The organism is Streptomyces cinereoruber, assembly GCF_009299385.1.
Lineage (GTDB): Bacteria > Actinomycetota > Actinomycetes > Streptomycetales > Streptomycetaceae > Streptomyces > Streptomyces bikiniensis.
The window spans coordinates 2,730,533-2,788,203 of sequence record NZ_CP023693.1; the positions used below are offsets into that span (position 1 = coordinate 2,730,533).

Here is a 57,671-nt window from a genome sequence, read left to right on the forward strand (position 1 = left end):
ACGTCGTTGGCGATCGAGAAGGTGGTCAGGGCGCCCCGGGTGATGAGGAGCTGCTTGCCGATCGCGACGATCTCGATGAGCTTGGTGGGGTCGGAGTCGAGGTCGACCATGTTGCCGGCCTCCTTCGCGGCCGACGTGCCCGTGTTCATGGCGACGCCGACGTCCGCCTGGGCGAGGGCCGGGGCGTCGTTCGTCCCGTCGCCGGTCATCGCGACCAGCTTCCCGCCCGCCTGCTCCCGCCGGATGAGGGCGAGCTTGTCCTCGGGGGTCGCCTCGGCGAGGAAGTCGTCGACCCCGGCCTCCTCGGCGACGGCCTTCGCGGTCAGCGGGTTGTCGCCGGTGATCATGACCGTGCGGATGCCCATGCGGCGCAGTTCGGCGAACCGTTCCCGCATGCCCTCCTTCACGACGTCCTTGAGGTGGACGACGCCCAGGACGCGGGCGCCCTCGGCGTCCTCCACGGCCACGAGCAGCGGGGTCCCGCCGGCCCGGGCGATCCCGTCCGCGAGCTCCCGCGCGTCCTCGGGGACCCGGCCGCCCCGCTCCTCCACCCAGGCCGCGACCGCGCCGCTCGCGCCCTTGCGGATCCTGCGGCCGCCGGCGTCCACGCCGGACATGCGGCTCCGGGCGGTGAAGGCGACCCACTCGGCGTCGGCGGGGGCGTCCGGGAGGGGTGCTGCGCCCGCCTCCACCGTCTCTTGGGCGAGGTCCACGATCGAGCGCCCCTCGGGCGTCTCGTCGGCGAGCGAGGAGAGCCGGGCGGCCCCGGCCAGTTCGGCCTCCGTGACGCCCCTCACCGGCACGAACGCGCAGGCCCGCCGGTTGCCGAGGGTGATCGTGCCCGTCTTGTCGAGCAGCAGGGTGCTGACGTCGCCGGCCGCCTCGACCGCGCGCCCCGACAACGCGAGGACGTTCCGCTGGACTAGCCGGTCCATGCCCGCGATGCCGATCGCGGAGAGCAGCGCGCCGATCGTCGTCGGGATCAGGCAGACGAGCAGGGCCGCCAGGACGACGAGGGAGGTCTGCGCGTCGGCGCCCGCGTACACCGCGAAGGGCTTGAGGGTGACGACGGCGAGCAGGAAGACGATCGTCAGCGAGGCGAGCAGGATGTTCAGGGCGACCTCGTTGGGGGTCTTCCTGCGGTCGGCCCCCTCCACCAGGCCGATCATCCGGTCGATGAAGGTGTCGCCGGGCTTCGTGGTGATCCTGACGACGATCCGGTCGGAGAGCACCTTCGTGCCGCCGGTCACCGCGCACCGGTCGCCGCCGGACTCGCGGACGACCGGGGCGGATTCGCCCGTGATCGCGGACTCGTCCACGGAAGCGACCCCCTCGACGACGTCGCCGTCGCCGGGTATGACGTCGCCGGCCTCGCAGACCACCAGGTCACCGACCCGCAGCTCGGTGCCGGGCGCCGGCTCCTCACCGCCGGTCCCGGTGACCCGGCGGGCGACCGTGCCCGTCCTGGCCCTGCGCAGGGTGTCGGCCTGCGCCTTGCCCCGGCCCTCGGCGACCGCCTCCGCCAGGTTGGCGAAAACGGTGGTGAGCCACAGCCAGGCGCTGATCGCCCAGCCGAACCAGTCGCCGGGATCGGTGAGGGCGAGCCCGGTGGTGACCACGGAGCCGACCCACACCACGAACATGACGGGGGACTTGGCCATGGCCCGGGGATCGAGCTTCCGGAGCGCGTCCGGGAGGGCGGCGGCCAGCTGTTTCGGGTCGGACAGACCCCCGCCGACACGGCCGGGCCGGGTGTCCGGGCGCCGTTCCTCGGGGGCGCCGGCCCGCGGGGGCCGGGCGGGGGCGGTGGTGCTCATGCTGCGAGCCCTTCGGCGAGCGGTCCCAGCGCGAGGGCCGGGAAGTGGGTGAGTCCGGCGACGATCGCGACCGTGCCGAGGAGGAGGCCGCTGAACAGCGGCTTCTCGGTGCGCAGGGTGCCGGCGGCGCGGGGCACGGGCGTCTGTCCGGCGAGGGAGCCGGCCAGGGCCAGGACGAACACCATCGGCAGGAAGCGGCCGAGGAGCATCACGACGCCGAGCGTGGTGTTGAACCACGGGGTGTCGGCGCTCAGACCGGCGAACGCGGAGCCGTTGTTGTTGGCGGCCGAGGTGTACGCGTAGAGGACCTCGGAGAAGCCGTGCGCGCCGGAGTGGGACATCGACCCCGGCGGGGTGGGCAGGGCCAGGGCGACGGCGGTGAACCCCAGGGCGAGCGCGGGGGTGACCAGGAGGTAGCAGGCGGCGTGCGTGATCTCCCGGACGCCGATCCGCTTCCCCAGGTACTCGGGGGTGCGGCCGACCATGAGCCCGGCGACGAAGACCGCGATCACGGCCATGATCAGCATCCCGTACAGGCCGGAGCCGGCACCGCCGGGCGCGATCTCGCCCAGCTGCATCCCCAGGAGGGTGATCCCGCCGCCGAAGCCGGTGTACGAGGAGTGGAAGGAGTTCACGGCGCCGGTCGAGGTCAGCGTGGTCGCCACGGCGAAGAGCGCCGAGCCGCCGATCCCGAACCGGGTCTCCTTGCCCTCGGTGGCCCCGCCCGCGAGGTCGAACGCCGGGCCGCCGTGGTGGAACTCGGTCCACAGCATCAGGGCGGTGAAGCCGGCCCAGATCGCGGCCATGGTGCCGAGGATCGCGTACCCCTGCCTCGGGGAGCCGACCATCCGGCCGAAGGTGCGGGTGAGGGCGGTGGGGACGAGGAGGATCAGGTAGACCTGGAAGAGGTTGGAGAGGGCGTTCGGGTTCTCGAAGGGGTGGGCGGAGTTGGCGTTGAAGTAGCCGCCGCCGTTGGTGCCGAGGACCTTGACGGCCTCCTGGGAGGCGACCGCGCCGCCGTTCCACTGCTGGGTGCCGCCGGTGAACCGCCCCACCTCGTGGATGCCGGAGAAGTTCTGGATAGCGCCGCACGCGACCAGGACGAGGGCGGCGACGACGGAGAGCGGGAGCAGGATCCGGATGGTGCCCCGGACCAGATCGGCCCAGAAGTTGCCGAGTTCACCGGTACGAGACCCGGTGAAGCCCCGGACGAGGGCGACCGCGACCGCCATGCCGACGGCCGCCGACACGAAGTTCTGCACGGCGAGGCCGCCGGTCTGCACGACGTGGCCCATGGCCTGTTCGCCGTAGTACGACTGCCAGTTGGTGTTGGTGACGAACGAGACGGCGGTGTCGAACGCCTGGTCCGGGTCGATCGACGCGAAGCCGAGCGAGCCCGGAAGGACGCCCTGCACCCGCTGGAGCGAATAGAGGAGGAGGACGCCGGCGGCGGAGAAGGCGAGGACGCAGCGCAGGTAGGCGGGCCACCGCATCCCCGTGTCGGGGTCGGCGCCGATCGCCCGGTAGATCCACCGCTCGGGGGCGAGGTGCCGCTCCGAGGAGTAGACGCGGGCCATGTGGTCGCCCAGCGGCCGGTGGGAGAGGCCGAGGGCGACGGCCAGGGCGAGGAACTGGAGGGATGCCGCGAGGACGGGACTCATTTTCTTCTCTCGCCTCAGAACCGGTCGGGCTTGACGAGGGCGAGGACGAGGTAGCCCAGGAGGCCGGCGGCCACCAGGAGACCGACGATGTTCTCGGCGCTCACTGCTTGGCCACCCCCTTGGCGATGAACGCCACCAGCGCGAAGAGCGCGATCGTGGTGGCGACGAAGGCCGCGTCGGCCATCGTGACTCCCGGATGGAGAGGGTCCCGGCTGCGGGAGCGGGACGGAGGTTTTCGGACGAGACGAGGAAAACCCCTCCCGGGCCGCCCGCCGTCTTCCGTTGACGGCCTCCTGACGCCGTACGTCTCCTTCTTGACGCCTTCCGTACGTCCCTTGACGCCCTCCTGACGCCCGGGCCCCGCCGTCACGGACCCATTGCCAGCCGCCGGAAGTGCACATATCTTCGAGGCCACACCTACGGACCGGGATGCTCGTCAGTCCCGGGGCGGCCCGCCGTTCACGGGCCGGACGGCGGGGAGCGGGCCCTCGGGACGACGGGGACGCTGGACGCCGGGCGTACGGGATATCCGTATCCACGTACCCGCGGGAGCTGAGCAGCACATGAGCAAGCACGTCCTGGCACAGAACCAGTACGGCAAGGCCGAGAACCGCATCGTCACCGTGACCCGCAAGGGCGACGACGGGGCCTGGCACGAGATCCGCGACCTGAACGTGTCGGTGGCGCTGCGCGGCGAGTACCGCGACGTGCACCTGACCGGCGACAACGGCAACTGCCTGCCGACCGACACCACCAAGAACACGGTGTACGCCTTCGCCAAGGAGCACGGCGTCGCCTCCCCCGAGGCCTTCGCGATCCACCTCGCCCGGCACTTCGTGACCTCGCAGCCGGTCGTCCACGAGGCGCAGATCCGGGTCGAGGAGTTCGGCTGGGAGCGGATCCCGGTCCCGACGCGCAAGGAGCAGCACTCCTTCGTCCGCAAGGGCCAGGAGGTCCGCACCGCGCAGGTCACGTACTCGGAGACCACCGGCCTCCAGGTCCTCTCGGGCCTGAAGGAGCTGACGGTGATGAACTCGACCAACTCCGAGTTCCACGGCTTCATCAAGGACCGGTACACGACCCTCCAGGAGGCGTACGACCGGATCCTGGCCACCAAGGTCACCGCCCGCTGGGCGCACTCGGCCACGGCGGCGGCCGACCCGGAGCACGACTGGGACCGCTCGTACGAGAAGGTGCGCCGGCACATGCTGGAGGCGTTCGCGGAGACGTACAGCTACTCGCTCCAGCAGACCCTGCACGCGATGGCGGACCGGGTCCTGGACCACGTGTCCACGGTCAACGAGGTGCGGCTGAACCTGCCGAACAAGCACCACTTCCTGGTGGACCTGGAGCCGTTCGGCCTGAAGAACGACAACGAGGTGTACTTCGCGGCCGACCGGATGTACGGCCTGATCGAGGGCACCGTCCACCGCCAGGGCGTCCAGCCGGTGATCGCGACGAGCGACTGGATCACCGCCTGAGCCGACGGCTTCGGGCGGAAGGCGGGGCGCACGGGTCCGGGTTCCCGGCCTGGGGCCTTGACCGGACCGGCCCGTGCCGCCCCGCTCCGCGATGGTCCGGCCACGCAGTGCGACGGGTCAAAGCCCGGCCGGTGAGTCCGTCAGGTCCCCGCGAGGCCTTTCCGAGGGTCTCGCGGGGGTGCTCCGCGGGGCTGCGGGGAGGGCTGTGACCTGCGCGGAAGGAGGGGGAGGTGGTCCGGCCACCATCCGGCGGCCGAATCGGGTGCCGGGTACACCTCGCCCCCGGGGGCGCCACCGGGCGACGGTGGTGGTGCAGCGGGAAGGAGCTGCGCACCCTTCGGGCAGGAGTCTCGTGAGTACATCCGTCGCAACCAAGCGCAGGGCCGCCACCGGAGCCGTCGCCCCGGCCGTCTCCCTGGGCGCCGCCAGGTCCGTCGGCGCGGCCGGTGCGCGCGAGGGCGTCTACGCCGAGCTGTGTGCCGCGCTCTTCTCCGGCTTCGCCCGCCGCGACCAGCGCCTGAAGGCCGAGCAGTACCTGCACGGCCTGCTCACCGCGCAGGGCCGCAAGTCGATCCGCAACATCGCCGCGCAGATCGGCGGCCCCGCCGCCGAGCAGAGCCTGCACCACTTCGTGTCCAGCTCCACCTGGGACTGGCAGCCCATGCGGGCGGCGCTCGGCCGCCACCTGGAGCGGAACGGCTGCCCGCAGGCCTGGGTGGTGCGGCCCATGCCGATCCCGAAGGCCGGGGAGCACTCGGTGGGCGTGGACCGGCGCTTCGACCCGGAGCGCGGGCAGGTCTTCCACGGGCAGCAGGCCTTCGGCGTGTGGTTCGCGGGCGAGGACCTGAGCGTCCCGGTCAACTGGCGCCTCTTCCTGCCGGACCCCTGGGTGAACGACCGCACGCGGCGCGACCGCGCGGAGGTCCCCGAGGAGGCCGGCGAGGAGACCCTGGAGGAGTGCGCGGTCGCGGCGGCGCTCGACACCGCCCGCTGGCCCGACATCACCCGCAAGCCGGTCCTCATCGACATCCGGGGCGGCGCGGGCCGGTCGGCGCTCGCCCGGCTCGCCGGGGCCGGGGTGCCGGTCGTGGCCCGGATCGGTCCGGGCTCCCGGCTCGCGATCGCGGACCGCTCGCTGCCCGGCTTCGGGGCGGGCCCGCTGTCCGCCGTGCAGATACTGGAGTCCCTCAAGGGGCTGCGTCGGCCGGTGAGCTGGGTGGACACGGTGGGGGGCGTGCGGACCTCGCGGACCTCGCTCGCCACGGCGGTCCGGGTGGCGCTGCCGACTCCGGGCGGGGAGCGGATGCGCCCGCTGGTGCTGCTCGGCGAGTGGGACGACCCGCGGCGGGCCCCGTCGCGGGTGTGGATCAGCGACCTGACCGGGTCGCAGGCGGGCACCCTGCTGCGCCTGACCAAGCTCGCCCGCCGGGTGGAGCGGGACTTCGCGGAGGTCGGTGAGGAGGCGGGCCTGCGGGACTTCGTGGGCCGCTCGTTCCGCGGCTGGCACCGCCACATCACCCTGGCGTCGGCGGCGCACGCGGCGACGGTCCTGGCCGGCCAGTGGGAGTCGGGCTACGGCTCGGCACGGGGGTACGACTCCGGCTACGGGACACGACGCTCGGCGAGCTGAGACCCGGCGGGCTACGGGGCGACGGCCGGTCACCGGATGCGGCCGGCCCCCGGACACGACCGATCCCCGGATGCGGCGGGTCTCGGACACGGCCGACCTCCGGACGCGGCCGGTCTCGGATGCGGCCGGCTCCTGCGATGCGGCCGGCCCCCGGATCAGGCGCCGCGCTCCGGCGGGCGGGGTGGTTCGGGGGTGACGCGGCCGCGGGCCAGGGCCTCCCGGGTGCGCTGGAGCCGGAGCGCCAGCTGCACCTCCAGGACCTGGCCGGGCTTCTGCCACTCGGGGCCGAGGAGGTCGCCGATCCGCTCCAGGCGGCGGGAGACCGTGTTGGGGTGCACGTGCAGCGCCTCGGCGGCGTTGGTCGGGCTGCCGCCCGAGGCGAAGTACGCCTCCAGGGTGTGCGTGAGGTCGGTGAACCGCTCGGCGTCGTAGTCGAGCACGGGCCCGATCGCCGACTCCACGAAGCCGTCCACGTCGTTGTCGTCGGAGAGCAGCAACCCCAGGAAGCCCAGGTCCCGCACGGAGGCGGCGGAGCCGGTGCCGCCGAGGGCGCTCATCGCGTCGAGGCAGCGCCAGGCCTCCCGGTGCATCCGCCCCACGGCGTCCGGGCTCCAGCCGGGCCCGGCGGAGGCGACGGAGACGGGGTGCCCGAGCAGCGGGGACAGTTCGGCGGCGACGGCCCGGGCGGCGGCCGAGGCGTCGTCCCCCGGCAGCAGCAGCACGATGCAGCCGCCCTGCACGGTCTTCAGACCGGAGAGGCGGTAAGCGTACGAGGACGCCCACACGACCGCCCGGCCCTGCTCGCCGCCCTCGGGCCGGGCGAGCACGAGGACGTGCGGCCGGCGCAGGTCGACGCCGAGGCGGCCGGCCCGCTGGGCGATCTGCTGCGGCGCGTGCGGCGGGTCCGCGATGAGGTCGTCGAGGAGCTCGTCGCGGACGGGCCCCTCGGCAACGGCCGTGGAGCGCCGCATGAGGAGGAGGAAGGCGACGGACTGGGCGGCGAGTTCGAGGAGCCGTTCGTCCTCGCCGGTGAGTCCGCCGGCGGCGTGGACCACGAGGCCGCCGAGGTCCTCGGAGCCCGCGATGACCGGCGCGACCCAGGTGTCGTCGGCGGCGAGGACCGGGCGGCGGCGGGCGTGGGCGTCGAGCGAGGCCTTCTCGACGGCCTCCTCCGCGGCCTCCTCGTCGAGGCCGGGGACCTCTCCGACCAGGGCGAGGGACCGGCCGCCGGGGTCGCGGATCAGGACGCTCGCGTCGAGGGCGTCGGCGGCGGCCTTGGCCACGCTGCGCAGGTCGCCGCCCGCGAGGACCAGGTTCATGATGCGGCCGTGGGCCTCGCTGACGTGCCGCATCCGGGTGAGCCGGGTGCGCACGCGGGCGCTGTCCCGCTCCAGTTCGGAGACCTCGGCCCGGGTCCGGTCGAGGAGCCCGGCCTTCTCGACGGCGAGGGCGGCCAGGTCGGCGAGCGCGGCGAGGAGCCCGATCTCCTCGGAGGTGTGGTGGCGGACTCGCCGGTCCGCCCCGAACAGGGTGCCGATGACGGTGTCGCCGCTGCGCAGCGGCGCGGCCACGATCGCGTGCAGCCCCTCGGCGCGCAGGGCCGCCTCGGCGGCCTCGTCGAAGGCGGGGGCGTGGACGCCCGCGTCGAGGGAGCCGGAGGGGGCGAACCGCTCGTCGGCGAGGTAGTCCGGGGTCCAGACGGGCACGCCGTGGAGCTGGACGGCGCCGCCGAGCCCGTACCCCTCGGCGACCCGGAGGCCGGGGGCGAGGCGCGGGCCCTCGGCGCGGCCTGGGCGGGTGCCCTCGGTGGTGTGGACGTAGCAGGAGCCGTGCGGGCCGCGCAGGGTGACGTACGCCAGGTCGAGGCCGAGGAGCCGGCGGGCGCGTCGGGTGATGACGTGCAGCAGGCCGTCGAGGTCGTAGGAGAGGGTCAGGTCGCGGGCGGTGTCGGCGAGGGCCTCGAGCCCGGCCTCGCGGCGCGCGTCGTGGGCGCGTTCGGCGTGGACCTGGCCGGCGAGCACGACGGCCCGCTCCAGGCGGGCCAGTTCCTCGGGGCCGAGGCCGTCGCGGCGGGCCCCGTCGAGGAGGGCGTCGAAGCGGGCGGACGGGGCCTGCCGGGCGAGGAGTTCGAGGACCGTGAGCAGCGGGTCGGCACCACCGGCTCCGTCCGCGCCGTGCGTGGTCATGGTCCGAGCTCCCGTGTGTCGAGCAAAATCGGGCACCTGGGAGGAAACCCGTCCTGTCCGCCGAAACTAATTCGGCTTCGGAAACCGGTCAACGGTGAGCTGCGGCACGTCGTTCCCGTCGGGGCCCCGGAGGGTCCGGACGGCGGTCCGGCGGCGACCGCCCGAGGGGGGTGTCCGGCGATCGCGCGAGGGGCTTCCAAGGGTGTCCGGGGCCGACGGTCCGTCAGCCGACGGAGCCCGCCGGGACGAGTCGGGGGCGGGCCGGGGCGTACTGGGTGGGGACCCGGAAGCCGAGGGCGGGCCGCCCGCCGGTGTGCCGCCCGGCCAGGACCGAACGCTGGAGGCGCCGCAGCCGCGCCGAGGGCTCCATGCCGGTCTCCGCCTTGAGGGCGAGGCGCAGCCGCTCGTAGACGACGAGGGCCTGGTCGTGCTGGCCGCAGCGCAGCAGGGCGGCCATGAGGTGGGCGTGCAGGGGCTCGTTGGTGCGGTGGCGGGCGACGAGTCCGGTGAGCTCCGGGACGAGCTCGGCGTGCCGGCCGAGGCCGAGCTGCGCTTCGAGCCACTGGTCGAGGACGCTGAGCCGGGAGGTTTCGAGGCGCTCGATCTCCCTGCGGAGGCGGGGCCCGGCGGCGACGCCCGCGTAGGGGTCGCCGCGCCACAGGGCCAGGGCCTCGCCGAGGCGGAGCGCGGCGCGCGGGAGGTCGCCGGCCTCCATGGCCCGGTAGCCGGCGCCGGCCGCGCGCTCGAACTGCCAGACGTCGTGGGCGCCGCCGCCGGTGTCGAGCCGGTAGCCGCCGGGCTGGGAGACGAGGACCGCGTCGGCGGTGCGCCGGTCGGACCAGCCGTTCCGCGGGTCGGCGGGGCCGGTGCCGCGCAGGGCGTCCGCGATGAGGGCGCGCAGCCCGGCTATGTGGGCCTGGAGCTCGGCGCGGGCGCCGCGCGGCGCGCCGGACGGCCACAGCTCCTCGGTCAGGACGGTCACGGGGACGACCTGGTCGGCGCTGGCCGTGAGCAGGGCGAGGAGCTGCCGGGGCACGGCCGCCGTCGGGGTGATCGACACCCCGTTCTCGCGTACCGACAGTCCCCCCAGGATCCGGACGTCCACCTTGCCCCCTCAGTGCCTGTGCGGTGTCTGCGCGCGGGATGACTCTCGATGATTAGAAAAGACCCCCGTAGGCATGTCAATAAGAAACCGTAGGGTACGGAATCACCGCCTGGGATATCGGGGTGATCCACCCTCTTTGCCCGATTATGGGCGCATCGGTTTTTCGCCACTGGCCGAGAATGCACCCCTGGCGAAAGGCTGTTTCCGGACTGGGGGGTACGCTTTCGAGGATCCTCCGGGGGGAGCCGGGGGCCTCCGACCCTCGACTTCACGCCATAAACAGACGGGTCGGTACGGTTCGGGGACCGGTACGGAAAGCGGCGCGGGGCCGGGGATCGGCGCGGTCCGGGAGGGGGCGGCGGAGGGAAACGAAAAGGCGGCGGGCGGCGGGGGCGGCCCGTGGGCCGTTCCGTCCCGCCGCCCGCCGCGCGATGCCGGGCCGAGCGCCTGTCGGGCGTACGCCGGGGGCGCGCCCCGGACGTCCGTCAGCTGTACGGGTCGCCCGACCGCAGCTCCCCCTCCCCCGTCCCGCCGGGCTCCGACGGCTCCTCCGCCGGACCGCGCAGGGTCTCCGCCCTCCGTACCGACTCGGCGAGCTCCCGCACCACCGCCGAGCCGGACCGCTCGGCGATCGCGTCGGCGTGCCCCGCGAGCGTCCCGAGCCCCGGCGCCCCCGGCAGCGTGCCGCCCCGCAGGGTGTCCGCGAAGTAGGCGGCGATCGCGGTCAGCTGGAGGCTGTCGTGGCCGCCGCCCCAGATGTCGGCGGTCAGCGCGCCGGTCGCGACGGTGCCGGAGCGCTCGCGCGGGGCGCGGGTGGCGGGGTCGAGCCAGCGGACGGTGGCGGTGGCGACGGTCCCGGTCGCCCCGGGCCTGGTCCGCACCGCGTACAGCGCGGTGACCGTGTGGCCGGCCCCGATCTCGCCGCCGTCCACCCGGTCGTTCCGGAAGTCCTCGTCGGCGACCTCCCGGTTCTCGTACCCGATCAGCCGGAACTTCTCGACGGTCCGCCGGTCGAAGGCGACCTGCGCCTTGGCGTCGCGGGCGCGCAGCTCGACGTGGGCGGGCAGCTGGTCCACGAAGACCTTGCGGGCCTGCGCCGGGGTGGAGACGTACGTCGTCTGGCCGTCGCCCTCGTCGGCGAGCTTCTCCATGAACGCGTCGCCGAACTCGCTGCCGACGCCGACGCCGAAGAGGGTGATCCCGTACTCCCTGCGCTCCTCGTCGATGCGGGCGAGGATCGTCTCCGCCTCGGTGGAGCCGGTGTTGGCGAGCGCGTCGGAGAGCAGCACGACCCGGTTGGTGGCGCCCTTCCGGTGTCCCTCGACGGCGGTGTCGTAGCCGGTGCGGACGCCGGCCTCCACGTTGGTGGACGCGCCGGTCTCCAGGGAGCCCACCACCTCGCGGATCCGCTTCCGGGCCTCTCCGACGCGGGTCATGGGCAGCCGGGTCTCGGCCTCGGAGCTGAAGGTGACGAGCGCGATCGAGTCGTCGTCGCGCAGCTCGCCGACGAGCATGCCGAGGGACTCCTTGACGAGGTCGAGCCGCCCCGGCTCATCCATGGAGCCGGAGACGTCCACGACGAAGGTGAGCGCGGCGGGCGGGCGTTCGCCGCTCCGGTCCGCGCCCCGGGTGGCGAGCCCGACCCTGACCAGGGACCAGCCGTCCCGTCCGGCGCGGGCGCCGTCGAGGGTGACGCTGAAGCCGTTGTCGGCGGGGCGTTCGTAGTCCGGGCGGAAGCTGTTGACGAACTCCTCGGGGCGCACGGTCGCCGGGTCGGGCAGCCGGCCCTCGGCGAGGGCGCGGCGGGCGTAGCCGTACGAGGCGGTGTCCACGTCCAGGGCGAAGGTGGACAGGTAGTCGGGCGCGGGCGACGGGGACCGCTGCTCGCCCTCCTCGGGCGCGGCCGTCCCGGTGCGGCCGGCGTCGGGGGCGCCCGTCCCGGAGCGCCCGCCGTCGGGAAGGGCCGGCGCGGTGCGTCCGCCCTCCTGCGCGCTCCGGTCGGAGGTGGTCCCGTCGCCGGACGCGCCGCAGCCCGTGAGGGCGATCCCGGCGGCGAGCAACCCCGCGATCACGGCCGGAACCCGGCTCCGGCGCGGCCGGGTCCCGCTCGTCTCGTTGCGTTCCATTCCATGTCCCCCTCTTCGTAAGGCACTTGTGGATGTGACGAACGAAGGCCCCGAAAAAAGCAGACGAAGGGGTTGCGGATGGATCTCGATGCGGCAACGGCGACACGGGTGAACCCCGGTGGCATGGATTCGCCATCCTTCTCAACAGGGGTTGTCACCGTGTGCAGTCACATGCGTACATGGAGTGGACATCGATCGGCGGGGGTGGTCAGCGGTGGCAGAGAACGTGGGCTCCGTGATGCTCGCCCGTTCGGCGATGAACCGGGCCGCGACCGAGGGACAGCGGCCCGCGGGGCGTCCGGTCCGGGGCGCGCGGCGCGTCAGTGCCGCACTCGCCGGGCTGGCCGCCTCCACCCGGCACGAGTTGCTGACCTTCGACGACCCGGTCGCGTCCGCGGGCTACGCGATCCCCGAGCCGTTCCTGGAGCTGGTGGGAGCGTGCATGCGGACCGCGGCGGAGCGGGCCGACGAGGTGCGCAGGATCGTGCCGCGGCACGCGCTGGCCCGGATCGAGGGCGGGCTCCGGGTCCCGGGGCAGGCCCGCCTGGTGGAGTCGATCCCGTTCAAGATGATCCTCGTCGACCGGACGGTGGCGGCGATCCCGCTCGACCTGGAGCTGCTCTACAACGGGATGCTGCTGGTCCGGGACCCGGTGGTGGTGCGGGCCCTCGTCCGGGCCCACCAGGTCTGCTGGGCGATGGCCGAGGACCCCACGGCGTACACGGTGCCGTCCCCGTCGCCGCCGCCGGACGACCTGCCGCCCCAGCTGCGCCCGGTGCTGGACGCCCTGGTCGCGGGGCTCACGGACGAGACGGCGGCGGCCCGGCTCGGCATGTCCGCGCGGACCTACAGCCGGCGGGTCGGCGAGCTGATGGCGGCCCTCGGCACGACGAGCCGCTTCCGCGCGGGCGCGGAAGCGGCTCGGAGGGGGTGGTTGTGAGGGGCGTTCACCCGGTCAGGACACGATGTCCTTGCGGGCGAAGCCCCGGAAGGCGAGGGCGAAGAGGACCAGGGCGTACGTCAGGGAGATCGCCGTGCCCTTCACCATGCCGCCCCACTCCAGCTGGGGCTGGAGGGCGTCGATCCAGGCGAACTGCCAGTGCGCGGGCAGGAAGTCGCGCCAGTCGCCGAGGGCGGTGACGGCGTCCAGGACGTTGCCGACGATGGTGAGGCCGACGGCGCCGCCCACCGCGCCGAGCGGGGCGTCGGTGCGGGTGGACAGCCAGAAGGCGAGCCCGGCGGTGACCAGTTGGGAGGCGAAGACGAAGGCGGTGGCGATCCCGATCCTGAGCAGGGCGTCCCCGGCCGGCACCGAGCCGCCGGTCGGCAGCTGGAGCGGCCCCCAGCCGTAGGCGACCGTGCCCGCCGCCAGGGCCACCAGCGGGAGGAGGACCATCGCGGCCGCGCTGTAGCCGAGCGCGACCGCCAGCTTGGAGGCGAGGAGCCGGGACCGGGGCACGGGCGCGGCGAGCAGGTATCGCAGCGAGGACCAGCTCGCCTCGGAGGCGACCGTGTCCCCGCAGAACAGCGCCACGGGGACGACGAGGAGGAAGCCCGCCGAGACGAAGAGGCAGGTGGCCGCGAAGTTGGCGCCCGAAGTCGTCGCCGTGTCGATCAGGGAGACGCGGCCGTCGCGGTCGCCGTCCCCGGTGCCGCCGATCGCGAAGGCCGCGATCAGGACGAACGGCAGGGCGACCAGGATGCCGCCCATCACCAGGGTGCGGCGCCGCTTCCACTGGCGCAGGGCCTCCACGCGCAGCGGCAGGGTGCGCCCGGGCCGGTAGCCGGGGGCGGCCTCCACCGTCGCGGCGGGGTTCTCGGGCGGCAGGGTGCTGGGGGTGGTGCTGCTCATGCGGCTCCTCCTCCGATCAGGGTCAGGAACGCGTCCTCCAGGCGCCGGTGCGGCCCGACCCCGGTCAGCGGCACGTCCAGGCGGACGAGTTCGCCGATGAGGGCGGTCGCGTCGGCGCCGTCGAGCCGGACCAGGAGTCCGCCGTCGGCGCGGGCGGCCGAGCCGACGCCCGGCAGGGCGCCGATCTTCTCGACGAGGGCGTCGGGGACGGGCGGGACGGGTTCGCCGTCGGGGGTGCGTTCGGCGAGGGTCACGAGGAGGGTGTCGCCGGAGCCGGTGATCTCCGCGACCGGGCCGGCCTGCACGAGCCGCCCCCGGTCCATGACGACGAGGTGGGTGCAGGACTGCTCGACCTCCGCCAGGAGGTGGCTGGAGACGATGACGGTGCGGCCCCCGGCCGCGTACCGGATCATCACCTCGCGCATCTCGCGGATCTGCGGCGGGTCGAGGCCGTTGGTCGGCTCGTCCAGGATCAGCAGGTCCGGCAGGCCGAGCATGGCCTGGGCGAGGGCGAGGCGCTGGCGCATGCCCTGCGAGTAGGTGCGCACGGCGCGCTCCAGGGCGCCGCCCAGGTTCGCGATGCGCAGGGCCTCGTCCACGTGCGCGTCCTCGGCGGGGCGGCCGGTGGCCTTCCAGTACAGGTCGAGGTTCTCCCGGCCCGACAGGTGCGGCAGGAAGCCCGCTCCCTCGACGAAGGCGCCGACGCGGGAGAGGACCGGGGCGCCGGGCCGGATCGCCTGGCCGAAGACCCGGATCTCGCCCTCGTCGGGGGCGATGAGGCCCATCAGCATGCGCAGGGTGGTGGTCTTGCCGGCGCCGTTGGGCCCGAGGAGCCCGAGGACCTGGCCCTGCTCGACCCGGAAGGACAGGTCCTTGACGCTGTACCGCTCGCCGCCCTTGTACTTCTTGGACAGGCCGGTGATCTGGAGCGGTACGGCGGCGAGTTCCGGGTCGGGGGCGGGGGCGGCGGTCCTGCGCCGGGCCGTCAGGAGCAGGACGGCGGCGACGACGAGGCCGATCAGCGGGAGGCCCCACACCCACCAGGGCAGGGCGGCGGCCCGGGTGGTGAGGCCGGGCGCGGCCGGGACGGCGAGGGGGCCCTCGACGGCGACGGTGTAGGCGGCGGGGGCGGCCGGGGAGGCGTAGCCGAGGTCGGTGGCGGCGACGACGAGCCGCAGCCGGTGCCCGGCCTCCACCTCGTGGTCGATCGCGGGCAGCGTCAGGGTGACGCTCCTGCCGTTCCCGGCGTCCTCGACGCGGACGGGGGCGACGAGCTGGGCGGGCAGCACCTGCTGCCGGCCGTCGGGGCCGACGTCGTACACCTTGGCGAAGAGGACGGCGGAACCGTCGACGGCGGTCGAGGTGACCCTGACGCGGACGGTCGGCGCGCCGGTGATCCGCAGCGTCTCCGTCTGCGGCTTCGCGTCGAAGCGGGCGTGCTGGCCGGGGAAGTCGAGGGAGAGGCCGACGCCGAGGGAGGAGAGGCCGGAGAGTCCGCCGCCGAGGCCGGGGACGGCGGAGACGGAGGGCGGGGCGCCGCCCGGCGGGTTGGCGAAGGTCTGCGGGGCGCCTCCGAGGGCGAGGGCCGCGGTGCCGGAGGCGAGGCCCGGGTAGCGGTCGGCGGTCGCGGCGCGGAGGGTGGCCCGGCCGTTGGTGGAGTCCACGCCGCCGGTGCGGCTGACGCGGAAGGCGGGGCCGGTGTCCACGGAGGCGTCCTTCTTCAGCCAGCGGTCGAACCAGGCGCCGACGCGCCGCTCGACGCGCTCGGCCTCCTGGTCGCCGCCGTCGTGGCCGCCGGAGGTCCAGTCGACGGCGACGGGGACGCCGTTGGCGGCGAGGGCCCGGGCCATGGCGTCGGACTGGGCGAGGGTGAACAGCGAGTCGGACTGGCCCTGCACGAGCAGCGCGGGCACCTTGATCCGGTCGCCGACGACGGACGGGCTGCGGGCTTCGAGCAGCGCCCGGGCGCCGGCGTCGGGCCTGCCGGAGAAGGCGACGCGCTGGTAGAGCGAGCAGAGCTCGGCGGTGAAACGGCCGCAGGCGGGGGGCTTGGCGGGAGCGGCCTCCCCGGCCCCGGCGGGGGCCTTTCCGGCGGCCGGGGCCTCCCCCGTGGCGGGCCCGTCTCCCGTACCCGGGGCGTCCCCCGCACCCGGACCGATCCCGGCACCGGCCCCGTTCCCGGCGGAGAAGAAGATCCCGGCCCAGAGCTTCTTGAAGACGCCGTTCGGGAAGAGGGCGTCGGCGAGGTTCCAGTACGTGATCCGGGGGGCGATCGCGTCGACGCGCGGGTCGTGTCCGGCGGCGAGCAGGGAGATCGCGCCGCCGTAGGAGGCGCCGCTGACACCGACGCGCGGGTCGCCCGCCTTGTCGAGGAGGACCTCGGGCCGCGCGGCGAGCCAGTCGATCAGCCGGCTGACGTCCTTCACCTCGTGGTCGGGGTCGTTGAGGCCGATCTCGCCGGTGGAGGCGCCGAAGCCGCGGGCGGACCAGGTCAGGACGGCGTAGCCCTCGCGGGCCAGGCCCTCGGCCTGGGCGCGCACGTCCTCCTTGGAGCCGCCGAAACCGTGGCCGAGCAGGACGGCGGGCCTGCGCCCGTCACCGTCGCCGGTGAAGTACGAGGTGTCGAGCCGTACGCCGTCGGCGTCGAGCATCCGGTCCGCGCGGTGCACGGGCGGTGGATCGTCCGAGGCGACGGCGGTCCAGGTGCCGGCACCCGCGAGGACGGTGAGCGCGGCGGTGACCGCGGCCCACCGGGGAAGTCGGAGTCGCATGGTCCCGAGCCTAAGCGGCGCCCCTGTGGACCGCGGCGACCCGAAGACGGAGGTCCCGCACCTCCTGGGGTCGTACGGAGTACGGTCCGCGTACCGCAGGTGCGGTACGAGGGCGCGAGGAGGACACGTGATCGAGATCCGGCGGGCGACGACGGTGGCCGAACTGGTCGCGGCGGAGCACCTCTACGACGGCCCGGCACGGGAGGAGTGGGCGGCCCGCTTCCTGGCGTCGCCGGGGCACCTGATGCTGATCGCCTACACGGAGGACGGCTTCCCGGCCGGCTTCGTGTCCGGGGTCGAGATGACCCACCCCGACAAGGGCACGGAGATGTGCCTCTACGAACTGTCCGTGGACGAGGCGCACCGCCGCCGCGGCACGGGCCGCGCCCTGACGGAGGCCCTGCTCGCGGCGGCCCGGGAGCGCGGCTGCCACGGCGCCTGGGTGGGCGTGGACACGGACGACGATCCCGCCCTGGCGACCTATCGCGCGACCGGGGCGGCGGACGAGGGGGTGTTCGCGATGCTGGGCTGGGAGCTCCCGGAGTGAGGGAGGCCGGAGTGAGGGAGGCCGGAGGCCCCGGAGCGCGGCGTCCGCACTCCGGGGCCCGGTCGCCCGTCCGCGTCAGTGGTTGCGCGGGAAGCCCAGGTCGACGCCGGCCGGGGCGTCGGACGGGTCGGGCCAGCGGGTGGTGACGACCTTGCCGCGGGTGTAGAAGTGCACGCCGTCGTTGCCGTAGATGTGGTGGTCGCCGAAGAGCGAGTCCTTCCAGCCGCCGAAGGAGTGGTAGCCCACCGGGACCGGGATCGGGACGTTGACGCCGACCATGCCGGCCTCGACCTCCAGCTGGAAGCGGCGGGCCGCGCCGCCGTCGCGGGTGAAGATCGCGGTGCCGTTGCCGAACGGCGAGGCGTTGATGAGGGCGAGGCCCTCCTCGTACGTCTCGGCGCGCAGCACGCACAGGACCGGGCCGAAGATCTCGTCCTGGTAGGCCTTGGCCGTGGTGGGGACGCGGTCCAGGAGGGAGAGGCCGATCCAGTGCCCGTCCTCGTGGCCCTCGACGGTGTGTCCGGTGCCGTCGAGGACGACCTCGCAGCCCTCGTCCGCCGCGCCGTGGACGTAGGAGGCGACCTTGTCGCGGTGGGCGGCCGTGATGAGCGGGCCCATCTCGGAGGTCGGGTCGGTGCCGGGGCCGATCTTGATCTTCTCGGCGCGCTCGCGGATCCTGTCCACCAGCTCGTCGCCGATGGAGCCGACGGCGACGACGGCCGAGATCGCCATGCAGCGCTCGCCGGCGGAGCCGTACGCCGCCGAGACGGCCGCGTCGGCCGCTGCGTCGAGGTCGGCGTCCGGGAGGACCAGCATGTGGTTCTTGGCGCCGCCGAGCGCCTGGACGCGCTTGCCGTTGGCGGAGGCGGTGGTGTGGATGTACCGCGCGATCGGGGTCGAGCCGACGAAGGAGATCGCGGAGACGTCCGGGTGCTCCAGGAGGCGGTCCACGGCCACCTTGTCGCCGTGCAGGACGTTGAAGACGCCGTCCGGCAGCCCGGCCTCGGCGAGCAGCTCGGCGATCTTCAGGGACGGGGAGGGATCCTTCTCGCTCGGCTTGAGGATGAACGTGTTGCCGGTCGCGATGGCGATCGGGAACATCCACATCGGCACCATGGCCGGGAAGTTGAAGGGCGTGATGCCGGCGACGACGCCGACGGGCTGGCGGATGGACGCCACGTCCACGCGGTGGGAGACCTGGGTGGAGAGCTCGCCCTTGAGCTGGGTGGTGATGCCGCAGGCCAGGTCGACGATCTCCAGGCCGCGGGCGACCTCGCCGAGCGCGTCGGAGTGCACCTTGCCGTGCTCGGCGACGATCAGCTCGGCGATGGCGTCGCGGTTGGCGTCGAGCAGCGCGCGGAACTTGAAGAGGATCGTGGTGCGCTGGGCCAGCGAGGAGGTGCCCCAGGTGGCGAAGGCGGCCTTGGCGGCGGCCACCGCCGCGTCGACCTCCTCGACGGAGGCGAGCGCGACCCGGGTGGTCACGGCGCCGGTGGCCGGGTCGGTGACCGGACCCCAGTTGCCCGACGTGCCCTCGACGGCCTTGCCACCGATCCAGTGGTCGACGGTCTTGACGGTGTTCGTCATGACGAAATGCTCCTTCAGAGATGGCGGCGTCGGGCGGTGACGTGCCGGTCGTACTCCTCCCGGGCCTCGACCGCCGCCTTGCGGGTCGCGGTCTCGGCCACGGGCACATCCCACCACGCCGGGGCCGGGGGCGGGCCCGACACTGTGTCGGGCGTTTCGGTCTCGACGTAGACACATGTGGGAACGGTCGCCGCCCGCGCCTCCCGGAGGGCTTCCCGCAGGTCACGGACGGTGCGGGGGCGCAGCACCCGCATGCCGAGGGAGGCGGCGTTGGCCCCGAGGTCCACGGGGAGCGGCGGCCCGGTGAAGCCGCCGTCCGCGTCCCGGTACCGGTAGTCGGTGCCGTACCGCTCGGCGCCGACGGCCTCCGAGAGGCCGCCGATGGAGGCGTACCCGTGGTTCTGGAGGACGACCAGCTTCAGCGGCAGGCGCTCCTGCACGGCGGTGACGATCTCGGTGGGATTCATCAGGTACGTCCCGTCCCCGACGAGCGCCCAGACGGGCCGGCCGGGGGCGGCGAGGAGGACGCCGATCGCGGCGGGGATCTCGTAACCCATGCAGGAGTAGCCGTACTCGACGTGGTACTGGTCGGCCGAGCGGGGCCGCCACAGCTTGTGGAGGTCGCCCGGGAGCGATCCGGCGGCGTTGATCAGGATGTCGCGCGCGTCGACCAGGGTGTCGAGTGCGCCGAGGACCTGCGCCTGGGTGGGGCGGGCGCCCTCGTCGGGGGCGGCGTACGCGGTGTCCACCCGCTCCTGCCAGTCCCGCTTGGCCGCGGCCCACTCCTCCGGGTCCCGCGACCGGTGGCCGTCGAGGGTCCGGGTGAGCGCGGTCAGCCCCTCGCGGGCGTCGGCGACGAGCGGCAGCGCGGCCTGCTTGTGCGCGTCGAAGCCGGTGACGTTGAGGTTGAGGAAGCGGGCGCCCTCGGGGAAGAGGGTGCCGGAGGCGGTGGTGAAGTCGGTGTAGCGGGTGCCGACGCCGATGACGAGGTCGGCGGTACGGGCCAGGGCGCCGGCGGTCTCCGTACCGGTGTGGCCGACGCCGCCCACGTCGCAGGGGTGGTCGTACGGCAGGACGCCCTTGCCGGCCTGGGTGGTGGCGACGGGCAGCCCGGTCCGCTCGGCGAAGGCCCGCAGGGCGTCCTCGGCGCCGCTGTACCGCACGCCGCCGCCCGCGACGACCAGGGGTCGCTCGGCGGCCCGCACCGCCCGTACGGCCGCGTCGAGTTCGGCCGCGTCGGGGCGGGGGCGGCGGACGCGCCAGGTCCGCTCGGCGAAGAACTCCTCGGGCCAGTCGTACGCCTCCGCCTGCACGTCCTGGGGCAGGGCGAGGGTCACGGCGCCGGTCGCGACCGGGTCGGCGAGGACCCGTACGGCTTCGAGGGCGGCCGGGACCAGGGCCTCGGGGCGGCCGACCCGGTCGAAGTACACCGAGACGGGCCGCAGGCAGTCGTTGACGGACACGTCCCCCGCGTACGGGAGCTGGAGCTGCTGGAGGACGGGGTCGGCGGGCCGGGTCGCGAAGGTGTCGCCGGGGAGGAGCAGGACCGGGAGGTGGTCGATCGTGGCGAGGGCGGCGCCGGTGACGAGGTTGGTGGCGCCGGGGCCGATGGAGGTGGTGACGGCGTGCGCGGAGAGCCGGTTCGACTGGCGGGCGTAGCCGACGGCGGCGTGGACCGTGGCCTGCTCGTTGCGGCCCTGGTGGAAGGGCATGAGCGTGCGGTCCTCGACGAGCGCCTGCCCGATCCCGGCGACGTTCCCGTGGCCGAAGATCCCCCAGGTGGCGGCGATCAGGCGGTGGCGCTCGCCGTCGCGCTCGGTGTACTGGGCGGCGAGGAAGCGGACGAGGGCCTGGGCGGTGGTGAGCCGGACGGTGCTCATGCGTGTCCCTCCGCGTGTTCCGGGGTCGGCCGGACGCTCATGCGTACCCCTCCGCGTGCTCCGGGTGGAAGCTGATCCTCCACTCGCGTTCGGTGCCGGGGCCCGCCATGACGTTGAGGTAGTAGAGGTCGTGGCCCGGCTGGGCGATCGAGGGGCCGTGCCAGCCGTCGGGGACGAGGACCGCGTCGCCGTCGCGGACCTCGGCGAGCAGGTCGGCGCCGCCGGGCCGGGAGGGTGAGATCCGCTGGTAGGCGAGGCCGTGCGGGCCCCGGACCTCGTAGTAGTAGATCTCCTCCAGGACGGATTCCGCGCCGGGGAGGTGCTCGTCGTGCTTGTGCGGCGGATAGGAGGACCAGTGGCCGCCGGGCGTGACGACCTCGACGGCGATGAGCCGGTCGCAGTCGAAGGCGTCGGCGGAGGCGAAGTTCCGCACCTGGCGGGCGCGGTCGCCGCTGCCCCGGGTCTCGACGGGAACCTCCGGCGCGGGACCGTAGCGGGCGGGGAGTCGTCGCCCGCACCTCGCTCCTGCCAAAGCGAAGCGGCCCCCCGCGCCGGAGGCGATCTGGGCGTGGGCGTCGCGCGGTACGTAGACGAAGTCGGTCACCCCGTCGAACACGCTCGCGCGGCCCCGGAGTTCGAAGATCTCGCCGTCGACGCGCACGCTACAGGCACCGGAGAGGGGAAGCACGGTCCATTCGGAATCCCCGCTCGCGAAGGAGTGGACCTCTCCCGGCCGGAGGGCGAGGACGCGGAGAGCGGAGTACGTCCATCCGGCCCGCCCGGGGTCGATGTCGACCGCGTACGGGCCCCGGGCGGCGGTCCCGGCGGGGATGTGGAGGGATGCGGGGCGGCGGGGGGAGGCGGGGTGGTCGGGGCTCGGGCTCATGGCGGTCATCCCTACCCCCTTTCCGGAAGCGTTCCCCTGCCGGCCGCGTCCGTGTCACCGGGCCCTCCCGTGTCGCCGATCGTTCCCGTCCCCCGGGCGAGGGCTTCGGCGATCTCCGCCGGGGCCGGCATGGCGGAGGAGCAGGCGAGTCGGCCCGCGACGATCGCGCCGGCGGCGTTGGCGCGGCGCAGGGTCTCTTCGAGGTCCCGGCCGGTGAGGAGGCCGTGGACGAGCGCCCCGCCGAACGCGTCGCCCGCGCCCAGGCCGTTGACGACCTCCACCGGCAGCGGCGGCACCTCGGCGCGGGTGCCGTCGGCGGCGAGCGCGAGGACGCCCTTGGGGCCCTGCTTGACGACGGCGAGCCGGACCGTGCCGCCGTCGGAGGCGAGCAGGGCGCGGGCGGCGGCCTCCGGGTCCCGCTCCCCCGTCGCGACCTCGCACTCGTCGAGGTTGCCGACGGCGACGGTGGCGTGGCGCAGGGCCTCGGCGTAGTACGGGCGGGCCTCGTCCGGGTCCGTCCAGAACATCGGCCGCCAGTCCAGGTCGAACACGGTGGTCCCCCCGCCGTCGGCGTGGGCGGCCCTGGACCGCAGCGCCTCCAGGGTCGCGGTGCGGCTCGGCTCGGCGCACAGGCCGGTGCCGGTGGCCCAGAAGACCCGGGCGGAGCGGATCGCGCCGAGGTCCAGCTCGTGCGGGTGGATCTCCAGGTCGGGGGCCTTGGGCAGCCGGTAGAAGTAGAGCGGGAAGTCGTCGGGCGGGAAGACCTCGCAGAAGGTGAGGGGGGTCGGGTACGCGGCGACCTCGGTCACCCAGCGGTCGTCCACCCCGAAGTCCTTGAGCTGCCGGTGCAGAAAGGTGCCGAAGGGGTCGGCGCCGGTGCGGGAGACGAGCGCGGTGCGCAGGCCGAGCCGGGCGGCGGCGACGGCCACGTTGGCCGGGGAGCCGCCCAGGAACCTGCCGAAGGTCTCGACCCGGTCGAGCCCGACGCCGGTCCGGAGCGGATAGAGGTCCACGCCGAGGCGCCCCATGGTGATCAGGTCGTACGGCTCCGTCTCCACGCGCCACCCTTCGCCCTCGGCCCCGCCCCCAGGTCTAGTCGTCCGCCCGGAGGCGTGTCAACGACATCTCCGGACATACGGGTCTCCGGCGCGCTTGACGGTGACCCCGGCCCCGGTCAGGGTGGCTGTCATGACGAAGCCGTCACCGCAGCCGTCACCGCAGACCTCGTACCAGCCGCCGTCCCAGCCGTCCCCGTCTTCGACGCCCTCCGCGCCGACCCGCATCCGCGTCGGTTCCGCCCCGGACTCGTGGGGGGTGTGGTTCCCCGATGATCCCCGGCAGGTGCCCTGGCAGCGCTTCCTCGACGAGGTGGCGGGCGCGGGGTACGAGTGGATCGAGCTCGGCCCGTACGGCTATCTGCCCACCGATCCGGCGGTCCTCGCGGAGGAGACCGCCCGGCGCGGTCTGCGGGTCTCGGCGGGGACGGTCTTCACCGGCCTGCACCACGGCCCGGACGTCTGGGACCGGACCTGGGCGCACGTCGCCGAGAACGCGGCCCTGGCGCAGGCGACGGGGGCGGGCCACCTGGTCGTCATCCCGTCGTTCTGGCGGGACGACCGGACCGGCGAGGTCCTGGAGGACCCCGTCCTGACCGCCGGGCAGTGGCGGGACCTGACCCGCCTGACGGAGCGTCTGGGCCGGGAGGTGCGCGAGCGGTACGGGCTGCGGATCGTCGTCCATCCGCACGCGGACACGCACCTGGACGGCGAGGAGAGCGTGACGCGCTTCCTCGACGCCACCGACCCGGAGGCGGTCTCGCTCTGCCTGGACACCGGGCACTACGCGTACGCCGGCGGGGACAGCGTCGAGCTGATCGAGACCTACGGCGAGCGGATCGGCTATCTGCACCTGAAGCAGGTCGATCCGGCGGTCCTGGCGGAGGTGGTGGCCGAGGGGACGCCGTTCGGCCCGGCGGTGGCGCGGGGCGTGATGTGCGAGCCGCCGTCCGGGGTGCCCGCCCTGGAGCCGGTGCTGGCCGCCGCCCGCGCCCTGGACGTGGACCTCTTCGCGATCGTCGAGCAGGACATGTACCCGTGCGCCCCGGACGTCCCGTACCCGATCGCCCTGCGCACCCGGCGCTTCCTCCGGTCCTGCGGGGTGTGACCGGGCCGTACCGCACATAGCGCCGCGGCCCGGGCCCGCGCACACGGACACACCGGCGGCCCCGTGCGTCGCTTCCGTCACGTGCGTCCCTCCTTCGTCACGTTTTTCTCCGTTACGCGGGTTTCCCGTCACAGGCGCGTGACAGGCGCTCTCCTCCTGTCTGAGGGGGTCGTTGCAGGGGGCACAGGCTCAGTGATCGCCAACGCCCGCCCGCAGCGCCCCCGAACGGCACCCCCGCCGCCGCTGCGCGGTGCGCAGGGAGGTACCAGGCATGACGGACAAGAGGCTCTGGTCGTACAAGGACATCGCGGCGCACATCCGGGTGCAGCCGGACACCGTCCGCTCCTACCGGAAGCACGGGCTGCTTCCGCCGCCCGACCACGTCGAGTCGGGCAAGCCCTTCTGGTACGCGGACACGATCCGCGCCTGGGTCGCGAGCCGCCCGGGCAACCGGGCCCGCCGCGACTGACCCGTCCCCCATCCCCGTTCCTCGTCCGACGCCGGGTCCCGGATCCCCTTCCGGGCCCGGCGTCCCGTCTGTCGCGACGAGGCCGGCGGGCGGGCGTCCTGGCGGGGTCAGCGGGCGGCGCTGTACTCCTTGTCCCTGCTGCCGTCGGCGGCCTCCTCCGGGGCGGCGGGGCCGGCCGGGGGCCGGGCCGGGCCGTCCGACTCGCTGAGGCCGAAGCGGTCGTGGAAGCGGCGCAGCGGCCCCGGGGCCCACCAGGTGAAGCGGCCGGTCAGCTTCATCACGGAGGGGACGAGGAGGCTGCGGACCACCATCGCGTCCATGAGGACGGCGAGGGCGACCCCGAGGCCCAGCATCTTGGTGTTGGTGACGCGGGAGGTGCCGATGGCGACCATGACGACGGCGAGGATGACGGCGGCGGCGGTGATCAGGCCGCCGGTGCGGCTCAGGCCGAAGCGGACGGAGTGCTCGTGGTCGCCGGTGACGTCGTGCTCCTCCTTGATCCGGGAGAGCAGGAACACCCCGTAGTCCATGGAGAGTCCGAAGGCCACGCAGAACATGAGCACGGGCAGGGTGGTCTCGATGTCGCCGGTGGGCGTGAAGCCGAGGAACCCGGCGAGGTGCCCGTCCTGGAAGACCCAGACGACGGCGCCGAACATGGCCGTGAGGCTCAGGGCGTTGAGGACGACGGCCTGGACGGGGATGACGACGCTTCCGGTGAGCAGGAAGACCAGGAGCAGGGTGACGAGGACGATGGCGCCCGCCGCCCAGGGCAGCCGCTCGGCTATGGCGTCCTTGGAGTCGACCAGGACGGCGGCCGGGCCGGTGACGGAGGTGTCGAACGGCGCTTCGGCGGCGCGCAGTTCACCGACGACCCGCTGGGCCCCGGCGCCGACGGCCTCGCCGTCGGGCACGACGGTGAAGTAGGCGCGGGCGGCGTCTCCGCTGCCGGTGGTGACCGGCCCGTCGGCCCGGCCGACGCCGTCGATGACCTCGATGCGCTCGCGGTAGGCCGCGTACTGGGCGGGGGTGGCCGGACCCTCGGCGAGGACGGTGATCCCGCCGCCGGGATCACCGGGGAAGCCGTCCCGCAGCTCGTCCTGGACGCCCCGGGAGGAGGCGGTGACGGGGAGCTGGCGGTCGTCCGCCGTACCGAACTGCACGCCCAGGAAGGGGAGTCCGAGGAGGACGAGTCCGGCGGTGGTGAGGACGGCGAAGACGGGCGCCCTGCGCATCACCAGGCCCGCGGCGCGCGCCCAGCCGGCGCCGGAGGCGTCCTCGCGGGGCTCTCGGCCGCGCCGGACCAGGCGCCGCAGGTCCAGGGCGTTGACCCGGTGTCCGAGCAGCACGAGGGCCGCCGGGAGCAGGGTGAGCGCCGCGGCGGCGGCGAGGAGGACGACCGCGATCCCGGCGTACGCGAAGGAGCGCAGGAAGTACTGCGGGAAGACCAGCATCGCGGCGAGCGAGACGGCGACGGTCAGGGCGGAGAAGAGCACGGTCCGCCCGGCCGTGCGCAGGGTGGTGCGGACGGCGGTGTGCGTGTCGGCGCCGGCGGCCAGCTCCTCGCGGTAGCGGCGGACGACGAACAGGGCGTAGTCGATGGCGAGTCCGAGGCCGAGCGCGGTGGTCAGGTTCTGCGCGAAGACGGAGACGTCGGTGAACTCGGTGAGGCCGCGCAGGATCGCGTTGGTGCCGAGGATGGCGACGATGCCGACGCCCAGGGGCAGCAGGGCGGCGACGGCGCTGCCGAAGACCATGACGAGCAGGACGAGGGTGAGCGGCAGGGCGATGAGCTCGGCCCGCAGCAGGTCCTCCTCGATGAGCGTCTGCATCTCGTGGCGGACGGCGAGCTCGCCGCCGAGCGCGACCTCGACGGGGCCGTGGACGCCCCGGTAGGAGGGGGCGATCCGGTCGAGGACGGCCGCGGCGTCCTTCTCGTCGCCGGTGATCCGGGCGGCGATCACGGCCTTGCGGCCGTCCTCGGAGCGGAGGGCGGGCGAGCCGGTGGACCAGTAGGAGCCGACGCCCTCGACGCCCGGCTCGGCGTCGAGCCGCTCGGCGAGCCGTTCGGCCTCGGCGGCGACGGCCGGGGCGTCGGTCCCGGCCGTACCGGAGTCGACGAGGAGGAGCAGGTTCGGCCGGGATCCGGGGAAGTGCCGCTCCAGGACTTCGGACGCGTACGTGGACTCGGCGGCCGGGTCCTCCCAGCCGCCGCTGCCCATGCGGTCGGCGACCCCGCCGCCGGCCAGGACGGCGAGGACGGTGAGCACGAGCGCCGCGAGCAGCGTGAGCCGGGGCCGCACGGTCACGAACCGCGTCCATCCCCCGCCCCGGGGGCGGGACCCGGGCCCGGCGCCGGCGCTTCCGCCGCTCCCGGCCCTGGCTCCCCCTGCACTCCCGGTACCGGATCCCCGCCCGCTCCCGGTCGCGGACCCGGCTCCCCCGCCGTTCCCGGACGCGGGCCCGGATCCGGCCCTTCGGCCACCACCGGCCCCGGCCTCCCGGCCACCACCGGCCCCGGCGCCCGTCCCATGGCCACCTCGACCCCCGGGGCCGCCCCCACCTGGGGTTTCTCCCCCGCCACCGGCCCCGCCGGGTGCTGTTTTCTTGACTTCGGCCATGACGCGGTGTCCCCTTCACCTGACCCGTGCGCGCACGCTTCCCGGCAGGGCGCACGGGTCCCCCATTGCCATAGACTGGCAAACACGAGCGACCACTCGTGTTTTTCAAGAATGCGAGCGACCACTCGCATTTGTCAAACGGGTTAGAGGAGGGCTGGGGACGGCCATGTCCGAAGAACCGAAGCCGCGCCGCCGCCAGGCGCGGGGCGAGCGCCGCATCGCGCAGCTGCTCCAGGCCGCCGCGAACGTCTTCTGCGCGAACGGGTACACGGCGACCAGCACCAACGCGATCGCCCGCGAGGCGCACGTCTCGCCCGGCACGCTCTACCAGTACTTCCCGAACAAGGAGGCCATCGCGATCGAGCTGGGCGGACGCCTCCTGCACGACATGCGCGCGGCGCACGGCCAGGCGTTCACGCCGGAGAACCTCGCCCTGCCGCTGCCCGAGATGCTCGACGCGGTCGTGGACCCGCTGATCGAGTTCAACTGCGCCAATCCCGTCTTCCTCGCCCTGATGCACGGCTCCGAGATCCCCGGCCGGATCGCCGAGGAGCACGACGAGCTGCACAGGACCCTGCTCGCCCGGGTGCAGGAGGTGATCGGCCACTACGCCCCCACGCTGTCCGCCGCCGAACGGAGCCGGATCGCGGGGATGACCTTCGCCGCCTTCAAGGGGGGCCTGGACCTCGTCCTGGCCGCGCCCGAGGGGCCCGAGCGTGACGCCACGGTCGTCGAGCTGAAGGCGCTCCTCCTGCGCTACCTCGCCCCCCTGACCGAGGGACCGGTCGAGGGGCCGGCCAAGAGGTCGGCCGACGCGGCGGACCCCGGCGCGACACGGTCCCGCACGGGTGGAATTCATACCCCCTAGGGGTATAAGCTCGGTCCCGTAAGGCTCCGAACCCTCCGAGGAGAACGCCATGGCCGCAGAGACGCAGACCGAACTCACCACCGTCTACCAGGTCAAGGGCATGACCTGCGGGCACTGCGAGGGCGCCGTCTCCGGCGAGATCTCCGCGCTCCCCGGCGTCACCTCCGTCACGGCCGTCGCCAAGACCGGCGAGGTCACCGTCGTCTCCGCCGCCCCGCTCGACCGCGAGGCCGTGCGCGCCGCCGTCGACGAGGCCGGCTACGAGCTGGTCTGACCGGAGCCGGTCGGATCGGAGGCCGGTCACGAGCCGGTCCGACCGCCGGACCGCCGGCACCCCGCGGGGTCGTACCGTTGCCTGGTACGGCCCCGCTCCCGTTTGGAACCGCTGATGACGTCCACGATCACCGAGCTGACGATCGGTGGCATGACCTGCGCCTCCTGCGCCGCCCGCGTCGAGCGGAAGCTCAACCGGATGGACGGGGTGAGCGCGACGGTCAACTACGCCACCGAGAAGGCGCGGGTCGAGCACCCCTCGGACCTCCCGGTCGGCGAGCTGATCGCCACCGTCGTGAAGACCGGCTACACCGCCGAGGAGCCCCCGCCGCCGGACCCGGAGCCCGAGCCCGTGCGGGAGGACCCGGAGGACCCCGAGCTCGCCTCCCTCCGGCAGCGGCTGACCCTCTCCGCCGTCCTCTCCGCCCCCGTCGTCCTGCTCGCCATGGTCCCCTCGCTCCAGTTCGACCACTGGCAGTGGCTCTCGCTCACCCTCGCCGCCCCCGTCGTCGTCTGGGGCGGGCTGCCGTTCCACCGGGCCGCCTGGGCCAACCTCCGGCACGGCGCCGCCACCATGGACACCCTCGTCTCCGTCGGCACCCTCGCCGCCTTCGGCTGGTCCCTCTGGGCCCTCTTCCTCGGCGACGCGGGCATGACCGGCATGCGACACGGCTTCGACCTCACCGCGGACCGCTCCGACGGCTCCTCCGCCATCTACCTGGAGGTCGCGGCCGGGGTCGTCACCTTCATCCTGCTCGGGCGGTACCTGGAGGCCCGCGCCAAGCGGAAGGCGGGCGCCGCGCTGCGGGCCCTGATGGAGCTCGGCGCCAAGGACGCGGCCGTCCTCAGGGACGGTACGGAGGTGCGCGTCCCCGTCGCCGGGCTGCGGGTCGGCGACCTCCTCGTCGTACGCCCCGGGGAGAAGATCGCCACCGACGGCACCGTGACCGAGGGCGCGTCGGCGGTCGACGCCTCCCTGCTCACCGGCGAGTCGCTGCCCCTCGACGTCGCCCCCGGCTCCCCCGTGACCGGCGGCTGCGTCAACGTCTCCGGGCGGCTGGTCGTGGAGGCCACCCGGGTCGGCGCCGACACGCAGCTGGCCCGGATGGCGCGGCTCGTCGAGGAGGCGCAGAGCGGCAAGGCGGCCGTGCAGCGGCTCGCCGACCGCGTCTCGGCCGTCTTCGTGCCCGTGGTGCTCCTGATCGCGCTCGGCACCCTCGTCGGGTGGCTCCTCGCCACGGACGACCCGACGGCCGCGTTCACGGCCGCCGTCGCCGTCCTGATCATCGCCTGCCCCTGCGCCCTGGGCCTCGCGACCCCGACCGCGCTCCTGGTCGGCACCGGCCGGGGCGCCCAGCTCGGCATCCTGATCAAGGGCCCGGAGGTCCTGGAGTCCACCCGCCGCATCGACACGGTCGTCCTCGACAAGACGGGTACGGTCACCACCGGCCGCATGCACCTCGCCGGAGTCCGGGTGTACGGCGGGACGTACGGCACCGAGGGCGCCGACGAGGACGAGCTGCTGCGGCTCGCGGGCGCCCTGGAGCACTCCTCCGAGCACCCGGTGGCCCGCGCGGTCGCGGAGGCCGCCGCCGAGCGGTGCGGCCCGCTGCCCGTGCCGAAGACCTTCGAGAACGTCCCCGGGCTCGGGGTGCGCGGCTCGGTCGACGGCCGGCTCGTCGTCGTCGGGCGCGCCGCCCTGCTCGCGGCGGAGGGCATCGAGGCGCCCGCCGCCTCCGAGCCCGGCGCCGTCCACGTCGCCTGGGACGGGGTGGCCCGGGGCACCCTGACCGTCGCCGACACCGTCAAGGACACCAGCGCCGAGGCGGTCGCCCGGCTGCGCGCCCTGGGGCTGCGGCCGGTGCTGCTCACCGGGGACCACCGGGCGGTGGCGGAGGCCGTGGCGGACGAGGTGGGCATCGACGAGGTGATCGCCGAGGTGCTGCCCGAGGGGAAGGCCGAGGTGATCCGGCGGCTCCAGGAGGAGGGGCGGACGGTCGCCATGGTCGGGGACGGCGTGAACGACGCCGCCGCGCTCGCCACCGCCGATCTGGGCCTGGCGATGGGGACGGGCACGGACGCGGCCATCGAGGCGGGCGACCTGACCCTGGTCCGGGGCGACCTGCGGGTCGCGGCGGACGCCGTACGGCTCTCCCGGCGGACCCTGGCCACGATCAAGGGGAACCTGGGCTGGGCCTTCGGCTACAACGTGGCCGCGCTGCCGCTCGCGGCGGCCGGACTGCTCAATCCGATGATCGCGGGGCTCGCGATGGCCTTTTCGTCCGTGTTCGTCGTGACCAACAGCCTGCGGCTCCGAAGGTTCACGTGAGTTCACTTACACGTGATGCACAGGACCTTCACACCGAGACCTAGATCACAGATATTGTGGGGTAACCATCTGGGCTGTTCGTGGGTCTAAGTGGGCGATGCCGAGAACGTCTTGGGGGACGTTCATGGGATGTCTTGGGGGACGTCCCAGGCAAGCGTTGGCCGGGGCACGTGCACCGGGGAGCTTTGAGCGGCCCTCCCGTACGCGTACCCCGGCATACCGCGTCGCGCCCGATCCGCGCAGCCACCGGCTGACGCCCGGTAGACGCCCGGCCCGGATCCCGTGGGGGGAATCCGCACCGGGGATATGGGAAGCGCCCCGCTCACCGACCCGTGGGGGGATCGGGGAGCGGGGCGCTTCTCGCTTTTCCGGAAGACCGGTACGGCTCAGCGGGCCTCGACCGGGACGAAGTCGCGCAGGACCTCGCCCGTGTAGATCTGGCGCGGGCGGCCGATGCGGGAGCCCGGCTCCTTGATCATCTCGTGCCACTGGGCGATCCAGCCGGGGAGACGGCCGAGCGCGAAGAGCACGGTGAACATCTCGGTCGGGAAGCCCATGGCGCGGTAGATCAGACCCGTGTAGAAGTCCACGTTCGGGTAGAGGTTGCGCGAGACGAAGTAGTCGTCGGAGAGCGCGTGCTCCTCCAGCTTGAGCGCGATGTCCAGGAGCTCGTCGGACTTGCCGAGCGCCGAGAGGACGTCGTGCGCCGCCGCCTTGATGATCTTGGCGCGCGGGTCGAAGGACTTGTACACCCGGTGGCCGAAGCCCATCAGGCGGACGCCGTCCTCCTTGTTCTTCACCTTGCGGATGAAGGAGTCGACGTCGCCGCCGTTGGCCTGGATGCCCTCCAGCATCTCCAGGACCGACTGGTTGGCGCCGCCGTGCAGGGGGCCCCAGAGGGCCGAGATGCCGGCGGAGATCGAGGCGAACATGTTCGCCTGCGAGGAGCCGACCAGGCGCACGGTGGAGGTCGAACAGTTCTGCTCGTGGTCCGCGTGCAGGATGAGCAGCTTGTCGAGCGCCGAGACGACGACCGGGTCGAGCTCGTACTCCTGGGCCGGGACCGAGAAGGTCATGCGCAGGAAGTTCTCGACGTACCCGAGGTCGTTGCGCGGGTAGACGAACGGGTGGCCGATCGACTTCTTGTACGCGTACGCCGCGATCGTCGGCAGCTTGGCGAGCAGCCGGATCGTGGAGAGGTGGCGCTGCTCCTCGTCGAACGGGTTGTGGCTGTCCTGGTAGAAGGTGGACAGCGCGGAGACCACCGAGGACAGCATCGCCATCGGGTGGGCGTCCCGCGGGAAGCCGCGGAAGAAGTTCTTGACGTCCTCGTGGACCAGCGTGTGCTGCGTGATCTCGTTCTTGAAGGTCGCCAGCTCGTCGACCTTGGGCAGCTCGCCGTTGATCAGCAGGTACGCCACCTCGAGGAAGGAGGAGCGCTCGGCCAGCTGCTCGATGGGGTAGCCGCGGTACCGCAGAATGCCCTGCTCACCGTCGAGGTAGGTGATGGCGGATTTGTAGGCGGCGGTGTTGCCGTATCCGCTGTCCAGGGTGACCAGACCGGTCTGGGCTCGGAGTTTCCCGATGTCGAAGCCCTTGTCACCGACGGTGCTCTCGACCACCGGGTAGGTGTATTCACCGTCCGCGTACCGCAGTACTACAGAGTTGTCGCTCACGTCATCCCTCACCGACGTAGTGCCTCTTCTTCGAGGTGCCCTGACTGTCTCTACCATCCCCCATTTGGCTCAGGAGAGTGCACTCGGGGTCGACCATTGGGCCAATTGGCGGCACTGAGTGCCGCCAACCTTCATATCCTGCCCCCTTCGCCCCGGTTCCGGTACCCCTCCGTGATCTTTCACACGAGGGCGGGCCCTGTGAGCCGGTGGGCGAGTGCGGTAAAGCGGCGGCCCGCCGAGACCGTGCGCACCGCCTGGGCGATCGCGCGGCGGGAGCCGACCAGGACGACCAGCTTCCGGGCCCGGGTCACGGCCGTGTAGAGCAGGTTCCGCTGGAGCATCATCCAGGCGCTCATGGTGACCGGGATCACCACCGCCGGGTACTCGCTGCCCTGCGAGCGGTGGATGGTGACCGCGTACGCGTGGGCGAGCTCGTCCAGCTCGTCGAAGTCGTACGGCACCTCCTCGTCCTCGTCCGTCCGCACGGTCAGGCGCTGCTCGACGGGGTCCAGGGCGGTGACGACGCCGACGGTGCCGTTGAAGACGCCGTTCTCCCCCTTGTCGTAGTTGTTGCGGATCTGGGTCACCTTGTCGCCCACGCGGAAGACGCGCCCGCCGAACCGCTTCTCCGGGAGGTCGGGGCGGGCCGGGGTGATGGCCTGCTGGAGCAGCCCGTTGAGCGCGCCCGCGCCCGCCGGGCCCCGGTGCATCGGGGCCAGGACCTGCACGTCCCGGCGCGGGTCGAGGCCGAACTTGGCCGGAATGCGGCGGGACGCGACCTCCACGGCGACCCGGGCGGCGTCCTCGGTCTCCTCCTCGGCGAAGAGGAAGAAGTCCGGCAGGCCTTCGGTGCGCGGGGGCGTGCCGGCGTTGATCCGGTGCGCGTTGACGACCACCCCCGACTGCTGGGCCTGCCGGAAGATCCGGGTCAGCCGGACCGCCGGGACGGGGCTGCCCGGGGCGAGCAGGTCGCCGAGGACCTCGCCCGCGCCGACCGAGGGGAGCTGGTCCACGTCCCCCACGAGCAGCAGGTGGGCGCCGGGGGCCACCGCCTTCACCAGCTTGTTCGCCAGGAGGAGGTCCAGCATGGAGGCCTCGTCCACGACGACCAGGTCCGCGTCCAGCGGCCGGTCCCGGTCGTAGGCGGCGTCCCCGCCGGGCTTGAGCTCCAGGAGCCGGTGGACGGTGGAGGCCTCGGCACCGGTCAGCTCCGCGAGGCGCTTGGCGGCCCGGCCCGTGGGGGCGGCGAGCACCACCTTGGCCTTCTTGGCGCGGGCCAGCTCCACGATGGAGCGGACCGTGAAGGACTTGCCGCAGCCGGGGCCGCCGGTGAGGACCGCGACCTTGCGGGTGAGGGCGAGCCGCACGGCCTCCTCCTGCTCGGGCGCGAGCGAGGCGCCGGTGCGGGTGGCGAGCCAGGCCAGGGCCTTGTCCCAGGGCACGTCCCGGAAAGCCGGCATCCGGTCCTCCTCGGCCCGCAGCAGCCGCCGGAGCTGCCCGGCGAGGGACAGCTCGGCCCGGTGGAACGGGATCAGGTACACGGCGGTGACCGGCGTCCCCTCCGGCCCCGGCACGGTCTCCCGCACGACCCCCTCGGGGTCCTCGGCCAGCTCGCCCAGGCACTCGATGACGAGCCCGGTGTCCACCTGGAGCAGCTTCACCGAGTCCGCGATCAGGCGCTCCTCGGGCAGGAAGCAGTGTCCCTGGTCGCTGGACTGCGACAGGGCGTACTGGAGGCCGGCCTTCACCCGGTCGGGGCTGTCGTGCGGGATGCCGACGGACTGGGCGATCCGGTCGGCGGTGAGGAAGCCGATGCCCCACACGTCGGCGGCGAGCCGGTACGGCTGGTTCCGCACGACGGAGATCGAGGCGTCCCCGTACTGCTTGTAGATCCGCACCGCGATGGAGGTGGAGACGCCGACCTCCTGGAGGAAGACCATCACCTCCTTGATGGCCTTCTGCTCCTCCCAGGCGGCGGTGATGTTCCTGGTCCGCTTGGGCCCGAGCCCCGGGACCTCGACGAGCCGCCCCGGGGACTCTTCGAGGATGTCGAGGGTGTCGAGCCCGAAGTGCTGCGTGATGCGGTCGGCGAAGACGGGCCCGATGCCCTTGACCAGCCCGGAGCCGAGGTAGCGGCGGATGCCCTGGATGGTGGCGGGCAGGACGGTCGTGTAGTTCTCGACGGTGAACTGCTTGCCGTACTGCGGATGGGACCCCCAGCGGCCCTCCATCCGCAGCGACTCCCCCGGCTGGGCGCCGAGCAGCGCGCCGACGACCGTGAGCAGGTCACCGGCACCCCGCCCGGTGTCGACCCGGGCGACCGTGTACCCCGTCTCCTCGTTGGCGTAGGTGATCCGCTCCAGGACCCCTTCGACCACTGCCGGACCGCGACCCTCGTTGGACATGTGTCGACCGTAGCGAAGGGGTCGGACAGGGGGCGGCCGCGCACCACGGCATAGGTCCCGCCCGTCGGCGAGAAGCGGTCGCGGGCGCGATGAATCGCGTTGTCGGTGCGGTGCGCTTCACTGGCCGCCATGGAGCTCACGCAAGCGGCCGTAAACGACCTGCTGGCCCGACTCGGGCCGGGGGGCAGCTGTATGTACCTGCCCGGCGATCTGGACCCGAAGGAGCTGGCCGGCCTACTCGCAGACAGGTACGGCACCCCGCACACACTCGTTCTGGACGGCTTCGCCGATCCGACGGTCGACGATTCCAGGGGCGCGGCTCTTCTCGTCCCCTTCGAGGACCGTGCCGTCACGATACGGGCGTGGGCGTACGGGGATCAGTGGGTCGGCACGGGGACGGCACGGGACACCGAGGGGACCGAGCGGGCGGTACTGGCAATCGCTCGCAGAGAGGTGCCCGAACCCCCGGACGCCGCTCCGGACGAGGGCGGGGACGTCGACTGGCTGGAGCGGCTCGGACGAATCACCGGCTGGACGCTGCCCGACCAGCGGCCGGACATGGACTGGGCGGAGACGGAGTCCCGGTTGGGCACCGCGCTGCCGAGCGACTACAAGCGCATGGTCGAGACGTTCGGCGAGGGCGCCTTCGACGGCTTCCTGGATCTGAACCAGGAGCCGTGGACGGATCTCCGGGAGGACAGGCTGCTCGTCTGGGCCGGCACGGAGCACGAGGACCTGTACTGCTGGAAGCCCGACGGCGGCGACCCCGACCGTTGGCCCGTCGTGGTCCGGTCCTTCGACGGTGAGGACGTCGCCTTCGACTGCCGAGCCGCCGAGTTCGTCTGCCGCATCCTCGTCGATCCGCACCACCCGTTCACGATGGCCCGCTACTTCGACACCCACTGGTTCATGAACTACGGGCGGCGCGACTGACCGCACCCTGCCGCCGACGGCATCCCCAGCGCGAGCCGGTGCCCGGGGGCCGCCCGGCCCCTGCCGTCCTCAGATCTCCAGGAAGCGTCGCAGCGTCTCCTCCAGGACCTCGGCCCCGTCCCGCGCCCACAGGTCGTCGTTGAAGAGTTCCACCTCCACCGGGCCCGTGTAGCCGGTCTTGTCCAGGAGGGCGGTCCAGGCGCGGAGGTCGATCGCGCCCGTGCCCAACTGGCCGCGGCCGTTGAGGACGCCGGCCGGGAGGGGGGTGGTCCAGTCGGCGAGTTGGAAGGAGTGGATGCGGCCGGTCGCGGCCGCGCGTTCCACCGCTGCCGGGGCGCGGTCGTCCCACCAGAGGTGGTACGTGTCGACCACCACGCCCACCTGCGAGGACGGGAAGCGCTCGGCGATCTCCAGGGCCTGGTCCAGGGTCGAGACGGCGCAGCGGTCGGAGGCGTACATCGGGTGGAGGGGTTCGACGGCGAGGCGTACGCCGTGTTCCGCGGCGTACGGGGCCAGTTCGCCGATCGCCTCCGTGATGCGGGCCCGGGCGGCGGGGAGGTCCGGGAAGGCGGGGGTGAGGCCGCCGGAGACCAGGACCAGGGTGTCGGTGCCGAGGGCCGCCGCCTCGACGACCGCCGCGCGGTTGGACGCGAGCCAGTCGTCCGAGGTGAAGAAGCCGCCCCGGCAGAGGGTGGTGACCTCCAGGCCCGCCTCCCGTACGAGCCGGGCCGCCGCCTCCACGCCGTACTCCCGGACGGGTTCGCGCCACAGGCCCACGCCCCGGATCCCCAGGCGGACGCAGTGGGAGACGAGGTCGGGGAGGGGGAGCTGCCTGACCGTCATCTGGTTGATCGAGAAGCGGTCGGGGTTCATCGCGGGACTCCGTGGACCGTGAGGAGGGACCTCATGCGGGACTCGGCCAGGGCCGGGTCGGGGAACAGGCCGAGGCCGTCGGCCAGTTCGTACGCGCGCGCGAGGTGCGGGAGCGAGCGGGCGGACTGGAGGCCGCCGACCATCGTGAAGTGGTCCTGGTGGCCGGCCAGCCAGGCCAGGAGGACGACGCCCGTCTTGTAGTAGCGGGTCGGGGGCTGGAAGAGGTGGCGGGAGAGCTCGACCGTGGGGTCCAGGAGCTTGCGGAAGGCCTTCGTGTCGCCCGTGTCCAGGGCGCGGACCGCCCGCGCCGCCAGCGGGCCCAGCGGGTCGAAGATGCCGAGCAGGGCGTGGCTGAATCCCTGCTCGTCGCCCTCGATCAGCTCCGGGTAGTGGAAGTCGTCGCCCGTGTAGCAGCGGACGCCGTCGGGGAGGCGGCGGCGCAGCTCCACCTCGCGCCGGGCGTCCAGGAGGGAGACCTTGACGCCGTCCACCTTGTCCGGGTGGGCCGCGATCACGTCGAGGAAGGTCCCCGTCGCCGCGTCGAGGTCGGCCGAGCCCCAGTAGCCGTCGAGCGCCGGGTCGAACATCGGGCCGAGCCAGTGCAGGATCACCGGCTCGCTCGCCTGGCGCAGGAGGTGGCCGTAGGTGTCGAGGTAGTCCTCGGGGCCGGTGGCGGCGGCCGCGAGGGCGCGGGAGGCCATCAGGATCGCCTGCGCGCCCGACTCCTCCACGACCGCGAGCTGTTCCTCGTACGCGGCGCGGATCCGCGGCAGTGCCGGCGGTGTGCCGTGGGGCAGGTGGTCGGTGCCCGCGCCGCAGGCGATCCGGCCGCCGACGGCCCTCGCCTCGGCGGCCGACCGCCGGATCAGTTCGGCCGCGCCCGCCCAGTCGAGGCCCATGCCGCGCTGGGCCGTGTCCATCGCCTCCGCGACGCCCAGGCCGTGGGACCAGAGGTGGCGGCGGAAGGCGAGGGTGGCGTCCCAGTCGACGGCGGCGGGGCCGTCGGGGGTGGTGTCGGCGTACGGGTCGGCGACGACGTGCGCGGCGGAGAAGACGGTACGGGAGGCCGACGGGCCGGCCGGGGCGAGCGCCAGGGGGTCGGTGCGGGGCTCGTAGGTCCGCAGACCGCCGTCGGGGGCGGGGAGGCGGATCGTCATGGGGTCACTTCCGGGGTGTCGGTGCGGGGGTTGTACGGGAGCGGTGGTTTTACGGACACGGTGGTTTTACGGGTGCGGCGCTGTCGTCACGGGGTCGTCTCCAGGGCGGGGGTGCGGCCGAGTTGCGGGGGCGGTGACGCGGTGGTCGGGCGCGGCGTCGTCTTCAGCGCGTCATCTCCGGGACCTCCGGGCCCCGGGACCTTCGGGACCTCGGTGGTCGGGCGCGGCGCCGTCGTCAGCCCGTCAGCTCCGGGACCTCCAGTCGGCGGCCCTCCGCCGCCGAGCGCAGGCCTAGCTCCGCGAGCTGGACGCCGCGGGCGCCCGCCAGGAGGTCCCAGTGGTAGGGCTCGTCCAGGACGACGTGGCGCAGGAACAGCTCCCACTGGGCCTTGAAGCCGTTGTCGAAGTCGGCGTTGTCCGGGATCTCCTGCCACTGGTCCCGGAAGGACTCGGTGACGGGAATGTCCGGGTTCCAGACCGGCTTCGGGGTGGCCGAGCGGTGCTGGACGCGGCAGCCGCGCAGTCCGGCGACGGCGGAGCCGTGGGTGCCGTCCACCTGGAACTCGACCAGTTCGTCGCGGTGGACGCGGACCGTCCACGAGGAGTTGATCTGGGCGACGGCCCCGCCCTCCAGTTCGAAGACGCCGTACGCGGCGTCCTCGGCGGTGGCCTCGTAGGGCTTGCCGTGCTCGTCCCAGCGGCGCGGGACGTGGGTGGCGACGTGGGCGCTGACGGAGGTGACCCGGCCGAACAGCTCGTGGAGCACGTACTCCCAGTGCGGGAACATGTCGACGACGATCCCGCCGCCGTCCTCCGCGCGGTAGTTCCAGCTGGGGCGCTGGGCCTCCTGCCAGTCGCCCTCGAAGACCCAGTACCCGAACTCCCCCCGTACGGACAGGACCTCGCCGAAGAAGCCGCCGTCGATCAGGCGCTTGAGCTTGCGCAGGCCCGGCAGGAACAGCTTGTCCTGGACGACGCCGTGCTTGATCCCCTTCCCGGTCGCGAGCCGGGCGAGGTCGAGGGCTTCGGCGAGGTCCCCGGCCGTCGGCTTCTCGGTGTAGACGTGCTTGCCGGCCGCTACGGCCCGGCGGATCGCGTCGGCGCGGGCCGGGGTGACCTGGGCGTCGAAGTAGACGTCGACCGTCCCGTCCGCGAGGACCGCGTCGAGGTCGGTGGACCACTCGGTGAGGCCGTGGCGCTCGGCGAGGGCGCGCAGGGCGGGCTCGCGGCGGCCGACGAGGACGGGCTCGGGCCACAGCGTCTCGCCGTTCCCGAGGTCGAGGCCGCCCTGCTCGCGCAGGGCGAGGATCGAGCGGACCAGGTGCTGGCGGTGGCCCATGCGGCCGGTGACGCCGTTCATGGCGATGCGGACGGTCCTGCGTGTCACGGAAGGTTCCTCTCCTCAGTGCTCCGTGCGCGATCCCCGGGCGGCACGCGCGGTCGCGCGGGTGTGCCGTGCGACCGCTCGGGTGTGCCGTGCGCGGTCGCACGGGTGCCCCCTGTGCGGTCACGCGGGTGTCCCCTGTGCGATCGCCCGGACGCCTCACGCGCGATCACGCCCGGTGCTCCACGCACGATCACGCCCCGTGCTCCACACACGATAGAAAGCGCTTTCTACAGGCGGGAACGCTAGCCTGCGGACAACGCCCCCCACAAGGCCCCGGAGGTACGCACGCGATGACCGTCACCCTGGCGGACGTGGCCGCCCGCGCTCGGGTCTCCCCCGCCACCGTCTCCCGCGTCCTCAACGGCAACTACCCGGTGGCCGAGTCCACCCGGGAGCGGGTGCTGCGGGCCGTGGCCGACCTCGACTACGTCCTCAACGGCCCCGCCAGCTCCCTCGCCGCCGCCACCTCCGACCTGGTCGGCGTGCTGGTCAACGACATCGCGGACCCCTTCTTCGGGATCATGGCGAGCGCGGCGCAGACCGCGATCGGGGCGGGCGCGTCCGGGCGGGGCGGGGGCGAGAAGCTCGCCGTCGTCTGCAACACCGGCGGCTCCCCCGAGCGCGAACTGACCTACCTCACGCTGCTCCAGCGGCAGCGGGCCGCCGCCGTCATCCTCATGGGCGGCTCCCTGGAGGCCCCGGAGCGGCTGGCGGCGACGGCCGCCAAGCTGTCCCGGCTGGCGGACGCGGGGACCCGGGTCGTGCTCTGCGGGCGCCCGCCGGTGGAGGGCGACGCGCACGCGGCGGCCCTCGTCTTCGACCACCGGACCGGCGCGCGCCGCCTCACCGAGCACCTGCTCGGCCTCGGCCACCGGCGGATCGGTTACGTGGCGGGGCCGGCCGACCGGACCACGACCCGGCACCGCCTGGAGGGGCACCGGGAGGCGCTGGCGGCGGCCGGGGTCCCGGAGGGGCCGACGGTCCACGGCCCGTACGAGCGGGCCTCCGGCCACGCGGCGACGGCCGAACTCCTCGCCCGCGACCCGGACCTGACGGCGATCGTCGCCTCCAACGACACGGTGGCCCTCGGCGTCTGCGCGGCCCTCAGGGAACGGGGCCTGGACGTCCCCGGCGACGTGTCCGTGGCGGGCTTCGACGACCTGCCGTGCGCCCTGGACGCGGTCCCGCCCCTGACCACCGTCCACCTCCCGCTGCACGAGGCGGGGACCCGGGCGGGCCACCTGGCGGCGGACGCGGCGGAACCCGCACCGGACGGCCACGAGACGATCCCGGCGGAGCTGGTGGTGCGGGGGTCCACGGGGGCGGTACGGGGGTAGGCCTTCGGCCGGGCCACCGGCCCCTGCAAGGCCCGCGCGTGGCGCAGGGCCCGCCCCCGTATCCCTGTCATACCCGAGAGCTACAAGCCGAGTCGGCTCTCCGGCGGGACGCCGACCACAGCGGTGCCTCCCTACCTTCCGTAACGGAACGTATCCCCGTACGGAAGGACCCCCATGGCGCTCCTGCCCCGCGTCCGCCGCGCCCTGCTCGCCGCGGTCGTCGCCGCCGCCGTCGCCCTGCCGCTCGCCGGGGCCGCGCGGCCCTCCGACGTACCGGCCCCCGTGCCCCCGGCCGTCGCGCCGCTGCGGGCGGACGGCGGGCCGGACGCGCTCGCCGCGGCGCTCGAAGGGCGTTACGCGGCGGAGCGGGCGGCGCTGCGGGAGGCCGCGCGGACGGCGGAGGAGCACGGGGCGCGGCTGCGGGCCGCGTCGCTGCGGGCGATGGCCGGGGCCGACCGGCGCTTCCTGGAGTTCGACGGGCGGGACGGCGGGCGGAGTGCGGAGGTGGTCGGGGACCTCGCGCGGGCCGAGCGGATCGCGGTCCTCGTGCCCGGCGCCGACACCGGCCTCGACTCCTACGCGCGCTTCCGGGCCGGTGCCACCGCCCTCCAGCGCACCCTCCGGCGGGAGTTCGGCGCCCGGTCCGCCGTCGTCGCCTGGCTCGGCTACCGCACCCCCGCCACCGGCAGCGCCGCCTCCCTCACCCCCGGCCGCGCCGACCGGGCGGCGCCCCGGCTCCGCTCGTTCGTCGAGGAGCTGGCGCGGATACGGCCCGGCGCCCGGATCACCCTGCTCGGGCACTCGTACGGCTCCGTGGTGTGCGCCCGCGCCGCCGCCGGGCTGCCCGTCGCCGCCCTCGTCCTCTACGGGAGCCCGGGCACCGGCTCCGACCGCGCCGCCGACCTGCGCACGGACGCCGCCGTCTGGGCCGGGCGGGCGTCCGGCGACTGGATCGCCGACGTGCCCCACCTGCGCGTCCCGCTCCCCGCAGGCGGTGAACTCGGCTTCGGGACCGACCCCGTGGAGCCGGGGTTCGGGGCCCGCCGGTTCGCCGCCGGCGACGGCGGCCACAGCGACTACCTGCTCCCCGGCTCCACACCCCTGCGCAACCTCGCCCGGATCGTCGACGGAAGGGAGCCGGAGCGTGCGTGAGACCACCACCCTTCCGACCGCCGGAAGCAGTCGTGCCGTGCACGCGCTCGTCCGCCGGACCGTCGCCGCCACCCCGCCGGAGCGGGACCGCGCGCTCGACGCGCTGCGCGCCCTCGCCATCCTCGGCGTGGTCCTCGGCCACTGGCTCGTCACCGCCCTCGTCGCCGACAGCGGCACCCTGCGCGTCGAGAGCCCCCTCGGTCACCTGCCCGAATTCACCCCGGTCTCCTGGGCGTTCCAGACCCTCGCCGTGTTCTTCCTGGTCGGCGGGTACGTCGCCGCCCGCGGCCACACCGCCGCCCGCGCCCGCGGCGAGGGCGGCGGCCGGTGGATCGCCGCCCGGCTGCGCCGGCTGTTCCGGCCCGTCGCCCCGCTGCTCGCGGTCTGGCTCGTCGCCACGGCCGGCACGCTCGCCTGCGGCGTCCCCTGGCGGACGGTCCAGGCGCTCGGGAAGCTCGTGCTCTCCCCGCTGTGGTTCCTGCTGGTCCTGGCCGCCCTCATCGCCGCCACCCCGCTGGTCGCGCGCGTCCACCCGCTGTGGCCGTTCGCCGTCGTCCTCCACGTCGACCTGGTCCGCTTCGGCCTCGACGGGCACGGCGCGACCGGCTGGCTCAACCTGCCCGCCGGGTGGCTCGTCCCGTACTGCCTCGGCGCGCTCCTCGCCCGCCGCGGCCCGCTCGCCCCGGCCGCCTCCTGGACGCTGCTCCTCGGCGGCGGGGCCGCGACCGCCCTGCTCGTCGTCCTCGCCGGCTACCCGGCCTCCATGGTGGGCGTCCCCGGCGCGCCGGTCTCCAACCTGAATCCGCCCACGCTCGCTGCCGTCACCTTCGGCCTCGCCCAGTGCGGCGGCGCGCTCCTGCTCCTCGGGCCGCTCCGGCGCGCCCTGCGCCGGCCCGTCGCCTGGACGGCCGTGGCCCTGCTCAACCTCGGCGCCATGACCGTCTTCCTCTGGCACCAGACCGCGATGATCGCCGTCACCGCCGGCGGCCTCCTCGCCGCGGACCTGCTCGGCCACGGGCCGCTCGCCGGTCTGCACACCGTCCCCGACAGGCACGCCTGGGTCCTCGCCCGGCTCGGCTGGCTCCCCCTCTTCGCGGGCGCGCTGCTGGTCTGCGGCGCCGCCTTCCACGCGTACGAACGCACCGCCCCGGCCCGCGTGCGGCGGCCCGGCACCACGATGGAGGCACCCCGTGCATAGGCTGTGGAGCAAGAACGGGAACAGGAGCGAACGAACGGGCGGGGGAAGCGCGTTGGGGGACACCACACGGTGGGCGGGCGCGCTGCGCGCCTCCCCGGACGCCCTGCGCGCCTCCCCGGACGCCCTGCGCGCGCTCCCGGACGTCCTGCGCGCCGACCTGCGGCCGGGACGCCGCGACCCGCTGCCCCGCCACCGGTACCTCGGTCGGCTGGCCCATGGGCACGTCGTGCTGTTCTGCGTGCTCATGGGCGTCTGGAACGCGAACCTGTACGAGGGCTTCATGCAGCCCGTCACCGGCGCCGTCTCGCTGCTCCTCGTCGTGCAGAGCGCCGCGCCCGTCCTGGCGCTCGTCCGGCCCGCCGCCGCCCTGTGGGTCTCCGTCGCCGCGCTCGTCCTCCTCGCCGCCCTGACCTCGGCGGTCTTCGGCGCCGCGTGGCCCTGGAGCGCCCCGGGCCTCGTGCTGCACGCCCTCGTCCTGCTGCTGCTCGCCCTCCGCGTGCGCCCCGCCGCCTCCGTCGCCGCCCTCGGGGCCTCCCTGCTCACCGGGATCGGCGCCGCGGTCCCGCACCACGTCCCGGGGCCCCACACCCTCGTCCAGGGCGCCGTCGCCTTCACCCTCGCCGTCGTCCTCGGGACATCGCTGCGCGCGACCCGCGTCTCCCGCAGCCGCCTCGTCGAGCAGGAGGAGCTGACCGCCGGGGAACGGGCCCGGCGCGCCCTCCTGGAGGAGCGCGGGCGCATCGCCCGCGAGCTGCACGACGTCGTCGCCCACCACATGTCCGTCATCTCGATCCAGGCCCAGGTCGCCCCGCACCTGGTGGCCGACCCGTCCCCGGAGCTCCGCGAGAACCTGGCCGGCATCCGGCAGAACGCCGTGGACGCCCTCACCGAACTCCGGCGCGTCCTCGGCGTCCTGCGCGGCGACGGCGACCCGGGCGACGCCGCCGCCGGAGTGCGGCACGCCCCGCAGCCCACCCTCGACCGGCTGGACGAACTCCTCGCCAACGTCCGGGCCGCCGGGCTCGACGTCACCGCCGAGACCCGGGGCACGCCCCGGCCGCTCTCCCCGGGCACCGAACTCTCCGCGTACCGCATCGTCCAGGAGGCGCTGAGCAACGCCGTGCGGCACGCGCCCGGCGCCCGGGCCTCGGTCTCGGTCCACCACCACCCGACCGGGCTGACCGTCCGGGTCACCAACACCGCCGCTCCCCGCCCGGCCGACCACGCCCCCGCCGGCCCCGCCCGGGAGCCCGGTCACGGACTGCTCGGCATGCGCGAGCGCACCGCCATGCTGGGCGGCGAACTCGCCGTGGGCCCCACCCCCGACGGCGGCTGGGAGGTCACCGCCCTCCTGCCCGCCGACCCGGGGCCCGGGCCCGCCTCCACGAAGGACGGTTCATGAACGACGTCATCAGGGTCCTCGTCGCGGACGACCAGGTCATGGTGCGGCAGGGCTTCACCGTCCTGCTGAACGCCGAACCCGGCATCGAGGTCGTCGGCCAGGCCGTCGACGGCGCCGACGCCGTCGCCCAGGTCGCGGCGCTCTCCCCCGACGTCGTCCTCATGGACATCCGGATGCCCGGCACCGGCGGCATCGAGGCCACCCGGCTGCTCACCTCACCCGCCGACGCCACCGTCAAGGTGCTCGTGCTGACCACCTTCGACCTGGACGAGTACGTGTACGAGGCGCTGCGCGCCGGTGCGTCCGGCTTCCTCCTCAAGGACGCGTCGGCCGAGGAACTGGCCGAGGCGGTACGGGTCGTGGCGCGCGGCGAGGCCCTGCTCGCGCCCCGGCTGACCAAGCGGCTGATCGCGGAGTTCGCCCGGCTCAGCCCCGCCCCGCACGTGCGGCCCGCGGAGCGCCTGGGCGGCCTGTCGGAGCGCGAGACCGAGGTCCTGGCGCTCATCGCGCAGGGCCTCTCCAACGCCGAGATCGCGGCCCGGCTCGTCGTCGCCGAGCAGACCGTGAAGACGTATGTGAGCCGCATCCTCACCAAGCTGTCCCTGCGCGACCGGACCCAGGCCGCCGTCCACGCGTACGAGAGCGGCCTGGTCCGGCCCGGCGGACGGTGACCGGGCCGGGCGCGGGCCGCGCCCGGGGACGCGCCCGCCCGGGCCCGGGTCCCGTGTCAGATCGCCGCGCGGTAGAAGTACGTCCTCCGGTACGCGATCTTGCCGTCGCGGACCAGGTACGTGTCGGCGAAGCCCTCGTCCAGGGCGGTGCCGTCGCGGCTCGCGCCGCGGAAGCGGCCCCAGCAGGCCGCCGCGGCGAGGCCGCCGGTGACCTGGTCGACCTCGTGGGCGCCGGAGGCGATGATCCGCTCGTGCTCGTAGAAGTGGCGGATCCGGGCCAGGCCCTCCAGGGCCGGGTAGCCGGGGCGCTCGTAGACCGCGTCGTCGGCGAAGACCTCTCCGAGGTCGTCCCACGAGCGGGAGTCGACCACCTGGAACAGTCGGGCCACCAGCGACTCGGCGGTCACCGAGGGGTGTGTGCGTGCCGTCATGACCGTGCTCCTTCGTTGCGTGTCGTCGGAAGGGCGGGGCGGTGCGGGACGGTGCGCGCCGGGAGGGTGGTTCGGCGCGCACCGGTGGGGCGTGCTCAGGGGGTGGTTCGGTCAGCGGGACGGTTCAGTACGCGTCGGCCCGCGCCTTGTCGAAGGCCGTCGCCAGGCGCGAGACGCCCTCCCGTCGCTGCTCCTCGTCGAGGGTCGCGAAGGAGAGCCGCAGCAGCCGGGAGCCGTCCTGTTCGACGCAGAACGGCGCCCCGGGCACGAGCGCGAGCCCCTGGGCCAGGGCGTGCTCGTACAGCAGGTCCGAGGTGACCCGGGGGTCGTCCACGGAGCACCAGAAGAACAGGCCGCCGCGCGGGTCCTCGAAGCCGAGCCACGGCAGTCGCTCGCGCAGCAGCGCCGCCGTCGCCCGCGCCTTGCCCCCGTACAGGGCGCGCAGCCGGGCGAGGTGGGCGGGCAGGAACGCCGGGTCGCCGAGGAGTTCGGCGAGGACGTGCTGCCCGAAGGTGTTCGTCTGGAGGTCGCTGCTCTGCTTGGCCGCGACCAGTTCGCCGAGCAGGCCCGCCGGGGCGGTGAGGCCGGCCACCCGGAAGCCCGGGCAGAGCGTCTTCGACAGGCTCATCAGCCGGATCACCCGGTCGCCGTGCACGTCCGTGGACGGCAGCCGCTCCCCCTCGAACGCCAGGTCGCCGTACGGGTCGTCCTCGACGATCAGGAAGCCGTACCGGTCGGCCAGGGCCGCGAGGTCCCGGCGGCGCTCCGTGGTGAGCACGCCGCCGGTGGGGTTGTGGAAGTGCGGGACGACGTAGACCAGTTTGGGCCGGGCGCCGGCCGCGAGCCGTTCCGCCAGGACGTCGGTCCGCATCCCGTCGCGGTCCGTGGGGAGCGGCAGGAGCCGGGCCCCGGCGCCCCGGAAGGACTGGACGGCGCCCAGGTAGCTGGGGTCGTCCAGGGCCACCAGGTCGCCCTCGTCCAGGAGGGTCCTGGCCACCAGGTCCAGGCCCTGCTGGCTGCCGCCGGTGACCATCGCCCGCTCGGGGCCGACGGGTGCGCCGGTCTCGCCCGCGCGCCGGGCCACCGCCTCGCGCATCGCCGTCGTACCGGCCGTGGGGGCGTACTGCAGGGCGGAGGCGGCCGACCGGGAGAGGACCCGGTCCGTCACCTCGGCGAGCCGGGCGACCGGGAAGCTGTCGGGGGCCGGGATGCCGCCGGCCATCGACAGGACGCCCGGCGCGTTCGCGGCCGACAGGATGCGGTCGATGGCGTCGGAGCGGCCCCAGGAGGTGCGCCGGGCGAGGAGCCCCGAGAAGTCCCCCGCCGTGGCGCCCCCGCCGCCGTCGCGCGTCACGGTCCCGTCGCCGTCGCCCGCCGTCGTGGCCCCGCCGCCGTCACCCGTCATGACCTCACCGCCGTCTTCTCCGACTCTTCCGGCTCGCCCGGCCCGTCCGGCTCCGCGCCGATCTGCGGCGGGAAGTCCTTGAGGCGCCAGACCGGGGACAGGAGCACCACGAGGACCGCCGAGAGGAAGGCCCCGGCGGTCACGAACAGCGTCTCGCGCAGGCCGATCAGGTCGCCGAGCCAGCCGCCGGCGAGCGCGCCGAGCGGGAGCATTCCCCAGGACACGAAGCGGTAGCCGGCGTTCATCCGGCCGAGCAGGTCGTCCGGGGTGATCGACTGGCGCAGGCTGATGATGTGGATGTTGGCCATCGTGCCGCCCGCGCCGATCAGCGCGAACGCGGCGACGAACAGGACGAGGGTGAGGATCCCGTCGTTCGCGGGGGCCAGCGGGATGATCACGGGGGCCGCGCAGCACAGCACGAGCGCCCCCAGGATCGCGGGCCCGAGCCCCATCGCCCGCTTGAGGCTCCGGGCCACCAGGGAGCCGCCGAGCGAGCCGACCGCGCCGGTGCCGAGCAGCAGGCCGATCGTCCCCGGGGACAGGTCCAGGCGCCGGGCCGCGTACAGCACGAAGACGGTCTGGAGCGACATCCAGCAGAAGTTGTACAGGCCGGACTGCAGGGCGCAGGCCCGCAGGTGGGCGCTGTCCCGGATGATGCGGATGCCGTCGCCGACGCTCTTCCACAGGCCGGTGCGCCGCTCGGGCACGACCGGCGGCGGCTCGGGCCTGCGGACCGCGAGCAGCGTGACCACGGAGACCAGGTACGAGGCGCCGTTGATGAGCAGGGCGTACGGCGCCGTGACCCAGCCGATGAGCAGACCGGCGAGGCCGGGGCCGCCGATCTGCGCGAGGGAACTGGTGCCCTGGAGCTTGCTGTTGCCCTCCACCAGGTGCTCCTTGCCGATGAGGGTCGGCAGGTACGACTGGTAGGCGACGTCGAAGACGACGGTGAGCGCCCCGATGAGCAGGGCCGCCACGTACACGAACTCGATGCGCAGCAGGTCCGCCACGGCGAGCAGGGGCACCGCCGTGACGAGCAGGGCGCGCCCCACGTTCGCCGTGATCATCAGCGGGCGGCGGCGGACGCGGTCGACCCAGACCCCGACGAGCAGGGTGACGAGCAGGAACGGGGCGTAGGAGGCTGCGTTGACCAGGCCGACCTGGGAGGAGGACGCGTCCAGGGTGAGCACCGCCGTCAGGGGCAGCGCCAGGGTGGTGACCTGGGCGCCGATCTGGGAGATGCCCTCGCCCGTCCAGAACTTCATGAACTCGGCGTCGCGCCACAGCGCGCCGCGTTCCCGGCCCCCGGCGGCGGCGGGTGCGCCGTCGCCGGGGGCCGCCGGGCCGGCCGACCCGGTGGGGTCGGCCGGTCCCGTCGAGCCGCTGGAACCGGTGGAGCCGTTGGAGCCGTTCAAGCTGTCCGATCCGTTCGCGTCGTGCGGGTCGTGCGCGTCGTGCGAGTCCTGCGACCCGGTCACGCTTCCTCCTCGCCGGAGGCCGGGTCGGCCACGTGGAAGGCGCAGCCGATCTGGGCGCCGCGCAGCATGCTGACGATGCCGACGGCCGGGTCGGTGACGCCGCGGGCCAGGGTGCCGGCGTACTTCCCGTCGACCATGAGGGTGCCGTAGGCGACGGCCATGTCCTCGGTGGTGACGCCGTCCTCGGAGAGGAACCGCTCGGTGGTGGGGAGCAGGCGGCGCTGGAGGACGAAGGGGCCGCCGACGGCCTGGTGCAGCTTCTCCACCCACTCCTTCTGGTCGGTGGTCCAGCCGGGGGTGACGCCGACGCCGCCGTAGAGCAGCGTCGGCTTGAGGACCAGGAGGTCCTTGTTGGCGACGGCGTACGGCAGGAGGTCGATCTTCTCGCCCTCGAAGGTGACCTTCTCGTCGCGGACGAAGCGGGTCCAGGGCAGGATCCGGTCGACGAGGTCGCGCTCCTCCTCGGTGAGGGCGGCCCGGTTGCGCTCGTCGCTGAGCATGGCGAGGCTGCCCTTGTTGCCGTACAGCTCGCAGTCGAGCGAGGCGAACAGCTCGACCTGTCCGGCCTCGGCGGCGTCCAGGAGCGGGTTGACGAGGTCGTACGTGCGGGGCTCGTCCGGCATCTCGCCGGGCAGGAACAGGCGGTAGACGACGTCGACGCGCCGCCCGTCGTACACGACCTTGCCGTCCTCGTAGGTGAAGTCCCCGAGGTGGCAGACGACCGGGTCGAAGCCGAGGTCCTTGAAGGCGGGGACGACGAACTCCATCCAGCACTTGGACTTCTCGAAGCCGTCGGGCCAGTCGGTGATGGCGAGCAGCGGGCGCTCGATCCCGGCGAGGGAGGGGGCCTGGCGACGCAGTACGTCGGTGATGCGGGCCAGCGGGTCGGGGTAGACCAGGTCCTCGGCGGCGGCGAAGGCGGCGAACTCCTCGTCCTTGATCAGGGCGCGGGCGAACTCGCCCATCTGCCAGCCGCCGAGCGAGGTGCCGGTGTTCAGCTCCATGAGGCGGAAGCCGCCGGTCTCGCGGTAGAGGTCGGCGCGGGACAGCGGCGGGATCTCCTCGACCGCGCCGCGCAGCACCAGGTCGGCCTGGGTGTCGCTCATGCCGACGGCCTTGGCGAAGGCGCGCAGGTCGCCGCCGAAGAGGCGCCCGGGGACGGACTTGAGGAGCTCGAAGAGGCCGTTGAGGTCGCGTTCGAGGCCGGTGACGTCCTCGGCGCTGAGGAAGACGGGGCGGTTGAGGCCCTCGCCGCCGCCGGCGCCGTAGCGGAACCATTCGACGCCCCGGACGCCGGAGACCGTCATGCGGGCGGCGGTGCGCTCGTGGTCGAAGAAGCGGCGGGTGACGGCGTTCTCGACGCGGGCGCCGAGCTTATGGGTGCTGGCGCCGGTCACCTCGGTGCGGGAGAGCCCTTCGGCCCGGTCCAGGGCGCGGCGGGTCTCGACCGGGTCCTCGCCGACGGCGATGAGGGCGGCGGAGCGCGGGGTGAGGCCGCGCGGCGGGAGCTGGAGCTCGTCGCCGGGCTCCACGAGGGCCACGGCCTCGACCAGGCCGTCGACCTCGGACGGGTCGGGCAGGACGACCCGGTCGATGGTGCCGTCGTACGAGGGGTAGAGGAAGCGGATCTCGCCGCTGAGCGCGCGGGTGGGGGTGAGGTCGGGGACGCGCTCGAAGGCGATCTCGGCGGCGGCGACCGCCAGGTCGATGCCGGTGGCGAGCTGGTGGACGTGCGGGATGAGGTCGCCGCCGAGGCGCCCGTTCAGCTCGATCAGGCGGGGCCCGTCGGCGCTGACGCGCAGCTCGGTGTGGGTGACGCCGTAGTCGACGCCGACGGCCCGGTGCGAGTCCTTGACCAGTTGCACGACGGCCTCGGCCCACGGCTCGTCCTGCCAGCCGGTGACCAGGTGGCCGACCTCCTCGAAGTACGGCTGGGGGCCGAGGCGCTTGCGGGCGACGCAGACGGGGGTGACGACGCCGTCCACGACGGTGCTGTCCACGCTCAGTTCGGGGCCCTCGACGTACTCCTCGACCAGGACGGTGTCGGCGGTCCCGGCGCCCTGGAGGCGGCTGGCGGCGGCGAGCCGGTAGGCCTGGCGCAGGCCGTCGGCGTCGCGGGCCACCATGACGCCGAAGCTGCCGCCGAGGGTGCGGGGCTTGACGACGACGGGGAAGCCAATGGCCTCGGCGGCGGCCACGGCCTCGTCCTCGCTCGCGGCCGGGGCGTGGCGGACGGCCGCCATCCCGGCGGCCTCCAGGGCCTGCCGGGTGGCGTACTTGTCGCGGCAGATCTTGGCGGCGGCCGGGTCCATGGCCCGCAGGCCGAGGCGGGCGGCCACCGAGGAGACGGCGGCGAGCGACCACTCGTCCCAGGTGACGATCGCGGCCTCGGCGACCTCGCCGCGCAGGTCGGCGACGGAGGGGAAGAGCTTGTGCGCGTCCGTCGTGTCGGCGATCCGGTGGGTGTCGACGTACTTCGCCTGCCAGCCGGGCGCCTCGGGGGCGATCAGGGTGACCTCGTACCGCGCGGCGAGGGAGGCGAGCGCGTACTCCCGGTACTGCCGGATGCGGCTGCCGACCAGGATGACGCGCGGGCGTTCGGTGGTCATGACGGACACGGTGTGTGTTCCTTTCCGATGCGGGGCGGTGCGTGGGGCCGGGGTGCGGCAGGCGGTACGGGTGGTGCTGGGCCCGGTGGTGCGGATGGTGCGGGTGCGGCCCGGGGTTCGGGCCTGCTACGTGTCCAGGGGCGTGCAGGTGAGCCGGAAGCCGTGCGCGGAGGTCCCGATGGCCTCCTCCACGGCGGCGGTGGACGGGCCCCGGAAGCGGAAGCGGGTGCCGACGTGCTCGTATCCGCTGATCGGCGGGACCCGTTGGCCGACGGGCACGTGCAGCACCGCGTACGGCATGCGGTCCTCGGCGGGCGGCGCGGTCCAGTCGGCGCGTTCGACCAGGCAGGGTGCGGGGACGGGCAGCGGCAGGAGCAGGTAGCCGCCGACCTCGCCGGTCTTCGGGGCCGGCAGGACCGGCGCCCGGCCGAGCTGGATGTCGGCCGCCGCGGCCATCAGGTCGGCGCCGTGGACGTCCCGCCAGGTGAAGGGGATCTCGCCGCCGCCGACCCGGGCCCCGCACTCCAGGAAGACCAGGGCGGGGCCGCCGTCCGCGCCCCGGGTGACGAACGCCTCCAGGTGGAAGACCCACGGCCGGCCCCCGCCGAGGGCGGCCCCGACGGCGGCGGCGAACGGCTCCACGGCGGCGAGCAGCACCGGGTCGTCCTCCTCGACCGAGCCCAGCCAGTTGCCCTGGGTGAAGTCGGCGCAGGTGCCGCCCACGTAGCGGGAGGCGGTCCAGCCGCCGAGCCGGTCGCCCTCCCACAGGCCGTCGATGTGCAGGATCGGGGCGTCCACGTACGTCTGGGCGAGGAAGGGTTCGGCCGCGAGGTCGGCGGCCAGCTCCGGGTGCGCGTCCAGGTCGGCCTCGGAGTCGAGCCGGACCACTCCCCTGCTGGCGGTGCCCCGGTGCGGCTTGCAGACCAGCGGCCAGCCGTGCGCACGCCCGAACTCCCGTACGACGTCGGGGTCGGGGACGTGGGCGAGGGCCGGCACCGGGATGCCGGCGGCGGCCACCGTCGTGCACATCAGGAGCTTGTCGCGGAAGACCGCCAGCTCCTCCGGGGTCTGCCCGGCGATCCCGAACTCCTCGCGGACCAGGGCCGCCGTGTCGAGGTCGCCCTCGTTGAGGGCGACCAGTGCCTCCGGCGGGCCGTACCGCCCGACGAGCGAGACGAGGGCTTCGCGTACGGCGGGCAGGTCGTCGGTGAGGCCGACGGTGACGACGGCCTCGGCACCCTCGGGTACGGAGGCGCGGCCGAGTTCGGTGCTGATGTACGTGACCCGGTGGGTGGTGTGGTCGACGTAGTCGGCGTACAGCGCGTGGGTGTCCCGCCAGCGGTGCAGGACCGTCACGTGCGGGCGGGTCCTGGTCATGCGGTCGCCTCCCCCGCGGCCGCCAGCCAGGACAGGGCCGCCGCCACCATCGAGCGGACGCCGACGGTCAGGGCGGGGCCCGACTGCGGGGCGAAGGTGGGCGCGTGGTTCTGCGGGATGTCCTCGTCCAGGCGCCCGGCGGCGAACGCGGCCGTGAACACCTCCGGGTCGAGGCCGCCCCAGAACCAGTACACGGACGGCACCTGCGCCGCCGTCGCCAGGATGCCGAAGTCCTCGCTGGCCGTGGTCGGGCCCATCGTCATCACGGCCGCGTCGCCGAAGGCCTTCCGGTGCGCGTCGGCGACCCGCTCGGCGGCGGCCGTGTCGTTGACCGTCATCGGCAGGTGGTAGACCGGGGTGATCTCCGGCTCGGCGGTCGCGCCGGCCGCGTCCGACTCGGCCTTCGCCAGGCGCTCGATGGCGGCGAGGACCTTGTCGCGGACGGGGGCCGAGCTGGTGCGGACGTTGATGCCGAGCTCGGCCGTGTCCGGGATGACGGCGGCCGTGGTGCCCGCGTGCAGCTTGCCGACGGTGACCACCACCGGCTCCTGGGCGGGGGTCTCGCGGGACACGATGGTCTGGAGCCGCAGGACCAGGGAGGCGGCCATGAGGACCGGGTCCACGGCCGACTCCGGCTTGGAGCCGTGGCCGCCGCGCCCGAAGAGCTTGACCGTGATGGAGTCCGTGGCGCCCATGACGGTGCCGGGGCAGGTGGCGATGAGGCCGACCGGGCCGGGGCCGACGTGCTGGCCGAGGATGACGTCCGGCTTCGGGAAGCGCTCGAACAGGCCGTCGTCGACCATCGCGCGGGCGCCGTAGCCGCTCTCCTCGCCGGGCTGGAAGACGGCCACGACCGTGCCCTTCCAGTGCTCCGTGCGGGAGGAGAGCAGCGCGCACGCCCCGAGCAGGGCGGCCACGTGCAGGTCGTGGCCGCAGGCGTGCATCACCGGGACCTCGGTGCCGGAGTCGTCGGTGGCGGTCACCGTGCTCGCGTACGGCAGGCCCGTGGCCTCCTTCACCGGCAGGGCGTCCATGTCGGCGCGGAGCATGACCGTCGGGCCCTCGCCGTTGCGCAGGACGGCGACCACGCCGGTGCGGCCCACGCCCGTGGTGACCTCCCAGCCGCCCTGCGCCGCGAGGCGCTCCGCGACCAGGGCCGCCGTGCGCTTCTCCTGGAAGGCGAGCTCGGGGTGGGCGTGCAGGTCCTGGTAGTCGGCCTCCAGGGCGGGGAACAGCGGTTCCAGCGCGTCGAGCACTGCGGTCAGGGAGTCCATGGCGTCCTCACTCGGAGACGGGGGTGTCGGGACGGGGGTGCTCGCGCACGCCCCAGGAGGCGAGCAGCGCCGCCGCGCAGGTGATCGCCGGCCACCACGGCACCCAGCCGCCGTGACCGGTGGAGCGCAGCCACTCGGCGAGGGCCGGGAAGGTGCCGCCGAAGACGCTGATCGCGAGGGCGGCCGGCAGGCCGACGGCGACCGCCCGGACGGCGGGCGGGAAGAGCTGCCCCGCGAAGACGTTGCTGACGGCGAGGGGCAGGGCGAGCAGGAACAGCAGCGCCACCGTGACGACCGGGACGGGCACGCGGCCCGCGACCATGCCGGCGAGCAGCGGTACGGAGCCGAGCGCGAGCCCCGCGAAGCCGGTCCGCAGGACGGGCAGGGCCCCGAACCGGTCGGCCGCCCTCCCCGCCGCGAGCATGCCGCCGAGGAGCGCCACCATGCCGAGGAGCAGGGCCCCGGAGGCCTCCTCCTTGGTGGCGGCGCCCGCGTCGGCGGCGTACGCCGGGAAGTCGACCGTGAGGAAGTAGAAGACGGTGGTGGCGCCGGAGGTGATGGCGAACACGACGGAGAGCGGGCCGAGGTGGGCCCGCAGGACGGGCCAGGGGCTCGCCTTGCTGCGCTTCCCCGCCTCTTCGGCGAAGACCTCGCTCTCGGCCGCGCCGCGCCGGATCCACAGGGCCGTCAGGCCGAGCAGGGCGCCGAAGACGAAGGCGAGGCGCCAGGCGCCGTCCTCGACGCCCGCCTCCCCGAACACCCCGAGCAGGACGGCGAGCACGACGAACGACAGGGCGCTGCCGAGGACCACGCCGCCGTAGGAGACGGCGCTGTAGAAGTACCGGCTGCGGCCGGGGGCCGTCTCGGTGACGTACGCGGCGGCGCTCGGGTTCTCGGCGCCGACGGACAGGCCCTGCACGAGCCGGGCGGCGACCACGAGGAGCGGGGCCGCGATGCCGATCGAGGCGTGGCCGGGGATCACCGCGAGGAGCAGCGAACCGGCCGCGATCAGGCCGACGGTGAGGGTGAGCCCGAAGCGGCGCCCCCGGGTGTCGGTGAGCCGCCCGATGACGACGCTGCCGAGCGGCCGCACCAGGAAGCCGAGCGCGAAGCCGAGGTAGGCGGCGATCAGCCGGGCGGTGGGCGAGGACCCGGGGAACAACTGCTCGGCGAAGTACGGCGCGAGCACCCCGTAGATCGTCCAGTCGTACGCCTCCACGACGGACCCGACACTGGCGGCGAGAAGTTCGCGCCGGGGCTTGCGGGCGGGGGCGGGTGCCTTGCCGGCCGGAGCCGTGGGGGCCGGGGCCTCCGGAGCCTTCGTCCTGGCCGGAGGCACCGCCCCCGTGCCTATCTCCGAGGTGCTCATTCGGCCACCCCGTACACCCGTACCCCGCCCGGGTGCGGGACCGCGTGCAGGCGGACGTCGGTGGCCGGGAGGTCCGTCAGGCCGGTCAGGCCCGTGAGGACGGGGAGGCCGGCCTCGGTGAGGGCCTTGGTCGCCGGGTCGTCGCGGTCGGCGGCGTCGGTGGCGACCAGGGCCGCGCCGCGCTCGGCGAGGAGCGCGGCGGCGTCCGGGGTGAGCCAGGGGCCGTCCGGGCGGCCGGTGTGGACGACGACGGCGTGCCCGGCCGGTGCGAAGGGCGCGAGCGCGAGCCGGTCGGCGACCGGCTCGTCCGCGCCCACGAGCCGGACCAGGGCGACGGGCAGGTCGACCAGGCCCTCGATGCCCTCCGGCGCCCCGGCGGGCCGGTCGAGGCGGGTGCCGGGCCCGGTCAGGTCGAGCGTGCGGCGGACGGGCGCGCCGCCCTCCGTCCCGGTGTTCCGCGAGCCCTTGTGCGGCTCCCGGATCAGCTCCTTGCGGGTGATGGCCGTACCGCCGACCATCAGCAGCCCCAGGTGGCGGACGAGGAGTTCGCCCAGGGCGGCGTCGTCGATGTCGTCACCGGGGATGTCGAGCCGGAAGCCCTCGGTCCGCAGGGAGCCGCCGTTGCTGAAGACCACCTCGGCGTCGAAGTCGACCCGCCACTGCCCGGCACCGGTTGCCGTCGTCATGTGCTTCGTTCCTTCACGTCGTCGCGTTGTTCACGTGGTGCCCCGCGCCCGGGAGCGGGCCCCCGGACGCGCCCTCAGGCGCAGTCGATGAGGGCCTTCTCCAGGGCGCCGACCACCGCGTGGATCTCTTCCTCCGTGATGGTGAGGGGCGGAAGGAGCCGGAGCACGGCGCCGTGCCGACCGCCGCTCTCCAGAAGGAGTCCGTGTTCGAGGCAGGCCTTCTTGACGCGGCGGGCGCGGTCGCCGTCGGCGGGCCGGGCGCCCAGGGCGTCGGCCTCGCCGTCCGGGTCGACGAGCTCGACGCCCCACATCAGGCCCCTGCCGCGGACGTCGCCGATCTCCGGACGGGTCAGGGCGAGGCGCCGCAGCAGGCCGCCGAGCAACTCTCCCTTGACGGCGGCCTGTTCCACGAGTCCTTCTTCGGCCAAGACCTCCAGGGCGGCGGCGCCCGCCACCAGGGCGATCTGGTTGCCGCGGAAGGTGCCCGCGTGGGCGCCGGGCCGCCAGGCGTCGTACGTGTCGCGGTAGAGCATCAGGGCGAGCGGGAAGCCGCCGCCGACGGCCTTGGAGACGAGGACGGCGTCGGGTTCGATGCCGGCCTCCTCGAAGGCCCACATGGTGCCGGTGCGGCCCCAGCCGGCCTGGATCTCGTCCAGGACGAGCGGGATGTCGAGGCGGGCGGTGATCTCGCGCAGTCCGCGCAGCCACTCGGGGGGCGCGGGGATCACGCCGCCCTCGCCCTGCACGGCCTCCACGAAGACGGCGGCGGGCTTGGTGATCCCGCTCTCGGGGTCGGTGAGCAGCCGCTCGATGTAGGTGAGTCCGACCCGGATCCCCTGGTCGCCGCCGAGGCCGAAGGGGCAGCGGTAGTCGTAGGGGTACGGCAGGTGGTGCACGTCCGGCATGAGCGAGGCCACCGGTTCCTTGGCGTCCAGGTTGCCGGTGAGGGCCAGCGAGCCGGCCGTCATGCCGTGGTAGGCGCCGTGGAAGGAGAGGACCGTGCGGCGGCCGGTGGCGGTCTTGAAGAGCTTGATCGCGGCCTCGGTGGCGTCGGCCCCGGCGGGCCCGCAGAACTGGGTGCGGAAGGTGTCCGCCATGGTGCCGGGCAGCTTCGCGTAGAGCGCCGACAGGAAGGCGTACTTGGCGGGGGTGGTGAGGTCGAGGGCCTGCTGCACCTGGCCGGATTCCAGGTAGGCGCGGACCCGGTCCAGGACCTTCGGGTGGTTGTGGCCGAGGGCGAGGGTGCCGGCGGCGGCCAGGCAGTCGAGGTACTCGGTGCCGTGGCCGTCGCGGACGCGGGCGCCCCGCCCGTCCTGGAGGACCTGGCCGAAAGCGGTCGCGTAGGTGCGGGCGCCGGATTCGCGGGCCCGGACGTACGCGTAGATCTCGTCCGGGGTGGGTGCGCTGTCCGGTGCGGGGGCGGTCGTGCGGGTGGTCACGTCATCACTTCCCAGGGGATGTACGGGCGTCCGCGACCATGACCTGGCCGAGGGCGATGCCGCCGTCGTTGGTCGGGACCTGTCGGTGGACGTAGGTGTCGAAACCGTCGGCGGTCAGCCCGGTCAGACAGTTGAGCAGCAGGAACTCGTTGAGGAACACGCCGCCGGAGAGGACGACCTGCCGGACGCCGGTCTCCTCGCGGAAGGCCCGGCAGCGGTCGCGGACCATCTCCACGACGGCGGTGTGGAAGCGGCGGCTGATCCGGTCGGCGGGCAGGCCGGCGGCGAGGTCGGCGGCCATGGCCCGGACCACGGGCCGGGGGTCGACCTCGACGGGGCCGTCCGGCTCCCCCTCGGGCGTACGGGCGTCGAAGCGGTACGCGGCCTCCGGGGTGGAGTCGCGGGCGAGCAGGCCCTCCAGCTCGATCGGCCCCTGGGCCTCGTACTCGGCGCGGGAGCAGACCCCGGCGAGCGCGGCGGCGCCGTCGAAGAGGCGGCCCATGCTGGAGGTGGCCGGGGAGTTGATCCCCCGGGCGGCCATGGTGGCGTACACGTGCCGCTGCTGCTCGTCCAGTGCGGCGAGGGCGGGGAAGGCGGCGACGGCCTTCTCCCGGTCGCCGTCGAAGGCGTCGAGGGCGAGGGCGTAGCCGGTGCGGACGGGTTCGCGGACGGCCTGGTCGCCGCCGATCAGGGGCAGCCGGCGCAGGCGTCCGACGCGCCGGTAGGCGGCGTAGTCGCCGAGCAGGAACTCGCCGCCCCAGACGGTGCCGTCCTCGCCGTAGCCGAAGCCGTCGAAGACGACGCCGAGGGTGGTGCCGGTGACGTGGTTCTCGGCCATGCAGGAGGCCATGTGGGCGTGGTGGTGCTGCACCTCGACCACGGCCCGCCCGGCGCCGTCCCCGTCCCCCGCTCCGTCTCCGTCGAGCGCCGCCCGGGTGGAGCGGAACTGCGGGTGCAGGTCGTGCGCGGTCAGGCGCGGCTCCAGGGCGTAGAGCCGGGCGAGGTGGCGGGCGGTGCGCCGGTGGGAGGCGAAGGTCTCGTCGTTCTTGAGGTCGCCGATGTGCTGGCTGAGGAAGACCTTGCTGCCGTGCGACAGGGCGACCGTGGTCTTCAGCTCGGCGCCGAGGGCGACGGCGGGCGCCACCTCGCGGCCGACGTCCACG

At 74.2% G+C, this 57,671-nt stretch carries 43 protein-coding genes (2 of these 43 running past the window's edge); 15 read left to right on the forward strand and 28 right to left on the reverse strand.

The annotated features are described in order from the left end of the window. The 3 genes in view from kdpB to kdpF are tightly spaced (at most 14 nt apart) and all read right to left on the reverse strand, a layout consistent with a single transcriptional unit that may run on beyond the window. A protein-coding gene (kdpB, locus tag CP977_RS12095; protein WP_152370079.1) for a potassium-transporting ATPase subunit KdpB crosses the window boundary here: on the reverse strand, positions 1-1,817 show its 5' portion. It extends 301 nt beyond the left edge of the window; 1,817 of the gene's 2,118 nt are visible here — the first part of the coding sequence; it begins with the start codon at positions 1,815-1,817; the stop codon falls past the left edge of the window. After that, positions 1,814-3,478: a potassium-transporting ATPase subunit KdpA gene (kdpA, locus tag CP977_RS12100; RefSeq protein WP_152370080.1), complete on the reverse strand. Its 1,665-nt coding sequence runs from the start codon at positions 3,476-3,478 to the stop codon at positions 1,814-1,816. Before kdpA ends, kdpB begins: the two co-directional genes overlap by 4 nt. Before the next feature lie 14 nt (positions 3,479-3,492). Continuing rightward, entirely contained in the window at positions 3,493-3,582 is a 90-nt protein-coding gene (gene kdpF, locus CP977_RS12105) for a K(+)-transporting ATPase subunit F (RefSeq protein WP_062755548.1), read from the reverse strand. 459 nt (positions 3,583-4,041) lie between these two features. Here kdpF and pucL point away from each other — a divergent pair, with 459 nt between their 5' ends. Continuing rightward, positions 4,042-4,959: a factor-independent urate hydroxylase gene (gene pucL / locus CP977_RS12115; RefSeq protein ID WP_062755546.1), complete on the forward strand. Its 918-nt coding sequence runs from the start codon at positions 4,042-4,044 to the stop codon at positions 4,957-4,959. A 352-nt stretch (positions 4,960-5,311) separates the two neighbouring features. Then, the gene (locus CP977_RS12120) at positions 5,312-6,589 is read left to right on the forward strand and encodes an IS701 family transposase (protein ID WP_062755544.1); all 1,278 of its coding nucleotides are present in this window, start codon (positions 5,312-5,314) and stop codon (positions 6,587-6,589) included. Positions 6,590-6,744: 155 nt separating this feature from the next. Here the strand turns inward: CP977_RS12120 and CP977_RS12125 are convergent, their stop codons facing one another. The 3 genes from CP977_RS12125 to CP977_RS12135 form a co-directional block, all read right to left on the reverse strand. Beyond that, positions 6,745-8,775, reverse strand: a complete 2,031-nt coding sequence (locus tag CP977_RS12125) for a helix-turn-helix domain-containing protein (protein WP_109185977.1) — start codon at positions 8,773-8,775, stop codon at positions 6,745-6,747. A 223-nt stretch (positions 8,776-8,998) separates the two neighbouring features. Beyond that, positions 8,999-9,880 (reverse strand): AfsR/SARP family transcriptional regulator, encoded by an 882-nt coding sequence (locus tag CP977_RS12130; protein ID WP_062755540.1) that lies wholly within the window; start codon positions 9,878-9,880, stop codon positions 8,999-9,001. A 485-nt stretch (positions 9,881-10,365) separates the two neighbouring features. Further along, positions 10,366-12,006: a vWA domain-containing protein gene (locus CP977_RS12135; protein WP_062755538.1), complete on the reverse strand. Its 1,641-nt coding sequence runs from the start codon at positions 12,004-12,006 to the stop codon at positions 10,366-10,368. A 214-nt stretch (positions 12,007-12,220) separates the two neighbouring features. On the opposite strand from CP977_RS12135, the gene CP977_RS12140 reads away from it, so the two are divergent. Next, positions 12,221-12,946, forward strand: a complete 726-nt coding sequence (locus tag CP977_RS12140) for a helix-turn-helix domain-containing protein (protein ID WP_062755535.1) — start codon at positions 12,221-12,223, stop codon at positions 12,944-12,946. A 15-nt stretch (positions 12,947-12,961) separates the two neighbouring features. On the opposite strand, the gene CP977_RS12145 is transcribed toward CP977_RS12140, so the two are convergent. Further along, entirely contained in the window at positions 12,962-13,858 is an 897-nt protein-coding gene (locus CP977_RS12145) for an ABC transporter permease (protein WP_062755533.1), read from the reverse strand. Further along, positions 13,855-16,629, reverse strand: coding sequence for a CocE/NonD family hydrolase (locus CP977_RS12150; protein ID WP_152370082.1), 2,775 nt, complete (start codon positions 16,627-16,629; stop codon positions 13,855-13,857). Before CP977_RS12150 ends, CP977_RS12145 begins: the two co-directional genes overlap by 4 nt. 130 nt (positions 16,630-16,759) lie before the next feature. Here CP977_RS12150 and CP977_RS12155 point away from each other — a divergent pair, with 130 nt between their 5' ends. Continuing rightward, positions 16,760-17,176 carry a GNAT family N-acetyltransferase gene (locus CP977_RS12155; protein WP_152371552.1) on the forward strand — a complete coding sequence of 139 codons (417 nt, stop codon included), beginning with the start codon at positions 16,760-16,762 and terminating at the stop codon, positions 17,174-17,176. Positions 17,177-17,251: 75 nt separating this feature from the next. Here CP977_RS12155 and mmsA read toward each other — a convergent pair whose 3' ends face one another. Genes mmsA through iolC form a run of 4 tightly spaced genes read right to left on the reverse strand, consistent with a single transcriptional unit; the run spans position 17,252 to position 22,557 of the window. Continuing rightward, the gene (mmsA, locus tag CP977_RS12160) at positions 17,252-18,763 is read right to left on the reverse strand and encodes a CoA-acylating methylmalonate-semialdehyde dehydrogenase (protein WP_109185981.1); all 1,512 of its coding nucleotides are present in this window, start codon (positions 18,761-18,763) and stop codon (positions 17,252-17,254) included. A 14-nt stretch (positions 18,764-18,777) separates the two neighbouring features. Next, on the reverse strand, positions 18,778-20,643 hold the full coding sequence (gene iolD / locus CP977_RS12165; protein WP_109185982.1) for a 3D-(3,5/4)-trihydroxycyclohexane-1,2-dione acylhydrolase (decyclizing): 1,866 nt from the start codon (positions 20,641-20,643) through the stop codon (positions 18,778-18,780). 37 nt (positions 20,644-20,680) lie between these two features. Further along, entirely contained in the window at positions 20,681-21,538 is an 858-nt protein-coding gene (gene iolB, locus CP977_RS12170; RefSeq protein WP_152370083.1) for a 5-deoxy-glucuronate isomerase, read from the reverse strand. A gap of 2 nt (positions 21,539-21,540) precedes the next feature. After that, positions 21,541-22,557, reverse strand: a complete 1,017-nt coding sequence (gene iolC / locus CP977_RS12175; RefSeq protein WP_152371553.1) for a 5-dehydro-2-deoxygluconokinase — start codon at positions 22,555-22,557, stop codon at positions 21,541-21,543. 160 nt (positions 22,558-22,717) lie between these two features. On the opposite strand from iolC, the gene CP977_RS12180 reads away from it, so the two are divergent. Both CP977_RS12180 and CP977_RS12185 read left to right on the forward strand, forming a co-directional pair. Next, positions 22,718-23,692 carry a sugar phosphate isomerase/epimerase family protein gene (locus tag CP977_RS12180; RefSeq protein ID WP_208420715.1) on the forward strand — a complete coding sequence of 325 codons (975 nt, stop codon included), beginning with the start codon at positions 22,718-22,720 and terminating at the stop codon, positions 23,690-23,692. 271 nt (positions 23,693-23,963) lie between these two features. Then, positions 23,964-24,161 carry a helix-turn-helix transcriptional regulator gene (locus tag CP977_RS12185; protein ID WP_030210480.1) on the forward strand — a complete coding sequence of 66 codons (198 nt, stop codon included), beginning with the start codon at positions 23,964-23,966 and terminating at the stop codon, positions 24,159-24,161. A 107-nt stretch (positions 24,162-24,268) separates the two neighbouring features. Here the strand turns inward: CP977_RS12185 and CP977_RS12190 are convergent, their stop codons facing one another. After that, a complete protein-coding gene (locus CP977_RS12190) occupies positions 24,269-26,467 on the reverse strand; it encodes an MMPL family transporter (protein ID WP_062755523.1) in 2,199 nt (732 codons plus the stop codon). Between the two features lie 478 nt (positions 26,468-26,945). Here CP977_RS12190 and CP977_RS12195 point away from each other — a divergent pair, with 478 nt between their 5' ends. The 3 genes from CP977_RS12195 (at position 26,946) to CP977_RS12205 (ending at position 30,249) form a co-directional block, all read left to right on the forward strand. Then, on the forward strand, positions 26,946-27,647 hold the full coding sequence (locus tag CP977_RS12195) for a TetR/AcrR family transcriptional regulator (RefSeq protein ID WP_152370084.1): 702 nt from the start codon (positions 26,946-26,948) through the stop codon (positions 27,645-27,647). A 49-nt stretch (positions 27,648-27,696) separates the two neighbouring features. Beyond that, positions 27,697-27,921: a heavy-metal-associated domain-containing protein gene (locus tag CP977_RS12200; RefSeq protein ID WP_062755521.1), complete on the forward strand. Its 225-nt coding sequence runs from the start codon at positions 27,697-27,699 to the stop codon at positions 27,919-27,921. Positions 27,922-28,035: 114 nt separating this feature from the next. Then, positions 28,036-30,249, forward strand: coding sequence for a heavy metal translocating P-type ATPase (locus CP977_RS12205; RefSeq protein ID WP_152370085.1), 2,214 nt, complete (start codon positions 28,036-28,038; stop codon positions 30,247-30,249). A gap of 386 nt (positions 30,250-30,635) precedes the next feature. On the opposite strand, the gene CP977_RS12210 is transcribed toward CP977_RS12205, so the two are convergent. After that, positions 30,636-31,925 carry a citrate synthase gene (locus CP977_RS12210; RefSeq protein ID WP_030210466.1) on the reverse strand — a complete coding sequence of 430 codons (1,290 nt, stop codon included), beginning with the start codon at positions 31,923-31,925 and terminating at the stop codon, positions 30,636-30,638. A gap of 179 nt (positions 31,926-32,104) precedes the next feature. Further along, on the reverse strand, positions 32,105-34,330 hold the full coding sequence (recD2, locus tag CP977_RS12215) for an SF1B family DNA helicase RecD2 (RefSeq protein WP_062755519.1): 2,226 nt from the start codon (positions 34,328-34,330) through the stop codon (positions 32,105-32,107). Positions 34,331-34,459: 129 nt separating this feature from the next. Between recD2 and CP977_RS12220 the strand changes: the two genes are divergently transcribed. Next, the gene (locus CP977_RS12220) at positions 34,460-35,263 is read left to right on the forward strand and encodes an SMI1/KNR4 family protein (RefSeq protein WP_062757082.1); all 804 of its coding nucleotides are present in this window, start codon (positions 34,460-34,462) and stop codon (positions 35,261-35,263) included. Positions 35,264-35,332: 69 nt separating this feature from the next. On the opposite strand, the gene CP977_RS12225 is transcribed toward CP977_RS12220, so the two are convergent. From CP977_RS12225 to CP977_RS12235, 3 genes are all read right to left on the reverse strand, one after another. Next, positions 35,333-36,136 (reverse strand): sugar phosphate isomerase/epimerase family protein, encoded by an 804-nt coding sequence (locus tag CP977_RS12225; RefSeq protein ID WP_062755517.1) that lies wholly within the window; start codon positions 36,134-36,136, stop codon positions 35,333-35,335. Continuing rightward, positions 36,133-37,293 (reverse strand): dihydrodipicolinate synthase family protein, encoded by a 1,161-nt coding sequence (locus CP977_RS12230; RefSeq protein WP_062755515.1) that lies wholly within the window; start codon positions 37,291-37,293, stop codon positions 36,133-36,135. The genes CP977_RS12225 and CP977_RS12230 overlap by 4 nt, the downstream gene beginning before the upstream one ends. Positions 37,294-37,528: 235 nt before the next feature. Beyond that, a complete protein-coding gene (locus CP977_RS12235; RefSeq protein ID WP_062755513.1) occupies positions 37,529-38,680 on the reverse strand; it encodes a Gfo/Idh/MocA family protein in 1,152 nt (383 codons plus the stop codon). Between the two features lie 290 nt (positions 38,681-38,970). Between CP977_RS12235 and CP977_RS12240 the strand changes: the two genes are divergently transcribed. The 5 genes from CP977_RS12240 (at position 38,971) to CP977_RS12260 (ending at position 44,440) form a co-directional block, all read left to right on the forward strand. Beyond that, positions 38,971-40,017 (forward strand): LacI family DNA-binding transcriptional regulator, encoded by a 1,047-nt coding sequence (locus CP977_RS12240; RefSeq protein ID WP_152370086.1) that lies wholly within the window; start codon positions 38,971-38,973, stop codon positions 40,015-40,017. A 174-nt stretch (positions 40,018-40,191) separates the two neighbouring features. After that, positions 40,192-41,169 (forward strand): alpha/beta hydrolase, encoded by a 978-nt coding sequence (locus CP977_RS12245; RefSeq protein WP_062755508.1) that lies wholly within the window; start codon positions 40,192-40,194, stop codon positions 41,167-41,169. Then, positions 41,162-42,367, forward strand: coding sequence for an acyltransferase family protein (locus tag CP977_RS12250; protein ID WP_167308936.1), 1,206 nt, complete (start codon positions 41,162-41,164; stop codon positions 42,365-42,367). Before CP977_RS12245 ends, CP977_RS12250 begins: the two co-directional genes overlap by 8 nt. Positions 42,368-42,419: 52 nt before the next feature. After that, complete coding sequence (locus tag CP977_RS12255; protein WP_229991632.1) at positions 42,420-43,769, forward strand: sensor histidine kinase; 1,350 nt, start codon at positions 42,420-42,422, stop codon at positions 43,767-43,769. Then, positions 43,766-44,440 (forward strand): response regulator, encoded by a 675-nt coding sequence (locus tag CP977_RS12260; protein ID WP_062755504.1) that lies wholly within the window; start codon positions 43,766-43,768, stop codon positions 44,438-44,440. Before CP977_RS12255 ends, CP977_RS12260 begins: the two co-directional genes overlap by 4 nt. 56 nt (positions 44,441-44,496) lie before the next feature. On the opposite strand, the gene CP977_RS12265 is transcribed toward CP977_RS12260, so the two are convergent. The 10 genes from CP977_RS12265 to hypF form a co-directional block, all read right to left on the reverse strand. Beyond that, the gene (locus CP977_RS12265) at positions 44,497-44,871 is read right to left on the reverse strand and encodes a nuclear transport factor 2 family protein (protein WP_152370087.1); all 375 of its coding nucleotides are present in this window, start codon (positions 44,869-44,871) and stop codon (positions 44,497-44,499) included. A 124-nt stretch (positions 44,872-44,995) separates the two neighbouring features. Then, complete coding sequence (locus tag CP977_RS12270) at positions 44,996-46,276, reverse strand: aminotransferase-like domain-containing protein (protein WP_079131200.1); 1,281 nt, start codon at positions 46,274-46,276, stop codon at positions 44,996-44,998. Next, positions 46,273-47,754: an MFS transporter gene (locus CP977_RS34025; protein ID WP_167308935.1), complete on the reverse strand. Its 1,482-nt coding sequence runs from the start codon at positions 47,752-47,754 to the stop codon at positions 46,273-46,275. The genes CP977_RS12270 and CP977_RS34025 overlap by 4 nt, the downstream gene beginning before the upstream one ends. Next, positions 47,751-50,363 (reverse strand): ATP-grasp domain-containing protein, encoded by a 2,613-nt coding sequence (locus CP977_RS12280; RefSeq protein WP_152370088.1) that lies wholly within the window; start codon positions 50,361-50,363, stop codon positions 47,751-47,753. The genes CP977_RS34025 and CP977_RS12280 overlap by 4 nt, the downstream gene beginning before the upstream one ends. A gap of 126 nt (positions 50,364-50,489) precedes the next feature. After that, on the reverse strand, positions 50,490-51,740 hold the full coding sequence (locus tag CP977_RS12285) for an ATP-grasp domain-containing protein (protein ID WP_152370089.1): 1,251 nt from the start codon (positions 51,738-51,740) through the stop codon (positions 50,490-50,492). Then, positions 51,737-53,014, reverse strand: a complete 1,278-nt coding sequence (locus CP977_RS12290) for an amidohydrolase (RefSeq protein ID WP_109185994.1) — start codon at positions 53,012-53,014, stop codon at positions 51,737-51,739. Before CP977_RS12290 ends, CP977_RS12285 begins: the two co-directional genes overlap by 4 nt. A gap of 7 nt (positions 53,015-53,021) precedes the next feature. Beyond that, positions 53,022-54,383 (reverse strand): MFS transporter, encoded by a 1,362-nt coding sequence (locus tag CP977_RS12295; RefSeq protein ID WP_152370090.1) that lies wholly within the window; start codon positions 54,381-54,383, stop codon positions 53,022-53,024. After that, positions 54,380-55,069 (reverse strand): cyclase family protein, encoded by a 690-nt coding sequence (locus tag CP977_RS12300; RefSeq protein WP_152370091.1) that lies wholly within the window; start codon positions 55,067-55,069, stop codon positions 54,380-54,382. Before CP977_RS12300 ends, CP977_RS12295 begins: the two co-directional genes overlap by 4 nt. A gap of 74 nt (positions 55,070-55,143) precedes the next feature. Then, on the reverse strand, positions 55,144-56,508 hold the full coding sequence (locus CP977_RS12305) for a diaminobutyrate--2-oxoglutarate transaminase family protein (protein WP_229991631.1): 1,365 nt from the start codon (positions 56,506-56,508) through the stop codon (positions 55,144-55,146). A gap of 4 nt (positions 56,509-56,512) precedes the next feature. After that, on the reverse strand, positions 56,513-57,671 hold the final stretch of the coding sequence (gene hypF / locus CP977_RS12310; RefSeq protein ID WP_062755491.1) for a carbamoyltransferase HypF. The gene runs 1,241 nt beyond the window's last position; only the last 1,159 of its 2,400 coding nucleotides appear in the window; the start codon falls outside the window, past its right edge — the gene reads right to left on this strand; its stop codon occupies positions 56,513-56,515.

Coding starts and splice junctions, on each gene's coding strand:
- CP977_RS12265 (WP_152370087.1), bottom strand. CDS start 44,871: ATGACGGCACGCACACACCCCTCGGTGACCGCCGAGTCGCTGGTGGCC.
- iolD (WP_109185982.1), bottom strand. CDS start 20,643: ATGAGCACCGTCCGGCTCACCACCGCCCAGGCCCTCGTCCGCTTCCTC.
- CP977_RS12245 (WP_062755508.1), top strand. CDS start 40,192: ATGGCGCTCCTGCCCCGCGTCCGCCGCGCCCTGCTCGCCGCGGTCGTC.
- CP977_RS12125 (WP_109185977.1), bottom strand. CDS start 8,775: ATGACCACGCACGGCGCGGACGGAGCCGGTGGTGCCGACCCGCTGCTC.
- CP977_RS12180 (WP_208420715.1), top strand. CDS start 22,718: ATGACGAAGCCGTCACCGCAGCCGTCACCGCAGACCTCGTACCAGCCG.
- CP977_RS12270 (WP_079131200.1), bottom strand. CDS start 46,276: ATGACGGGTGACGGCGGCGGGGCCACGACGGCGGGCGACGGCGACGGG.
- CP977_RS12220 (WP_062757082.1), top strand. CDS start 34,460: ATGGAGCTCACGCAAGCGGCCGTAAACGACCTGCTGGCCCGACTCGGG.
- CP977_RS12205 (WP_152370085.1), top strand. CDS start 28,036: ATGACGTCCACGATCACCGAGCTGACGATCGGTGGCATGACCTGCGCC.
- CP977_RS12280 (WP_152370088.1), bottom strand. CDS start 50,363: ATGACCACCGAACGCCCGCGCGTCATCCTGGTCGGCAGCCGCATCCGG.
- CP977_RS12200 (WP_062755521.1), top strand. CDS start 27,697: ATGGCCGCAGAGACGCAGACCGAACTCACCACCGTCTACCAGGTCAAG.
- CP977_RS12145 (WP_062755533.1), bottom strand. CDS start 13,858: ATGAGCAGCACCACCCCCAGCACCCTGCCGCCCGAGAACCCCGCCGCG.
- mmsA (WP_109185981.1), bottom strand. CDS start 18,763: ATGACGAACACCGTCAAGACCGTCGACCACTGGATCGGTGGCAAGGCC.
- CP977_RS12195 (WP_152370084.1), top strand. CDS start 26,946: ATGTCCGAAGAACCGAAGCCGCGCCGCCGCCAGGCGCGGGGCGAGCGC.
- CP977_RS12135 (WP_062755538.1), bottom strand. CDS start 12,006: ATGGAACGCAACGAGACGAGCGGGACCCGGCCGCGCCGGAGCCGGGTT.
- CP977_RS12290 (WP_109185994.1), bottom strand. CDS start 53,014: ATGGACTCCCTGACCGCAGTGCTCGACGCGCTGGAACCGCTGTTCCCC.
- iolC (WP_152371553.1), bottom strand. CDS start 22,557: ATGGGGCGCCTCGGCGTGGACCTCTATCCGCTCCGGACCGGCGTCGGG.
- CP977_RS12240 (WP_152370086.1), top strand. CDS start 38,971: ATGACCGTCACCCTGGCGGACGTGGCCGCCCGCGCTCGGGTCTCCCCC.
- iolB (WP_152370083.1), bottom strand. CDS start 21,538: ATGACCGCCATGAGCCCGAGCCCCGACCACCCCGCCTCCCCCCGCCGC.
- CP977_RS12225 (WP_062755517.1), bottom strand. CDS start 36,136: ATGAACCCCGACCGCTTCTCGATCAACCAGATGACGGTCAGGCAGCTC.
- CP977_RS12295 (WP_152370090.1), bottom strand. CDS start 54,383: ATGAGCACCTCGGAGATAGGCACGGGGGCGGTGCCTCCGGCCAGGACG.
- recD2 (WP_062755519.1), bottom strand. CDS start 34,330: ATGTCCAACGAGGGTCGCGGTCCGGCAGTGGTCGAAGGGGTCCTGGAG.
- kdpA (WP_152370080.1), bottom strand. CDS start 3,478: ATGAGTCCCGTCCTCGCGGCATCCCTCCAGTTCCTCGCCCTGGCCGTC.
- pucL (WP_062755546.1), top strand. CDS start 4,042: ATGAGCAAGCACGTCCTGGCACAGAACCAGTACGGCAAGGCCGAGAAC.
- CP977_RS12185 (WP_030210480.1), top strand. CDS start 23,964: ATGACGGACAAGAGGCTCTGGTCGTACAAGGACATCGCGGCGCACATC.
- CP977_RS12260 (WP_062755504.1), top strand. CDS start 43,766: ATGAACGACGTCATCAGGGTCCTCGTCGCGGACGACCAGGTCATGGTG.
- CP977_RS12300 (WP_152370091.1), bottom strand. CDS start 55,069: ATGACGACGGCAACCGGTGCCGGGCAGTGGCGGGTCGACTTCGACGCC.
- CP977_RS12230 (WP_062755515.1), bottom strand. CDS start 37,293: ATGACGATCCGCCTCCCCGCCCCCGACGGCGGTCTGCGGACCTACGAG.
- CP977_RS12150 (WP_152370082.1), bottom strand. CDS start 16,629: ATGCGACTCCGACTTCCCCGGTGGGCCGCGGTCACCGCCGCGCTCACC.
- CP977_RS12285 (WP_152370089.1), bottom strand. CDS start 51,740: ATGACCAGGACCCGCCCGCACGTGACGGTCCTGCACCGCTGGCGGGAC.